Consider the following 57,671-nt stretch of genomic DNA (forward strand, 5'->3'; position numbering starts at 1 on the left):
TTCTACCTCTGTACCCAGTGTTAAAATTTAAAAGAAAGGAAATGTGGTGATTTTTGCAATTTACACTTGACAAAGGTCACTTCATAACAGGTTAATTATGAAAGATTGGGAAAAAAATATTAGAAAGGTTGTTCCTTATACACCGGGTGAACAGCCAAAAAAAGCAAATATTATTAAATTAAATACAAATGAAAATCCATATCCACCTTCAAAGGGAGTTTATGAAGAGTGGAAGAATCTTAGTATTGATAAATTACGTCTTTATCCAGATCCTACAATAGGAAAACTTACAAGTGCAATTGCTGAATTTCACAATATTTCAAATGATGAAGTCTTTGTAGGAGTAGGCTCAGATGATGTTCTTGCTATGTGTTTTATGACATTTTTTAATAGTGAAAAACCTATTCTTTTTCCAGATATTACCTATTCATTCTATGATGTTTGGGCTAATATGTTAAAAATAAAATACAAACAAATCCCACTAGATGATAACTTTGAAATAGTAGTAGATGACTATAGTGTTGAGAATGGAGGTATTATTTTTCCAAATCCAAATGCCCCTACAGGCGCTTTATTGCCACTTGAATCAGTTGAAAAAATAATTCAAAATAATCAAGACGTTATAGTAATTGTTGATGAAGCATATATTGATTTTGGAGGAGTCAGTGCACTAGAATTAATTCATAAATATGACAATTTGTTAGTAGTTCAGACATTTTCTAAATCTCGTTCAATGGCTGGTGCAAGAATCGGTTATGCAATGGGAAATAAAGTGCTTATCAAATATTTGAATGACGTTAAATATTCATTTAATTCATATACTTTAAATACAATGGCAATTGAGTTAGGTATAAAGGCAATAGAAGATAGAGAATATTTTGATGAAACTAGAAATAAGATAATAAAAACAAGAGAATGGACTAAGGCAAAATTAAAAGACCTTGGATTTAGTTTTAAAGATTCAAAGAGTAATTTTATTTTTGCAAAACATGAGTCAAAAAAAGCAAAAGATATTTTTGAAGCTTTAAAAGAAGCAGGAATTTATGTACGTTATTTTTCTAAGCCAGAAAGAATTAATAACTATCTTAGAATTACAATAGGAACAGATGATGAAATGGAAAAATTAATCAGTTTTTTACAGCAATACCTTGAAAAATGATTAATTATTATGTAACATAGTATAGGTTTGAACTTATGAGAAAGGAAATAGAATATGTTATATTATCTTATTACTTTTTTGATTTCTATGGTTCCATTAGTAGAAATCAGGGGTGCAATTGTATATGCTGATCAAATGAAGTTACCTACATTAGCTTCATATGCATTATGTATTTTAGGAAATATGTTGCCAGTACCTATAATTTATTTGTTTGCAAGAAAAGTTCTTATATGGGGAGCTGATAAACCTTTTATCGGGAAATTTTTTACTTTTTGTTTGGAAAAAGGAAAAAAAGGTGGTCAAAAGCTTCAAGAAAAAGTTGGAAAAAACACATTTGTTGCGTTGTTTTTATTTGTAGGAATTCCTCTTCCGGGAACAGGTGCATGGACAGGAACACTTGCAGCTAGTATCTTAGATATGGATTTTAAATCAACAGTTATAGCCGTAATGTCAGGCGTATTGTTGGCTGGAGTGATTATGTTAAGTGCTTCAAAGATTGCAACACTCGGTGTTACTGTATTTAGACTATTCTGCGCATAAAGAATTTATAGTATAAGAATGTTTTTGGTATATAATAAAGTTTTGTATTTTGAATATTAAAAAGCTCTATATTCTATGGATAAAACCTTAGTTTACAATCCTAAAGAATATAGAGCTTTTGTTCTATTAAAAAAAATATCAACATCAAACATTTTTTATTAAAAAATATTAGCATCCAGATTTTTTATTTCATGTTATGATATTCTAATTCTTGTTGTAGGCTTAAAGAAAGTCGTCTGCTTGATATACATTTATTTAATAACCAAATAAATAATGGAGAAATTAATAATGCAATAAAATAGAAAAATCCTATAACCCCTTTATTGATAGATGATTTAATTAAGGTAGTAGAGATTAATGTTCCCCATATATTAAATAGAATGTGATAAATCATTGAAAAATAAATGGAACCACATCCTTCGCATATGTATCCAAGTATAATTCCAAGGGCAAATGCGTATGTTCCTTGAACAAGATTCATGTGATAAATACCAAAAGCTAAAGCTTGAAATAAATTCGCAATCCAAAAAGGAACGGATTTTTTGAACATTCTTAAAGCAAAACCTCTAAATAAGAATTCTTCAGCAAGTGGTGCAAAAATTATAGCATAAAGCTGCATTGGTAAAATACTATTATCGTTTAAACCAGAGTCATTAATCAGATGTTCATAGTTTCTTACAACCTCTGGGGCTAACATATTATAAAAAACCTGAATCATACCTGCTAAAAATTGTGTAGCTGGAATTAACATAACGCAACAACCGATGATTCCCCAAGTGTGTCCTTTGGTAAAGTCTGTAACTTTAAGTGATCCACCTAAAAAATGGTTATACAAATATCCAATAAAAAAGATTAATATAATGGAATAAATAATCATTATATATCCTGCGTCATATTGAACACTTCGTCTGTTGTATCTTAGAAAATAAAAAATTTCTCTCATAAATACGAAGAAGTATGTCGAGAATAATTGAGAAACTATTCCCAATAGAATTGCTGAAAATCCAGCAAAGAAAAAGGCTACTCTTTTCATATAAAAATCTCCAATCTAAACTTTTTACAAATATTATATAACAAAAGTATAAAAAAAATCAACTTGCGCTTTACGTTAAAACTTTAATATGTTAAAATAAAGTTTGACCAAATGAGAAAAGGGGTAAAAGTGATGAGCAAAAAGCTTAAAACAGAAGCAGTCGATCATTTATTTGATGCCATTTTGTGTTTAAAAAATCGAGAAGAATGTTATACATTTTTTGAAGATGTATGCACAGTAAACGAGTTGTTATCACTATCACAACGATTTGAAGTAGCAGGTATGCTTAGAGAACAGAAAACATATTTAGATATTGCTGAGAAAACGGGCGCATCAACAGCAACAATTAGTAGAGTAAATCGTTCATTAAATTACGGAAATGACGGATATGATTTAGTATTTGCAAGATTAAAAGATGAAGAATCGAAATAATAAAACAATCATTATATAATCATTAATAAGTGGTAGAGTTAGTTTAAAGATATAAACTAATATATTAAACAAAGAAAATATTAAACGAATAAAAAAAATATATATTATTAAAGATCGAACAAAAGCTTCAAAAAAAGGCAGATAAGAGCATTCTTACCTGTCTTTTTTATTGCGACTTTTTCTTTTCTTTATTTTTTTTGTCTTTTTTATCTTTATCTTTTTTCTTCTTTGTGGAATCTGAATCTGTTGAATAAGTGGCATTAATCTTATCAATAGTATTTTCGATAATCATTTTCTTTAAATATACGTCATAACTTAAAAGGCATATGAAACTAAACTGCTGCAAAAAATCACGGTCTTCTTCTGGAAAATCCATGAATGTGTCAGTAGCAATCATATATTTTTTTCCAACATCCTTTAAAAACTTCTTAGACTCCTCGTGCTCTAGATTAAAAACTTCATTGTAGATAGACTCCATATTGAAATTTTTACTATCGCCACCAAAATATTTATCAGTAATAGGATTTAAGACAGATTTTATGTCATTAATACTTAAAATATTTTTGAAATAATATATAAATAACAAGGTTAAAACATGCTCTTTAGAATATTTCTTCTTCTCAGGTGGAGGTAAAAGGTCATTCTTGGCATAGTTATTAATCATAGTTTTTGTAAGGATTTTATCATCTTCGTGACGTTTTACGTTGGCAAGCTGTGTTTCCATAAAAGTTGTCACTTGATCCATATATAAATTTATATTTGGAACCTCTTGAGATTTAACATAATCCATTGAATGTAAAGTATCAAGAAGCTCTTTTAAAAAATCTTTTATATTCATATCATTCATAGTATACACCTCATATCACATTATATAGTAATTAAAACCACATAACAAGATAAAAAAAGAAAAAAATAACTATTTACAAAAAAAAAGAATAGGGATATCATAAATGTATGTTGTTAATTAATTTTTGAATTAGTTTTAAAACTCGACATTTATAGGAGGAAATAAAATGGGTGAATTTGAAAATTTAAATCAGAATACTGCCAATGGTCAGTTTCAAGGAGCAAATGTAGGTATGGAAGGAAGTAATCAAAACAATCAGCAGTACAATTATGCTGCACAAAACCAGGGTTATGGAAATCAGCAGGGTGGTTATGCTTATCAGAATCCATATGATGATACTAAGATATTAGAAGAGCGTGATGCGGCAAGTAGCGCATATCATCTTTCATGGTTTAGTTTACTTGGAATACTTATACCACTTGTAGGTTGGATAGTTGGTGGTATTGTCTTTTCAAAGGTAGGAAAGATTATTACAACTGATGAAATTGCATTACACAAGAAAAAGTCAGCTAAAACTATTGCAACTATTGGCTTTACGCTTTCTTGGATAGTATTCTTTATTTCTGTTTCACTACGTTTAAGATAGTGTTTTAATCTAAAAAGGAAAAATAGAAATAATTATAAAAGGACTGTTGATAAAATTCAAACTTTGGTTTATGTAATTATAATTTTGTAAGATCTAAGTTTATTTTTAGATGCAGCCTTTTTTTAGTTGGAAATAAATGTTAAAAATAATAAACTATATAATAGTAGATATTAGGAGATAAGGAGAATAATCCTATGCAAGATTTTGAAAATAAAAATGATATGATGTATGATAATAATGGATCTGTGGATTTAGCTAAAGAAAATTTAAATGGTTTTAATACGAATAATGTAGAAGCTCAGAATAATGTCGCTTCACAGTTTGAAAGCGGAAACCAATATAATATAGGTGCACAGAATCAGCAATACAATAATATGTCGCAACCACAGGGTTATGGAACTGCTCAGTACAATAATATGTCGCAACCACAGGGTTATGGAACTGCTCAGTACAATAATATTTCACAACCACAAGGTTATGGAACTGCTCAGTACAATAATATGGGACAAGATCAATACGAAATTTCGAAAATAATGAAAGAACGTAATGCTGCACAGAACATGTTGATTCTATCATGGTTTAGTTTTTTAGGAATTCTATTGGCGATTATTGGATGGATAATTGGTATTATTGTTTTTGTAAAGTTAGGAAATATTTATACAACTGATGAAATAGCTTTAAGCAAAAAAAGGACAGCTACAATAGTAGCAAGTATTGGTTTTGGATTATCTGTTGTAAATAGTATTATTGGTATTTTAAGAGTATTTGGTTAATTAAAAAAAACAAAAGTGACTACGCTAAATAATAACTTAGTTTATTTAATTAGAAAATTATAAGTTTATTTTTAGTTGTGGTCTTTTTTTGTTTGGGAAAAAATGATAAAATAATACAGTATGTAGTATATTATTGAAAATAAGGAGAATAATTTTATGCAAGAATTTGAAAATAATGATGAGATTATGGCTAGAAATAATAAATCGGTAAATTTAACAAAAGATAATGATTTATCAGATAATCAAGTTGATATAACAGAGTTTGGTGCTAATAATCAACAACAGAATACACAAAATAATTTTGATACACAGTATCAGAATCAGCAACCAAATATGCAGTACACTGAAAATACTCAGTATAATGGAGAGTATCAGTACAACGATGGAGCCCAATATAATGGAGAAGCTCAGTATAATGGCAATCCACAGTATAACGGAGGAGCTCAGTATAACGGCAATCCACAGTATAACGGAGGAGTTCAGTATAATGGCAATCCACAGTATAACGGAGGAGCTCAGTATAATGGTAATCCACAGTATAACGGAGGATATCAGTATAATGGTAATCCACAGTATAATGGAGGAGCTCAGTATCAGCAGTACAATAACGGGGCATACAATCAGGGATATCCAAATCCTATGAATCCTTTATATGATAGAGAATATGCAAGAAGTATGAGCGAAGCTAATGGTATTTCGACATTAGGCATTGTTTCATTAGTAACTTCTATTATCTTTTTTGCAGTTGTTTCATTGATTTGTGGAATAATAGCATTAAACAAAATAAAAGAAACAGATAGATTGGTAAAAAATAGTGTTATAGAAAGCAAAATCAATACAGGACGTACTTGTGCTGTTATTGGTATAGTTATTAGCGGAATAAGAATTGGACTTTTTGTTCTTATTATGTTTTTTGCTGCGCTAGAGTAAGAGTAAATAATATTATGACTAGTCTTTAAATTGTTAGAGAATTCTGCTTTTGTTTATTAGTCTTTTTATAGCATAATTAGTTGTGTTATAATGGATTATAAAACAAATATATGTATGGATTATATTTGCAGAAAGGAATCAAAATGATAGATTATAGTACGTTGAATAATGAACAAAAACAGGCGGTTGAACACACAGATGGTCCTTTATTGATTTTGGCGGGTGCAGGTTCAGGAAAAACTAGAGTTTTAACATACAGAACAGCTTATTTGATTCAGGAAAAGGGTGTTAATCCCTATAATATATTGGCGATTACATTTACTAATAAAGCGGCAAATGAAATGAAAGAAAGAATAGAAAACATCTCGGGGTTAGGATGTGAGGCTGCGAGTGTTTGGGTTTCTACTTTTCATTCTACATGCGTTAGAATATTGCGCAGATATATTGATAGATTAGGATATTCGAATAATTTTACAATATATGATACAGATGACCAAAAATCTTTAATAAAAGATATTATTAAAAGACTTGAGATTAATCCTAAGATTTATAAGGATAAAATGTTTTTAAATGCGATTTCAAGAGCTAAAGATGAATTGGTTGGGCCGGATGAATTTGCTGAAATGGCTGGTACAGATTATATTAAGAAAATGCAGGCGCAGGTTTATAAAGAGTATCAGATAGCACTTAGAAACAATAATGCACTTGATTTTGATGATTTGCTTTTTAAGACAGTTGAGCTTTTTAAATTGGATAAAGAGGTCTTGGCAGGATATCAGGATAGATTCAGATATATAATGGTTGATGAGTATCAGGATACTAATACTTGTCAATTTGAATTTATTAGATTGCTTGCATCAAAATATAAGAATTTATGTGTTGTGGGTGATGATGATCAGTCTATATACAAGTTTAGAGGCGCTAATATAAGAAATATTCTCAATTATGAAGAGTATTTTCCAAATGCAAGGGTAATTAAACTTGAACAAAACTACAGATCTACTCAGAACATTTTAGATGCTGCTAATGCTGTTATTGCAAATAATGTTTCAAGAAAACAAAAAACATTATGGACTGACAACGAAAAGGGCGAAGTACTTAAACTAAAACAATTAGATACAGCATATGATGAGGCAAACTTTATTGCTAATAGGATATTGACTAAGGTAAGGAGAGAAGGCGCCTCATTTAATGATTGTGCAGTTTTATATAGAACAAATGCACAATCACGTATTTTAGAAGAAAAATTTATAGCAAATGGAATTCCTTACAAGATTATAGGTGGTATTAATTTCTATTCTAGAAAGGAAATAAAAGATTTGCTATCTTATCTTAAAGTTATAGATAATTCAACAGATGATTTAGCTCTTAAAAGAATAATAAATGTTCCTAAAAGAGGAATCGGAACTACAAGTATTGGAAAAGCAGAAGCATTTGCGTATGAAAGTGGCATTGATTTGTATGAGGCATTGGTTCAGTCGGACACTATTGCTTCGCTTGGACGTGCTTCTTCTAAGATTCAAAATTTTGTTACATTTATTCAGGCACTTAAGGCTAAGGCTAAACTTGTTTCAGTTGAAGAATTATTAAAAACAGTTATAGAAGATACAGGATATGTAGAGAATCTTAAAGCTGAAGGAACAGAGGAATCTAAGGCTCGAATAGAGAATATTGACGAGCTTATATCTAAAGTAGTTGATTATGAGCAAAGTGAAGATAATCCATCGCTTAGTGGATTCCTTGAAAATGTTTCACTTGTAGCGGATATAGATTCTTTAGATACATCTAACGATTATGTTGTGTTGATGACTTTACATAGTGCAAAAGGTTTGGAATTTCCATATGTATTCTTAAGTGGAATGGAAGAAGGTATTTTTCCAGGATATATGACCATTTCTAGTGGAGATTTAGAAGAGCTGGAAGAAGAAAGACGACTAGCATATGTTGGAATTACAAGAGCCCAAAAAGAGTTAACATTAACATCGGCTAAGATGAGAATGATTCGAGGAGAAACGCAATTTAACACAATTTCGAGATTCGTCAGAGAAATACCAGATGAATTACTAGATGGTGTTTATGAAGAACATAAGCAAAAACCACAGGAAGTAACTGGTAAAACAGCATACAGAAAAGCAAAACAGGCATTTAAGAGTGTACCTTGTTATAATCAGCAATCATTTGATACAACTTCGACTAAAGAGAAAAGTTTAAGCTATGATGTGGGTGACAGAGTTATGCATATTAAATTCGGCGAGGGAACAGTAACTGGAATTGTTGCAGGTGGCAGAGATTACGAGGTAACAGTTGATTTTGACAAATTTGGAACAAAGAAAATGTTTGCAATGTTTGCAAAATTAAAAAAAGTTCAGTAAAAATCTGTTTGCTATGTATTTTTTCTGTTATAAACACGAAATATATGTTATAATTTTATTATATAAAAAGTATATGAAATATATGTAAACGAAAAATGTTGAGAAGGAGTGGTGGGATAAAATGAATAAAGTAGAAGATATTTTAAACACAGCTAGACTAAATGAGTTAATTAACAAACAAGCTAAAGAAGAAAAGAAACCTTCTAAAGCAGTTGTTATTTTTGCAATAATTGGTGCAGTGGTAGCTATCGCAGCAGCAGTTTATGGAGTATATCGTTTCTTCACACCAGATTATCTTGATGATTTTGAAGATGATTTTGAGGATGAATTCGATGATGATTTTTTCGATGAAGACGATGAAACATTTGATGATGTAAAATAAATTCAGTTTAATTTTTAGGAGGGCTACTAAGGTAGCCCTTTTTTTTAAGAAAGGATATAAGATAGATTAATGAAAAAAGGAACAAGAACTCAGGGTATCGTTGATAGAATTGAATTTCCAAACAAGGGTATTGTTTTTACTGAAGATGGAGAGAAAGTAATAGTAAAAAACACTATTCCAGGCCAAAAGGTAGAATTTATTGTAAATAAAGTTCGTCGCGGAAAAGCAGAGGGTCGTTTAATGGAAGTAGTAGAAAAATCACCATTAGAAGAAAAATGCGATTGCCCTCATTTTGGAATTTGTGGTGGGTGCGTTTATAAAAGCTTACCTTATGAAAAACAATTAGAGTTAAAGGAAAATCAAGTAAAAAAATTAATTGAAGATGCAGTTAAAGACAAATGTGAATATGAATTTTTACCTGCAATTGCAAGTCCTTCAACAAATGAATATAGAAACAAGATGGAGTTCACTTTTGGAGATGAATATTTAGATGGACCTTTGGCTCTTGGAATGCATAAAAGGGGGAGCTTTTATGATATTGTTCCTGTTACAGAGTGTAAGATAATGGATGGTGACTTTAGAACAATTTTAAAAGAGGTTACTAATTATTTTAGAGAAAAAAATATTTCTTTTTACCATAGAATGAGACATGAAGGATATTTGAGACATCTTCTTGTTAGAAAAGCCACAAAAACTGGAGAAATACTTGTAGATTTAATTACATCAACTCAGGTGGAAAATTTACAAGTTAATGAGGATGAGTTGTTAGAAGGATTTAAAAATGTACTGTTAAACGCAAAATATACTGGAAAAATTAAAGGAATTTTACACACTAAGAATGATAGTTTAGCAGATGTAGTAAAAGATGAAGGAACAGATATTTTGTTTGGAGATAATTTCTTTTTTGAAGAAATCATAGGACTTAAGTTTAAGATTTCTCCTTTTTCATTCTTCCAGACTAATTCATTGGGAGCCGAAGTTTTGTATGAGACAGCAAGACAATTTATAAGAGAGTCTGTTGAGGATGAATCGGCACTAAATGATAAAATTGTATATGATTTATATAGCGGAACTGGTACAATTGCTCAAATGATGTCACCAGTTGCCAAAAAAGTGGTAGGTGTTGAGATTATTGAAGAAGCAGTTGAAGCTGCAAAAGACAATGCTAAACTTAATAATATTGATAATTGTGAATTTATTGCTGGGGATGTACTTAAGGTAATTGATGATATAGAAGAAAAGCCAAATTATATTGTACTTGACCCTCCAAGAGATGGAATTCATCCAAAGGCAATAGGCAAAATTATAGATTATGGTGTGGAAAATATGGTTTATATTTCATGCAAACCTACAAGCTTAGCCCGAGATTTAGAAATCTTTCTGGCTCGAGGCTATAAATTAAAAAAAGTTCGTTGTGTTGATATGTTTCCATTTACTGCGAATGTGGAAACAGTATGTTTATTGTCCAAACTTCATGAAGCGAAGCACCATATCAACGTAAAGGTGGATATGGATGAGCTTGATCTTACAAGTGCAGAAGCATGGAATCATAGAGCGTGATAATTATAATATACGCGAAGCAACGAGGAGAATGGACTGCTTGCAGTCCGATTCGACGACTGCCGCGAACGGTGAGAATGATAATTCTCACCGTCAGCCAAAATCAGAGAACAGCAGACAGCCTAGATGTCCGGAAGAAAAGGTAAAGGCTATTGAAGCCGCTTTAAGATTTTTAAGATGATTTAATCTAAAGACTATGATTATCCGTTTGAATGGGGTGTCATAGTCTTTTTTTGCTGTTTTATAGTCGTTTCATGCAACAGAGTACATTTTGAAAGAAAAAATGTCGATAATATATAGATAAATTGAGAGAGAAGGATTTTAGTGTGACGATATGTGATAAGTATCTGGTCACTCTGCGTATAAGTTAATGGTGGAATAAATTTTGGGGTGTCGCATAAATTGCGGCACCCCATTGACATTACTATGTATTTTCAGCTCATCTTGATCAGGTCTTCTAATACATTCTTAACTCTGACTATAGTCTCCTGAATATGAACAGTTGACGTTGACATTTCCTCAGTAGATGCAGCTAGATTCTGAGTCATTTTATTTATCTCATCGATCTCGGTTGCAAGCTTCTCTGATTCACTCATTATCTCTACTACAGCCTTATCAATGTTAGCCTGATTTGATGTACTGTTGTTGGCTGTCTCTCTGGAGTTTGTGGCAAGAGAACTGATTTCCGATGCCACAACTGCAAAGCCTCTTCCGGCTTCTCCTGCTCTTGCGGCTTCAATAGAAGCATTAAGAGAAAGAAGATTTGTGTTGTTGGCGATCTCAACGACTTTCCGGCTGTCATTTCCCAGCTGATCTATCATGGATCTGATCTTTTCCATGGATTCATTGAGCTGCTCGGTGAAATTAACAACACCTGATACCTTTCCGGCAATATTGATGGAGTCATTGGCGTTGGAATCATTTCCGGCAACAATTCCTGCTATTGCTTCGTTTATTTCTTCAAACTTGGAATTTATATCAGCAATGGCGTTAACAAGTCTGTTATGTACTTCGGTTTCCTCGGCACGCTTTTGTTCAACTTCCTGTGTAAGACGCTCGGCAATTTTAACTTCCTGCTGCACCAGACCTTTCTGGTAATGGATACAGTTTTCTTTTACATTGAAGCCGTTAAATATTGCCGTTGACATATCACGGCAGGTATCGTATCCGCAGCAAGTACAATCGATCTGTTTGGACGCCTTGGTAAGTTTTCCCATGGATTTGTAAATCTCGTCCCTTTGAGTTTCGCTTGGCTCCTTGTAGCATACTGTCTTTGACCTGTCAGTATATTTCCTAAGATAATCCTCTAGATTTAGTTTTTTAAACTGTTTATTAAGATTAGCAAGGCGCTTTGCAGGTGAATCAGGTCGTGACCAGGCATCGCCTCTTTTATTCTTCTTGGACTTTTCTTTTATCCGGATCAGATTGTAAAGCGCGTCGTCTGTTTCGCTCATTTTTGAATCTACAGCAGTTCCGCAGATACATCCATTTTCACAATTCAAAGCATCTATAAATACGAACGGAGTCTGGTTATCCTTTATGTGCTTTTTATTTTTCTGAAGCCACTCATACATTCGCTTTTCGCCCTCAATCTGGCGAACTGCTACATCGTCTCCAAGAAACCAGTAAACATTTTCCTTAAGACCACCGGGGGTTGGATAAATGGAACCAAGACCATACTCAATTTCGTCGGAAGCGTCCGGACCTGAAATTTTATTGGCTTTAACATAATCCATAAGGTGTTCAAAAGTTACATTATACTGAACGAGCCCTGCATTGTTAGGATCTTCTATCTCAAGCTTCTTGGCTATACATGGCGAAATAAAGGCAAGCTTATCTTTTAAGCCCAGAACTTTTCTGCAATAAATAGCACCGCACATGAGGGGCGATTGTACAGGAAAGAGTTTGGGAATAAGCTCCGGTGTGTAGTTCTCAATATATCGTACGACCGCAGGACATGGCTGCGAGATGCCGCCGACAAAGTTGTATTTCTGGATATAATTAAGGTATCCCCACGTGGTTATATCAGCACCAAATGAAATGGATATGATCCTGTTTACTCCGAGTTTTTTTAAGCCTCCAAGGACTGAGCCGTATTCCCTAGGATAATTTGCCAAAAAAGCAGGAGCTATCAGAAGTGAGATTTTTTCTCCTTTCTTTAGGCCTTCAAAGAATTTATCTGTGTCATCGGTAAACTTTCTTGCACCGTGTTTACAAGCATCAATACATGCTCCGCATGAAACACAGTATTCGGAATTTACGTGAATTGTCCTGTCCTCGTTGGTTTGTCCTTCAACGGACATGCAGGCACCCATGGCGGGGCAGGCATTTACACATTTATTACACCCAATGCACTGATCGGTGGTGTAAACTAGAGATTCAAAAGAACCGTTATTCATTGAAGACCTCCTTTTCTGTCGTTAGATCATTCGATAAAACGCAAATGGAAAATGTACAACTATATGATTCTTATATCGGAGCAAAATAAAGGATTTCTTAAAGTTAGTACTTACTTTTTAGACAAAAATCACTTTTTTGGCTATTTTGTATATGCTGTTTTTAATTCTTCATTGGATTCCGTTTCAATGGTGCGTTCCATTTCTTCCTGTGATGCAATATGTATTCTCAGCCTCTGTGTTTCTATCATCTCTATAACTTCCAATTAATCTATGGAGATACATTCGTGTCATCATCTCCCTGAACCATACAAAGAAATCAATGTCAGTAAGATATCATACTTTAAAACAACTTGACCGGCTGATCCACACTGAATTTGAGCTTTTTTACACTTCATTATCTCAGTTGACAGTTCAGGACTTTTCTCAATAAAACTTTCATAATGAATCAAATTTATTTTGTAACCTAATTTACGTTACAAAATAAATATAATACAAATTATTTTACATAAATTTTACAATAGCTGGATCATAAAATTTACAGGTTTTTTATAGTATAATATATATAATGATTGGGAAGGAGAGGTAAGATGATTTATTGTGTAGAAGATGATAACAGTATCAGGGAATTGATGATATATACGCTTAAGGCCGCAGGATTTGAAGCTTGTGGATTTTATGATAGTGTTGATTTTTGGAAAAAGATGAATGAGAAAAAACCAGAACTTATTTTATTAGATATAATGTTGCCAGGAGAGGATGGTATTACTATTTTAAAAAAAATAAGAGAATCTTCTGATGCAAAAGATATTCCGGTCATAATGGCTACTGCAAAGAGCAGCGAATATGATACAGTAATAGGTCTAGATAGTGGAGCTGATGATTATTTAGCGAAACCATTTGGAATGATGGAAATGCTATCGAGAATCAAGGCAGTGTTAAGACGCAGTAAACCACAAAAAACATCAAGGCTTATAAGATGCGGAAATATACTGATTGATGAAAATAAACATAAAGTGACAGTAAATGATAAGAATATAGTATTAACCTTAAAAGAATATGAAATGTTAAAGCTTTTGGCTGAAAATGTAGAACAGGTATTTACAAGAGAGATGTTGTTGTCTTTAATTTGGGAAAGTGATTTTGCAGGTGAAACAAGGACAGTTGATGTTCATATTGGTACCCTAAGAACTAAGCTTAATGAGTGTGGAAATATGATAAAAACTGTGCGTGGAGTAGGATATAAGATGGAAGGTGTTGCACATGAACAAAAGAATATTTAATGCAATATGGAGTGTAGCAATTGTTGTTTTTTTATCATCGCTGATATTTATTATGGGTGTTTCGTACAGCTATTTTTCAAGGATTCAGGCGAAGCAACTTAAAATTGAAACAGAGCTGGCGTCACAGGGCGTTGAGATGGGGGGAATAAGTTATCTCAAAAAAATAAATTCAAAAGAATATCGTGTGACGTGGATTAACTCTGATGGAAAAGTTTTATTCGATAATGCCATTAATAAAAACAAGATGGAGAATCATTTGAAACGAAAGGAAATAAAAGAAGCAATTAAAAATGGATATGGTGAGTGTGTTCGTTTTTCTAGCACGTTATCAGATAAACAATTATATTCTGCAAAAAGATTATCAGATGATTCAATACTGCGACTGTCAATTATTCAGATGCCAGTATGGACGTTGCTACTTGGATTTGCACAGCCAATCTGTTTTGTTATTTTGATAGCATTATTTTTTTCTTTTTTTCTTGCATCAAGATTGACTAAAAGAATTCTAGAACCAATAAATAGTATAGATCTAGACAATCCCATGAAATATTTTAAGGAAGAAGAATATGAAGAGATAGCGCCGCTTCTTAAACGTATTCAGTTTCAACAGGAACAATTAAAAAGAGATCAAAAAGAAATAGAAAAGGCTTCATTAATCAGGCAGGAGTTCTCAGCTAATGTTTCGCATGAATTAAAGACGCCTCTTCATGCTATATCAGGTTATGCTGAATTAGTTGAAAACGGCATGGTAAAAAAAGAAGATATACAACCTTTTGCAGGAAAAATAAGGGAAGTAACTAAACGTATGTTAAAACTAGTTGAGGATATTATAGAGCTTACAAAGTTAGATAATGGTGGAGCGGAAATGAAATGGGAAGAGTGTGATATGTATTTTATTGCAAAAAATGCAATAGACAGTTTAGAGGTTGAAGCTGCTTCGTCAGGAGTAGATGTTACATTGAAAGGCTCTAAGGCTCCAATTAGGGCAATTTCACAACTTTTATATAGTATAGTTTATAACCTTTGTGAAAATGGAATTAAGTATAATCATAGTGGTGGAAAGGTTGAAGTTGATGTACAGCAGTCAGCAGTTGGTATAATTTTAAGGGTGAAAGATACTGGAATAGGAATTCCGCCGGAAAGTATGGAACGTATATTTGAAAGATTTTATCGTGTTGATAAAAGTCGTAGTAAGGAAGTTGGTGGTACAGGACTTGGACTTTCAATAGTTAAACACTCGGTTTCAATCCACGGTGGAAATATTGAAGTAAAAAGCAAAATAGGGGAGGGTACGGAATTTATCGTAAAGTTGCCTAATGAATCGGAATAAATAATAGAATAAAAAAAGAGTTATTTAAGGAGCTGTGATTTTTGTAATATTACATGGATTTTACAATAGATGGATAATAGATTTGATGTTTTATTGATACCATTTCCTTGAAAGAAAACTTAACAAAGAACAATAAGTATATTATGTATGGTATATGGTGTATCAAAAAAGATATAAAATATGCCAAAAAGAATGGAGAGTGTGTATGAATATTTTTAACATTTTAAATCTAATTGGAGGTTTGAGTTTATTTTTATTTGGAATGACGTTGATGGGTCAGGCACTTGAACGCAGAGCAGGGAATCGTTTGAAAAGTTTATTAGAAAAGCTTACGACTAATAAATTTATGGGTTTTTTAACGGGACTGGGAGTGACAGCTGTTATACAAAGTTCATCTGCAACGACAGTTATGGTGGTAAGTTTTGTTAATTCTGGGCTTATGACATTACGTCAGGCAATTAATGTCATCATGGGAGCAAATGTTGGAACAACAGTTACGGCTTGGATTCTTAGTTTGTCAGGAATAAGTAGTAAAAATATTTTTGTTAGTTTGTTAAAACCAATTTCATTTACTCCAATTTTGGCTTTAATAGGTATTATTCTGTTTATGTTTGTGAAAGATTCTAAAAAAAATGACACTGGAATGGTTTTATTAGGGTTCGCAACTTTAATGTATGGAATGGAAAATATGTCAGGAGCTGTATCGGGATTGCGTGATTTGCCAGAGTTTCAAAAGCTGTTTTTGATGTTTACTAATCCTGTACTTGGAGTTTTAGCAGGTGCTATTTTAACGGCTATTATTCAGTCAAGTTCAGCATCTGTCGGGATTTTGCAAGCACTTGCATCTACTGGAGCTGTAACATATGGTGCTGCAATTCCAATAATTATGGGGCAAAATATTGGAACGTGTGCAACTGCGATTATTTCCTCAGTAGGAGCAAGCAAAAATGCCAGACGTACTGCATTAGTGCATTTATGTTTCAATGTTATTGGAACGGCTGTATGGCTGAGTGTTTTTTGCATCATAAAAGTAGTTGTAGCTCCTGACATACTAGGAGAGTCAGCAGGTTTAATGGGAATTGCAGTGTGTCATTCTTTTTTTAATATCCTTTGTACAGTCCTTTTGCTTCCGATTTCTGAGTTACTTGAAAAGATTGCAACGAAATTGATTCCAGAAAATGAAGTTGTTGAAATAATTGAATAGTATAAGAGAAGGGTATGATATTATCAATTCTTTTTGATTATTTGACGATAAAATATGAGAAGGTAAGTTCTCATATTTGTTTTGATTGTATTGTGGAGGTTGAAATGAAAAAAAAGAATGATAAAGTATCAAAAAAAGATAAAATTCCGTTTATGAGTAGTGTTCGTACAAAGCTAATTTTAATTATGGTTGTTTTGTGTGCTGTTCCAGTATTTATTGCTATTATGATAAGTTATAATAGTTCTATGGATAGGTCACTTGAAGATATTGAAACGATTAATTATCAAAAAGCAAAAGAGGTAAGTAAATCATACAAGATAGAGTTGAATGAGATGATTGTAGCTTTAAAAGCGGTTGCAAGTAATCATGAACTTATAGAGTTTATGGAAGACGATTCCAAAAAGTATGATAGTGAAAATATAAAAAAATGGTTACAGAACGTAGAAGATAACTTACAGGGTGAGAATTCAATTGCTGTAACAGTTGCAAATGGCGACCAATTGGTAAGATCTTCAGGAAAGTTGCAAAATGTATCAGATCGTCAGTATTTTCAGGATGCATTAAAAGGTGAAGTTGTAGTCTCAAGTGTTTATGCGGGTAAATCTGGCGGCGATGCTACAATATTTATTGTTGTACCTGTAAAAAATGATGAAGGTAAAGTAATAGGAACTGTTCAAAGACCGTATAGAGCGTCATTTTTACATGATATACTAAAAGAAGTTGTAAACAAGGATAAAAAGGAAGAGGGATTTATTCTAGATAACAATGGTTTATTGATAGGACATTCTGAATATGAAATAGACCCTAAAAATTTGATGGATTGTAGTAAATTAGGTGCATATGAAGAGGCACAAAGTAATGATTCTGGTACAGCAGAAGTGGTATACCAAGGTAAAAAAATGGTTATGTCATTTGTAAAAGATAAATCTACAGGTTGGATAGTGTTATCTGGAGCTAATTATAATGTAGTTATGGGACCAACTTATAGAAGTACTCGTTTAATAATGCTGATTGGTGTCATTATGGTTGTTGTTTCAATAGTTATTGCATTCAATATGGCAATTTCGTTTACGAGACCATTAGAGCATTTAGATAATTCGATAAACGCTTTATCAGAAGGACGATTTGAGTACGTAAAAAAATATATCAATAGAAAAGATGAATTTGGTCTTCTTATAAAATATACGAATTCCGTAATTGAAAAGCTTGAAGGTTTGGTTGTACATATTAAGGAATCAACAGTTTCTGTAAATAATTCTTCGGATGATCTTGCAGAAACAGCAAATCAGATTTCAAAGACGGCTGAAGATGTTGCAAATGCTGTTCAGGAAATAGCAGCAGGTGCTTCTCAGCAGGCAGATGAAATTCAAAGTGTAACAGAGAGTGTTGGAGACATAGGAGAGGCTACAAGTTCTGTACAATTGAATACGAATGATCTATCAGAGTTAGCACAAAAAATGCAGCATATAAGTAAAGAGTCAGCTGAAAGCCTAAGTGAATTGCAGGAAAGTAGTCAAGAGATGCGGGATTATATTTCTAAAATAAGTGAAAAGATAGGTGCAACGAGTGAGGCAGTTTCAGGGATAAATGAAAAAGTTGAAGGAATTGCATCAATTGCGGCTCAGACAAATCTTCTTTCTTTGAATGCTTCAATAGAAGCTGCAAGAGCAGGCGAGGCTGGAAAAGGTTTTGCAGTTGTTGCAGAAGAAATTGGTAAATTAGCCGACGATTCTAGAAATATGGCCGATGAGATAAGGGTAGAAATGGATGTACTTCTACAGGAATCTCAGGCAGCTGTTGATATGGCGTTAGATGTTCAAAAAGGAAATGAAAAACAGGAAGAAGTTTTGACGGTGACGGTAGATAGCGTAAGGACAATGATAGACGATATTTCATCTACAGTAAGTAGCGCAAAAAATATTGAAGAAAACACTGCTACTTGTGTAAATGCCAATAATGTTGTTGCGGATGCAATGAATTCACTTTCTGCAATAAGTGAGGAAAATGCTGCATCATCAGAGGAAACGGGAGCATCTATGGAAGAATTGTCAGCAACTGTAACAACGCTTGCATCTTCAGCAGATTCGTTGAAGATTGTAGCAGATAAGTTAAAAGAAGAGATATCATTCTTCAAATGATATTGTTGCAATTATTTTTTTAAATTATAAATTTCGTTGTAATTCATTTTAGTAAAGATGGGATGAATAATTAGAATGGAAAAATACAATAATATTTCGGAGTATGTAGTAGACAATATAGAAAATGCAATAAAAGAAGGGTGGGTTAAAGTATACTATCAGCCAGTGATTCGTTCATTAACAGGTGCGTTGTGTGGAATGGAGTCACTGGCTAGATGGATTGATCCCATGAAGGGCTTTTTGTCACCAAATAAATTCATAGAGCCACTTGAACAGGCACAGAAAATCTATATTTTGGATTGCTATGTGGTTGAGAGAGTTTGTCGTGACATTCATGATCGTATGGAAAAGAAACTTCCAGTCGTACCAGTATCCGTCAATTTTTCACGGCAGGATTTCTTTATGTGCGATATGCTTGATGTTGTTGAAAAGAATGCTATGAAATATGATATTCCGCGAGATTTTATACACATTGAGATTACTGAAAGTATGATGGTAACTGATTCGCAGATGATGAAAAAAATAATTGATAGTTTTCAGAATGCTGGGTATGAAGTTTGGATGGATGATTTTGGAAGTGGATATTCATCTCTTACGATGTTAAAAAATTTTGAATTTAAATTAATAAAATTAGACATGGATTTTTTGTCTGATTTTTCCCAGAAAGCTAAAGATATTGTACGTGCAATGGTTGGAATGGCGAAGGATTTAGATATAAGAACTTTAGCAGAAGGAGTGGAAACAGAAGATGAAGCTCAATTTTTAAAGGAAATTGGGTGCGGTAAGATTCAAGGATATTATTACGGAAAACCAGCTCCATTAAATGAGATGTTTAGAAATTTAGAGGAAAAGGGTATATCTATTGATACAAGAGGTGTACGTCAGTTTTATGAGGCTGCTTGTAAGTATATTCGTTCGTCAGATGTTCCAATTGAAATAGTAGAGTGTGATGGAAAAAAATACAGAACTTTATTTATGAATAAAGCCTATATGGAGCAGATTTTTGAAGATTATCCATCGCTTGAAGAAGCAGATGACAGAATTTATAATACCACATCACCACTTCTTACAAAATATCAAGAGTTTGTAGAGCTCATGAAAAAAACACGACAGGAAGAGCATTTTTATTACACGGTGGGAAATTGTTACCTGTATTTTAGAGCTAAAATTATTGCTGAATATAAGGGAAAATATCTTTTAAAAGGTACAATTACTAATATAGGTACAAGTAGTTATATTGCAAAAAGAGAAGAATTAGACGGAAGAATTATAGCATTGCATCATATTTTCAGTGTTGTTCATCATATTGATTTAAAAAATAATACGATGACGCCATTAGTTGGAAAATATAAATATTCAGTGAATCACATGGATAAAAGTTTGTCGATTCAGCAAAGAATACAAGATTTTTTAGAGGGAAAAATTTTTCCTTCAGATAAAAAAAGAGCAGAAGATTTTTTAAACCTAAAGAATCTTGAAAAACGTTTAAAAAAGACGGAGAGTGGAATTATTTCTGATGTTTTTAAAGTTATGCAGGAAGATGGTTCATATACTAATGAAGAAATTTTAGTTATGATAATTCCAGGAACACACTCATCTGAATTGTTATTATGTATGAAGGATTATCGTGATTTGAATTCAAATGTGGATTCATGGTTTGCAAAAAAAATAAAGAATGCGGATATTGAAACGAAAGAATTTGCGAATATTTTTAAGTCATTGGTTTGGAAATCGAATATTAAATTTTTCTGGAAAGGATTGGACAGGAAGTATTTAGGGATGAGTCAGGCTTTTTTAGAATATTTTGGTTTGAAATCGATGAATGAATTGATAGGGAAAAGATTATCTGAGACACATTGGTATGTTTATGAAGAAAAAATTGAAGAAGAAGAAAATGCTGTTTTGAAATTAGGAAATAAAATAGTTCGCTCTAGTAGAAGATGTATAATAAATGGAAAATATAAAAATGTTTATGTGTCGATGCAACCATATTATGAAAAAGGAAAAATAGTTGGTATTGTTGGTTATTTTGAAGATATTGATGAAATTGGTGTAAGAGATAACATATGTACTCAGAAAAAAACAATGAATCTGCAAAATAATATTTATGATCCGCTTACAGGATTACTTAATGTTCATGGATTTATGGACGCACTATATGATTATTCAATTCGCTATGAAAGAGAGCGTTTAGAGTATGGTTTAATAGTTATAAAAAATAAAAATCATAAAAGGATAATTGATTCTTATGGACAAGATGTAGGAGAAAAACTAGTATTGCTTATGACAAATAAGATGCAAAACTTACTTGATTATGATTGTGTTTTATCCTATTCGAAGGATTCAATTTTCTTAGTTCTTGTTAGTACAGATAAAAAAGAACGATTAGAGAAAATAGCAAGGAAAATTTGTAAAGCTGTAAATTCAATTAAAGAAGTGGAAAAAGTTCCAGTTACTATAGTAATGGAATATGAATACCTATTAAGATCAGATGAAGGAGTTACGGATGAGAATATATTTGCAAAAATAATTGATAAATTTGCAAAGAATGACTGATTAATTGAGAAATAAATGAGAAAATTTTTTGTGTAGTATTTGAAAGGAAAGTTTGTCCGATATACGTTTTAACGTTAAAAGGTGGTGAGATTTATTAAATGAGATTTTTATGAGGTGGTGAGGAGATGATTTTAGAAAGAAACGTTAAAATTAGTGTTATTATGCCAGTATATAACTCCCAAAGAACTTTAGTTAGGGCTGTTGGTTCGGTTTTAAAGCAAACGTTACAAGATATAGAGATTATTTGCGTTAATGATGCATCGACAGATGATAGCCTTAATATTTTGATGCAATTACAAAACATTAGTCATGGAAAGTTAGTTGTAATAGATTCAGAAGAGAACTTAGGTGCTGGAGGAGCAAGAAATTTAGCGTTGGATGTTGCAAAGGGAGAGTATATAGGGTTTGTAGATAGTGATGATTATATAGCCCCATTGATGTACGAAGCGCTATACAATGAAGCAAAAAAATATGATTATGATATAGTTGATTCGGGTTTTTACAAAGAGTCAGAAGATTTAGCGATAATATATACTTCAGATGAACTAAAAGGTGAATTAGATGCGTATAAAAGAAGTGAATTAATAGTAAGTGGAGGGTATTTGTGGTCTAAAATTTTTAAAAAAGAATTATTTGAAAGCCCTAAATTACGTATGAGAAAAAATGCTATTTTAGAGGATGCTGATATCTTAACATACCTATTGTTAAGGGCAAAAAGTATTGGAAATGTAAAAGAAATTTTTTATTTTTATGCAGATTCGTGTGGTTCACTTTCAAAAGAGAATAATAATGTAAAGTATTATGAAAACGTATATAATGCGATGGAAGCTATTTATAAAAAAACGCACAAATTTGAATTCTACAAGGACGTAAAAATGGCGGTTGAGTATGAGATTATTCAACTTTATTCATATGGAGTAAATATTTGCAAAAGTAATATCGAAAATATAAAGTGCAAAAAACAATATGACGATAATAGGACATCTAATGATGAAGAGATTATAGAAATATGGAATGAAAGACTGAGTAATCTTGTAAAGTTAAAGAAAAGAATCATAGAAATTAATTTGGATGATAATAAGTACGTACAGAATAAAATGAATAAATTGGATATTGAGATAATGAAAAGTGTAGAAATAGATAGGTGAAATGGATATGTAAAAAACAAATGAAAGTTGAAACGGGAAGTCTTACAACTAAAAAAAAGAAGTAACTGGCCATAAGAAAAATTAAATCATATTAATAGGAGAAGTCGAAATGAAAAATTTAAGAATGGATTTATTTACTGATTTTAAATGTATTGGAAGTAAATGTCCTTATACATGTTGTAAAGGATGGAGTGTTTTTATAGATAAAGAAGCAGCAGAATACTATAAAAAAGTTGAAGGTGAGCTAGGTGAAAAATTAAAAAAAAGTATTAAATATGAGGGAGAAAAGATCTCTTTTATTATGGATAAAAATGATAGATGTCCTTTTTTAAATGATGATAATTTATGTGATATTTATATAAACTTAGGACCAGAAAATATGTGTAATATATGTCGAGAATTTCCAAGAATATCTCATCAATATGGAGATATATATTTTCTTACAGTATATCAAGATTGTCCAGAAGTTGCAAAGATGCTAATTGAAAAAAAAGAACCGATAAAGTTTCAATTTGCAGAGAGTGATAAAATAAAAGCTGATATAAAAGAAGATATTGATTGGAAAAAGTTTAACAATTATATAGATGCATTTGTAACGGTTGAAGATATTGTAAGTAATCAGTCAATTTCAATACAAAATAGAATTAAGTTAGTGATTTTGTTTTCAAAACAATTTGATGAATTGCAAGATGATAGCTCAAATGAAATTCAACAAATGCTAGAGTTTTTTGGAAATGAGGAGAACTATAAACAAATCATTCCAGATTTAGAAAAAATAGAATATTTACCAAATAAAGATATACTTTTTTTTAGACAAGTAGTAGAAATTCCTATGTTGAGAGAAGATGCAAAGCATTGTCGGGAGTTCTTTAGTGATGAAGGAATAAGTCGATACAAAAATGATATTAAAAATAATGAGGAAAGTGCGTCAAAGTTACATAATTTACAGGAAAAATTACTACAAGTTATTTTGTTTAAATATTTTATGGAAGGGTTTAATATAGATGATTTTAAAAAAGTTTTTTTTGAAGGAATGATTTTATACAAAGTGTATGAATATAGTTTTAAAAATATTTATTTTGATACCGGAGATGTCTTTAATGAAGAAAGAATAATAGAGAGGATTGCAAAAATTGGAAGAATTTTAGAGCATACGGTTGATGAAAAAAAAGAAAAAAGGAATTATAAAATAATTTTGGAAAAACTAAAAGAAAATGGTATTTATGAATATGACATTTTGCTAGAAATTACTTAATGAAGGGAGTTTTTAGGATGGAAAGGATAATGGTTACCCGTTCATCGATGCCACCATTTGACGAATATGTAGAAGAAATAAGAGATTTGTGGGATACGCGATGGCTTACGAATATGGGAAAAAAACATGAAAGGTTAAGAAGTGAATTAAAGGATTATCTTAAGGTTGACAATATAGATTTATTAGTGAATGGGCATATGGCGTTAGAGTTGACAATGCAGGCATTGGGGGTAAAAGGTGAAGTTATAACTACACCTTTTACTTTTGCTTCTACAACTCATGCAATTGTAAGAAATAACCTAAAGCCGGTTTTTTGTGATATTAAACCAGAGGATTTTACTATTGATCCTGAAAAAATAGAGGACTTGATAACAGATAATACTTCTGCTATTGTTGCGGTTCATGTGTATGGAAATGTTTGTGATGTTGATACAATCCAAAAAATAGCTGATAAGTACGAATTAAAAGTAATATATGATGCTTCGCATGCTTTTGGAGTTACAGTTAATGGGAGTGGAATTGGAAACTTTGGAGATGCTTCGACATTTAGTTTTCATGCAACAAAAGTTTTTAATACTATTGAAGGTGGAGCAGTTTGTTATAGAGATGAGGAAATTGGAAAAAAAGTATATGATTTAAAAAATTTTGGAATACATGGACCTGAAAAAATAGATGCGGTTGGTGCAAATGCAAAACTGAATGAGTTTTGTGCTGCAATGGGATTGTGTAATTTGCGCCATATTGATGAAGAAATTGCAAAAAGAAAAAAAGTTGCTAAACGTTACAGAGAAAATTTCGATGGAGTAAGGGGAATTGCTATTAATCCCATTCAAAAAGGAATAGTCAATAATTATCCTTATTTTCCAGTTATTTTTGATGAAAAAATATATGGGGCAAGTCGAAATCAGATATTTGCAGAGCTTGAAAAAAACGGAATTTTTGCAAGAAAGTATTTTTATCCCATTACAAATACATTTGATTGCTATCATGACAGGTTTGATTCATATGATACACCAATAGCGTTACATTTGAGCAAGAGGGTTATTACGCTTCCGATGTATGCGGATTTGGAAGAAAATGATGTGGATAGGATTTGCAAAATTGTTTTAGATTGTAGAAGTTAGGGGCTGAAAAAATGGATTTTTTAAAAAAACAAGAAAGTGTGTATGAAGAGATAAAAAATACCAAAAATCCGGTATGGATTTGGGGAGCAGGAAGTATGGCTGAAGTGATTGAAAAGAGATTGAATGAACATGGTATTTTTCCTAAAGGAAATTTTATTAATCTGTCAGATATTGAAGTAGACAATGAAAAACTATGGCAATTAAAAGAACTAGAAGAAACAGGCAATAGAATTGATGTAATTGTTGGTCATGGAAAACTGGATTTGGTTAAGAATTTAAAGAATTGCAATATAGTAGATGAAATATATGTACTCGATAGTCCATATGAACAGTATTGGCCAGATGTAAAAGCAATAAAAAAACTAGAAGATTTGATGTTAAAAGGAGAAATAAGAGAAAGAATATACGATAATAAATCATATGAATGTGTAAATAAATATGTTGAATTCTATAATGGAAAAATGGAGAATAATTTTTTTGAAGAGGTAGAATTACTTTGTGAAGATATGTTTGAATTTGAAAAATTAAATCTTACAGAAAACGAAAATTATATTGATGTAGGAGCCTGGGATGGAGATACAGTAATCGAATTTTTAAAATATACAAAAGGAAAATACAATAAAATATATGCAATAGAGCCAGATGACAAGGGATATAATATGTTGTCAAAAAAATTTAAAGATAGTATTAGAATTAGCTTATTAAAGATGGGGTTAAGTTCAACGAAAAAAACATTATATTCATCTAAAAGCAATACACAATCTATGCATTTGATAGATTCAGGTGAAGGAAAAATTGTGGAATGTAATACTTTAGATTATTTGTTAGATAATAATATTATTGAAAATAAACCAACTTTGATTAAAACTGCTGTTCCGTTTATGGATTTAGATGTTTTAAGAGGGGCTGAAAAAACTATAAAGATGATAAAGCCAAGATTAATATGTAATATTTCATGCAGTTATAAAGAAATATCTTCAATTATAGAATATATTTTGGGGTTGAATTTGGAGTATAAGATTGCATTTAGATATAGATTACCAGTTCCAACTCAATTATTGCTGTATGCTTTTTAGGAGTAGATTACTATGATTAATGTTCTTGTTACATCAATTGGATCATTTTCTTCAGAAATTGTAATAAAAAATTTAAAGGTTATTGGAAATAGAGTTGTGGGTACAGGTATTTATCCTAAAGAATTGATTGCAGAAGCGTTGTATGTGGATAGTTTTTATCAAGTTCCTAAATCAGATTCATTGGAATTTAAAAAAACGCTGTTAGATATAGTATATAGGGAACGGATTGATTTGATAATACCACTTACGGATATTGATGTAGATTTTTTTAATTTTAATCGTGATGCTTTTAAGAAAAGCATTATTTGTTTTTCAAATAAAAATGTAATAGATATATGTCGCAATAAAATGAAAATGATTGAATTTTTGAAAAAAAGCAAGGAACTTATTCAAGGACCACCAACATGGGCTTTGAATCAGTTTAAAATAGAAAAATTGGATTCTTCTTTTTTGTGTAAGCCTTATGATGGGAGAAGCAGCAATGGAATTGTGGTGACAAATAAAATATCAGAAGTGAAAGAACTGTTAGAAAGTGAATTAAGTAATAAATATATTATTCAACCTTATATTGAAGGACAGATTGTGTGTGTAGATGTGATTAGAGATGATAGATTTAAGCATTGTTATGCAATGCCTAGAGAAGAACTTATAAGGACACCTAAAGGTGCAGGATTATCTGTAAAAATAATTTGTGATGATTTTATAATCCAGAATAGTATTAAAATAGCGGAAAGATTAAATATTAAGGGATGTGTGTGCTTTGAATTTATTAGAGATAAAGAAGGAAAGTATTATTTTTTAGAATGTAATCCTAGATTTTCCGGAGGAATAGCTTTTTCATGTATAGCCGGATATGATTTTATAGGAAATACGCTTAAAATTTTTGAAGGTAAAGAGATTTGTAAAATGCCAGAATTAAAAGAACAGTTCATAGTTAAACATTATCAAGAAGTTGTTACGTGTAGGATGTAGGAATTTTGAATAGTACAAGTTATTGTTATGCTTGTGAGGTGAGAAAACATGGAGTGGAAAGAATATAAAGAAATAATAAAAGAAAAAATAATAAAAGATGAATTCATCTCTTCAGAAATGCTTGAAATTTTTAATAAAGATGTATTATGTCAAACAGATGAAAGTGAAATAATAGAAGATATTAGAAGTATGAAAAATATAGAAAAAAAATTAGAATCAGACAGTACTTTAGAAAAAATTTTAGTAAACAAATTACGATTGTTATTTAAACAGTTACTTGTGTATTTGACAGGTTTGTCGGGAGATTATTATGATTTTTTGCAGGAAATAAAAGAAGTAGATGATTATAAGGAGTTAGTTTATCTGTTTTTGCAAGCAAGATCAATGCAAATAGAAAATACCAATATAGTATCGAAAGAAAGTGACGCAATATTTTCTGATATTGATACAAAAATATATAATTTATGTAGAGAAAGAAAAAATGCAAATACGTCTCATTTAAGATATGAATTAAGAGAAAATAATGCAGTAGTTATTATAATATCAAAAATGGAAGATGAGATTGATTTAGAAAATTTAGAAGAAGTGTGTAAATATACGTATGAAATATGTGGAAAAAATATCATTGTTATAAATACAAATGATTATGTGACAGAAAACAATAATCAGCCGTTATTGTTACCTTTTTTTAAAGGAAAAGACATTTTGGAGGGAAGAGAAGAATTTTCGTTTGGTAGTACAAAAGTGCAGTATATTTCTGTTCAAAATCTTGCAGAAGAAGCATTACAAATGGATATGCTAATAGATTATATTAGAGAAATAAAGCCATATTATATAATAAATTTCGGCGGAATAAACTATTTTGCAAGAATGGTAAATAGTGTAGTACCAACACTGACATTAACAACAAATAAACAGGAAGAGTGTACTAGTTTTAATATGGTTGTAACAAGCAAAGAGGATATAAACAAAGGAATAAAAGAGTATAAATTTAAGGCAGATAGTTATGATTATGATTTTATTGAAGATATAAAAAAACATATAGTAAAAGTGGACAAGTCAAACTGGAGTGGGAATGAAATATTGGTTTCAGTATTTACATTATCATACAATCACGAGCCATTTTTGCAAGAAATGTTAAATGGTGCGTTGATGCAAAAGACAAGTTTTCCTTTTGAAATTGTAATTAATGATGATTGTTCGACGGATTTGTCGGCAAAAATAATTAAAGCATATCAAGATGAATATCCAGAAATTGTGCATCCATTATATCAAAAACAAAATCTTTGTTCCTTAGGAGTAGATTTTACTGATAAAATACTTTATCCAAATACAAAAGGAAAATATATTGCTTTATGTGAAGGTGATGATTATTGGATTGATGAAAACAAATTAGAAATACAAGTAAAATATATGGAAGATAATCCTGATGTAGCAGGGACTTTTCATGACGCATATATGAAAATGAAAGATGGAAAGTTTATAGAGCATAGTGATAGAAAGTTAGAAGAAGCCGATTATGATACATCATATTGTATAAGTAAATCACAAACTAGGATAGATACAGCAACTATTGTATATAATAAAGAAAAGGTTTTACCAATACCTTATTTTTCAAAATATGCAAAAACAGGTGATTATTTGTTGTGTATTACAATTTCATTGAGAGGAAAATTTCATTATTTTCCAAGAATTATGGGAGTATATCGAATGAGTGATAATAATTGGTCAAGTACGATTTTAAATAATCCTAAAAAATATAAAGAGTTTTCAATGGGAGAAATAAGGTGGCTATTTGATTTAAACGAATATACAGATGGAAAATATTATAATGAAATAGCAAAAGTCATTGCTGTCAGAGGTAGAGATTTAGCAAGGGTTATTGAATATGAGGAAGCGTTAGATATGATTAAATGTTAGATATGATTTAGGAAAAAAAGATAGTAAAAACAATAGATATAATTAAAAGTCTCCCTGTAAAAACTTTTGTAATGTAAAAAATATAAAAGTTTTTACAGGGAATTTTTTGTTATAAATATTATAATTCCTATAGAATTACTATTATATAAAAAAATTATTGCCAGTCATAATAAATAAAAATTATTACTATTGAAGAAGTAGCTGATATAATATAACATATTAAAACAGTAGGAATTGAAGAGGTTAGTTAATAAACTAAAATTTTTGGTCGTTAAATTATAAATATTAAAAAATAGGAGTGGTAAAAATATGAAAAGAGGAATTAATACACGATGTTTGCATATAGAACAGGATGAAAAAGAAAATAACAGTTTTAATAATTTTGGTGCAATAAGCTATCCAATTTATCAGACAGCAACATATGCCCATCAAGGCATAGGAAAAAGCACAGGTTACGATTATAGTAGATTGCAAAATCCAACACGTAACCAGCTAGAAAAGGTGGTTGCTAATTTAGAAGAAGGAATTGATGCGTTTGCATTATCAAGTGGAATGGCAGCAATAACTTTGATGATGGAAATTTTTAAGCCAGGAGATCATTTGATAGTTGAAGCTGATTTGTATGGTGGAAGTATTAGATTATTTGATAATGTTTCAAAGAAAAATGGTATTGATTTTACATATCTAGATTGCTCAAGTGAAGATATTGAATCTCATATAAAAGAAAATACAAAAGCAATTTATATAGAGACACCAACGAATCCTATGATGAATATTTCTGACATTGAAGAAATATCTAAAGTTGCAAAAAAACATAATTGTATTTTAATTGTTGACAATACGTTTTTAACACCATATTTTCAAAATCCATTAACGTTAGGGGCGGATATAGTTATTCATAGTGGAACAAAATTTTTAGGAGGTCATAATGATACTTTAGCTGGATTTATTGTGACAAATAATGAAGAAATCCAGGAAAAACTTAGATTTTTAATTAAGACAACAGGTTCAGGACTTGCACCGTTTGACTGCTGGTTGATTCAAAGAGGAATTAAGACATTAGGGGTTAGAATGGAGAGAGCACAACAAAATGCAATAGAAATTGCAGAATTCTTAAAAAAACAAGATAAAGTAACAGATGTTTTTTATCCGGGGTTACCTGAACATAAAGGGCATAATATTATAAAAAAACAGGCACGCGGATATGGTGCAATGTTGACATTTAATATTGACAGCGAGCAACATGCTTATGAAATTTTAGAAAACGTGAAGATGATAAAATTTGCGGAAAGTTTAGGCGGAGTTGAGACATTAATTACGTATCCAACAACTCAAACTCATGCGGATGTTCCAGAAGAAAAAAGATTAGCAAATGGAATTACTCCTAGAACTTTGCGAGTTTCTGTTGGTATTGAAGATGCGAGGGATTTGATTGCAGAGTTAGAGCATGTATTCGCAAAGTTATCGTAGAGTACTAAAAAGATAGGAAAGTGTAAATACGATAAAATTGAATTTTAGAAAGTAAGTATTAAGAGGTAGGTGATAAAATGCCAGAAAAAAATTTAAATTTTGATGAGATAATAGCTAGAAAAGGAACAGATTGTTTAAAATACGATTTCGCGTCAAGAAGAGGAATGCCAGAAGATGTATTACCTTTTTGGGTTGCCGACATGGATTTTAAAACCTCTTCATACGTTGAAGATGCGTTAATTGAACGTGTAAAGCATGGTATTTTTGGATATAGTGAAGTAGGAGAACCATATTTTAAAGCAATTGCCAATTGGATGAAAATACACCATAATTGGGAAATTAAAAGAGAATGGCTTGTAAAAACACCAGGTGTGGTTTATGCACTTGCAATGGCTATAAAAGCTTTCACAAATGAAGGCGATAGTGTCTTAATCCAGCAACCAGTGTATTATCCTTTTTCTGAGGTCATAGAAGATAACAAAAGAAAAATAGTAAGCAATGATTTGGTATTAGGCGAAGACAATAAATATTATATTGATTTTGTTGATTTTGAAGGAAAAATTATTCAGAATAAAGTAAAGTTGTTCCTCTTATGTAGTCCACATAATCCAGTGGGGCGAGTTTGGACAAAAGAAGAACTTATAAAAATTGGAGATATTTGTCTTAAACATGGAGTACTTGTGGTAAGCGACGAGATACATAATGATTTTGATTATGAAAAAAGACATATTGTTTTTTCAAGCTTAAAAAAGGAATTTGAAGAGAATTCTATCGTTTGTACTTCACCAAGTAAGACATTTAACTTGGCTAGTATGTTGATTTCGAATATTTTTATCCCAGACAGAAAAAAAAGACATCTTTTTAGAAAGCAAATTGATGCATCAGGAATGAGTCAACTTAGCGTATTAGGACTAGTTGCAACTCAGACAGCTTATGAAAAAGGTGAAGAATGGTATGATGCTATGATTTCTTATGTGAAAGAAAATATAAGTTTTGCAAAAGAATATATAAAAAAAAATATGCCAAACGTGAAAATGATAGATATAGAAGGAACATATTTGCTGTGGCTTGATTTTAGAGAAACAGGAATTGATGTCGATGAATTAGACAGAAGAATAATTTATGATGCAAAATTATGGTTAGACAGTGGGAAAATTTTTGGAAAAAGTGGAGAAGGTTTTCAGCGAATCAATGTTGCGTGTCCAAGATGTTTACTTGAGGAAGCATTAAAGCGTTTAAAACAAATATTATAATTTGCTTTTATTTTGAAGTAGTAAAAGTATAATATATATTTTATAAGATATAAAACAGTAAAAAATATAATAATAAAGAGGATGAAAAAATGACAATACTACAATTGAAATACGTTATTACAATAGCTAATTCATCGTCTATGAGGGAGGCTGCGAGTAAATTATATGTTTCGCAGCCTGCTCTGTCTGCAACGATAAGAGAATTAGAACAGGAATTAAATATCAAAATATTTGAAAGAAATAATAAAGGAATAAATGTAACAGAACAAGGAAGAGAGTTTGTAAACTATGCAAAACAAGCGGTCAACCAATATGAAATAATAGAAGATCGCTATTTTTCAGGGGGAGAGAGAAAAAAACATTTTTCAGTTTCAATGCAACATTATGTCTTTGGAATTCATGCATTCGTAAATGCATTAAAAAAAATAGATTATCCCAAGTATAATTATTCAGTATATGAGACGAGAACAGAAGAAGTCTTGTCAGATGTTAGAAAACAAAAAAGTGAGGTTGGAATTATTGCATATACAAAAAGTAATGAAGCAGTAATAAAAAAATTATTTAGAGAGTTTAATCTAGAGTTTTTTCCATTATTTCATAAGGAATCATGTGCATATGTTTGGAAAGAGCATCCACTTGCAGGTGAAAAGGAGTTGTCGCTTGAAGATTTAAGAGAGTATCCATTTTTATCATTTGATCAAAGTAGTGATAGCGAATTTTATTTGTCGGAAGAGCCTCTTAGTGATTACGATTTCCCAAAAATTATTAAATCAACAGATAGAGCTACTTCGGCAGAATTAATGGCAGCTTTAAATGGATATTCAATAGGAACAGGTGCGATGACAAAGAGTATTTCATTAAAAGATGAGTTTTTAAGCATAAAATTAAAAGAGCAGGATCCAGTCACAGTAGGTTATATTCTTTTGAAAAATCACAAATTAAGCGAAATAGGAAAAACTTATGTGGAGGAATTAAAGAAAATTTCCTAAGAGAATTTGGAATGAAATAGTGGAATCGTTTTTAGTGCCTTTTAGAGACAATTTAATAGAATTATTATTTGTGATACAAAAATATTATTACAGAAAATAAAATTTAGTAATTAGATAATAACAAAAATTTATGTTATATTACAATCAACATGAATCAGAAATAGTGTTAAAGAACTAGAGGTGAGTAAGCCTCTAGTTTTTTAATAAAATTTACTAAAAAGAAGGAGGGCAAAGATGATAAGAAAGCAAGCTAAAAAAATAAGTTTTATTATTTCATGGTTGCTTGCAGTGTTAGTTGAACTAATGGTAGAAAATGACGTGACACAGCCAGAAGCTAATGAACCATATTATTTGTATCTATTAGGTATAGTGGGAGTGATTATAATTGTTTGTTATTTAGGTTCTTTTTTTAAAAATAATATATCAAAAAAATTGGATGATTATTTACAAAAGAAAGCACCACTTTTTGCAGGAGGAATTTTATTAATAAATATTATCAATATTGTTTGTAGTAAATTAGCATTGCTTCCAGTTTTATTTTTCCCATCGCTGGATAGAATATTTGGAGCTTTAGTTAATGATAGAGTGTTGTTGGGGGAATGTATTTTAGCATCAGCAAAGCTTTTATTAATAGGATTTTTGATAGGAGGAATAACAGGTTTTTTTACAGGAATACTAATAGGATTTAACAAGGTTGCAGCATATTGGATAAATCCTTTAACCAAAGTAATAGGACCAATACCACCAACAAGTTGGTCGCCTCTAGTACTTTCAATTTTTAGTACATCTTATCAAGCAGCAATCTTTATGGTTGCACTTTCTGTTTGGTTTCCGATAACGGTAATGACAAGTAACGGAATATCAAATGTTAATCAGACATTTTTTGAAGTTGCGGAAACAGTAGGTGCAAGTAAAAGATATCAAATTTTCAAAGTTGGAATACCAGCAGCGATGCCAAATGTTTTTTTAGGATTGTTTTATGCAACAACAGGAGCATTTGTAACATTAGTTACAGCAGAAATGTTCGGATGTAAGTCAGGAATAGGTTGGTATCTAAATTGGCAAAAAAGCATGATGTTATATGCAAATGTATACGCGGGATTAATTGTTTTAGCTGTTTTGTGTAATTTGATTATAAAAATTTTATTCAAGGTTAGAACAGGATTGTTAGGTTGGCAGAAAGGAGTAATTAAGTGGTAGAAAAAAGTGGAAATATTGTAATAGAAAATGTATCAAAATATTTTGATCAGGCAGATGGTTCAGTTCTAACAGCCTTAGATGGAGTAAATTTGAATATAAAACCAGGGTCATTTGTTTCATTAATTGGTCCCTCCGGATGCGGAAAGACAACTTTATTACGCGCAATAGCGGGATTGAATTGTGCCGATAAAGGAAATATCTTTTTGGATAATGAATTGATAAAAGGGCCAAGCTATGAAAGAGGATTCGCTTTTCAACAAGCTAATCTGTATCCATGGTTGAATATAGAAAAAAATATTTCATTTGGTTTAAGAGCCAGAGGAATATATAAGGAGAAGAAAGAAGATGTAAAAGAATATATTGAAATGGTTGGTTTAAAAGGCTTTGAAAAGTCATATCCACATCAACTTTCAGGTGGAATGAATCAGAGGGCCTCACTTGCAAGGGCGTTGGTTGGGCATCCTAAGGTTTTATTATTAGACGAGCCATTTGGTGCGCTTGATGCTTTTACAAGAATGAACATGCAGGATGAAATATTAAGAATATGGAAACAGCAAAACATGACAATGATAATGGTTACACATGATGTTGATGAAGCAGTGTATTTGTCAGATCAGGTTGTGGTTATGACTCCTAGACCTGCTAAAATTGAAAAAATAATTGATATAGAGTTATCGAGACCAAGAGCAAGAGGAAATCATGATTTTTTGAATTATAGAACGAAAATTTTAAAAATTTTAAATTATGCAGGAACAAATAAAGAACCTGAGTTTTATTTATAGCATTATAAAAAAGATAGGAGGTAAAAGGAGAAAATGAAAGGAAAACGAAAAAAGTACATTGTAGGATTACTGTTGCTTACTATGACGGTATCTTTATTTTCAGGATGTAGCAAGTTTGGAAAGAAGAAGTCATCAAAAGACTTGACGGTAAAAATATTAAATAACAAAGAGAGCTTGTGCCTTGCACCGGTTCATATTGCAATAATCAATGGTTATTTTGATGAAGAATTCAAAGCAGCCGGTGAAAAATATAAGATTGTAAATTCGAATATTGATACAGTTACAGAACAAATTACGAGTGGTGAGATTAATGCAGGTTACGGCTTGACAGGTACGTTGATGCAGCCAATTTCAAATGGTCTTCCAATTTCGTTTGTAACTGGCTTACATAGAGGATGTACTAAGTTTTATTCGAAAAAAGGGTCATCAGTAAAAAGTCTTGAGGATTTAAAGGGAAAAACAATTGGCGTTCCATCGTTATCGGACTCATCCCTTATCCAAATGAAAAGAAAACTTTTTAGCCTTGGATTTAAAGTAAATGGAAGTAAACCAGATGTTACATTTGTAGCTTATGCTATGAATGATTTACCAACAGCATTAGATAAACAAGCAGTTGATGCTGTTGGTTTACACGATCCTGTTGCATATAATGCAGAAAAAAAATATGATTTTATAAAAATTCTAGATATAGGTGAAGATAAGGAGTTTTCAAATGAGTATTGTTGCCAGGCCTATGTATCTCAGGAATTGATTAAAAACAATCCAAAAGGTGCAGCTGCTTATACAAGAGCAATCCAAAGAGCAGCAGCTTTTGTGCAGGCAAATCCAGAAGAAGCAGCAAGACTACAGGTGAAGCATGGTTATATGCCAAGTGAAAGAGAAGAAGATGTTGTAAATTACGGAAAAATTTTGGCAAGCTTAAACTATGAGCCTTCTGTAAAGTTAGGTAGAAAAACTTTTGAGGCAACATTTAAAGATCTTCAAAAAACAAAAGATATAGATTCAAAGTTGGATTTGAAGAAGTTTACCGAAAAGGTTTATCCAGATTTGAAATGGGTACCGGAGGGATATACTTATGATAATAAAACAAAGAAATTTAAAGAAATTAAGAAATGAGGTATTTGAATATGAAAAAAGCAAGATTAAAAAACATTTTATTTGTGTTGACATCAATTTTTTTAGTGGTAGGGTTGTTAACTTTTGCCCATGGATGCGGTTATATGCATGGAGTGCATGGACCATGCTATAAAACAAAGGTAATTGCGATTATAAGTGCTGCAGTGCTTGTACTGATTTCGGTAATAGATTATTTTGTAAGAAGTTCTAAAGTTAAAAATTTTTTGAGTGTATTACAATTATTGACTAGTATTTTTCTTATTGTTTTGCCAACATACGTTGCACCAGTATGCCGAATGAAAACAATGCACTGCAACATTTATACAAAACCATTTATTATTTTAATTGGTAGTATCGATTTAGCAATTTCAGTGGTAGCAATAGTTGTAGGCGTTTTAGTAAATAAGAGGAAGGAAAATGAAGCATATCAATAAATTTTTTATAAGTTCAGTTTATAAAAATATGCTTTTTAAGAGCATAAATTCAAGATATTATAAATCATATGGAATTGGCTTTTTGGCTTTACTTGTAACTATTGTAACGTTTCTAGGAAGTGTTATTGTAAGCGGAATAAATCATGGAAGTGAAAATCTAGTTGCTCAAATGGGTGCGGACATTATTGTCGCACCTAAGGGCACTGAAAATGATTATGAAGGAATGCTGCTTACAGCACGAAAAAGTCAGTTTTATATGGGAAGAGAGAAATTAAAACAAATAAAAAAAATAGAAGGTGTAAAATCTGTAACAGAACAAACCTTTTTAATAACATTAGAAGCATCATGTTGCGATCAGTCAGTTCAGGTGGTTGGAATTAATCCCAAAACAGATTTTACAGTTAGTCCCTGGATAAAAAATCGATCAATTATTAATTCAAAAAATCAAATCAGTTTAAAAAATCATAGCATTTTGGTTGGAAGTAAAATTGCTTTAAAGAAGAATAGATTTAAAATGTTTGGAAAAGAATACAATGTTCAATCTAAGCTAGATGAAAGTGGAACATCCATGGACAATACAATTTATATAAATCAAAAAGATATTCCACAGTTATTAGATACAGCCAAAAAAGCCAGACAGGGTATTCTAAAACCAGTAAACAGAAATTCAATTTCAGTCGTACTTATAAAAGCTGATAATCAAAAAAATATTCAGGAAATTCAAAGCAAGTTGTCTCTGTTAAAAGGCGTGGTTCCAATAAAATCCAAAACAATTTCAGCACAATTAACAGACAAAGTAAATGATAGTTACAGATTTTTTGTGATTCTTATGTTAGTAGTATGGATTGTATTTATCTTATTTTTCTTAATAGTGCTATATATAACAATAAATGAAAGAAAAACAGAATTCATCAATTTGAGAGTTCTTGGAATGAGTAGAAAAAATCTGATAAATTTTATACTTAAAGAAAATTGTCTTATTATTTCGGGGGCTACATTTATAGGTGAATTTTTGGTGATCCTAAGCTATGTTTTGTTTAATAAAGCAATATACATGAGTATAAATATGCCATTTATGGTTTGTAATGCTAAAGAATTAATTTTACATGGGCTTGTAAGTGCTGTTATTTTGATAGGATTTAGTTTATTATGTGTCAGAGTATTACTTAATGGAGTTTGCAAGGAGAATATTTATGAGTGAAAGCAATGAGAAAAAAAATAAAAATCATAGATTAATTGTACATGAAGTATCTAAATTTTATAGTGGGAAAAGCAGAAAATTTAAGGTGTTAGATCACAAGAGTTTTATGTTTCAGACTGGTGAATTTTACACAATTATGGGAGAAAGTGGAGTCGGAAAAAGTACATTGTTGAACATAATTGCAACTCTTTTGCCTGCTAGTTCGGGAAAAATTTTGTTGGATGATTTAGAAATTAGCAATATGTCAGAGCTTGAAAAATCCAATTTTAGGAATAAATATTTCGGAATTGTTACGCAAGAGTCTAATCTGGTGAGTTATCTAACATTAGAAGAAAATATGTTTCTGGCTTTAGAATTATGTGGGAAAAATACAGAGTCAAGAGCAACTGTTGAAAAATACCTTAAAAGATTAAATTTGCTTCATCTAAAAGATGAATATCCTAAAAATCTTTCAAGTGGAGAAATAAAAAGATCAGCAATAGCTAGAGCACTTGTAAAGGAATCTAATTTTTTATTGCTTGACGAACCAACAGCTAACCTAGATAGTAAGAATACAAAAGTTGTGTTACAACTTTTGAGAGAAAAAGCAAATGAAGGTATAGGCGTTATAATTACAACGCATGAAAAAGAAGCAGTTGAGTATGCAGATCAAAAAATATATCTTGATTTTTGTGAAAATGCGCGATAAGAAAAACTTATCACAAACAATAAGAATTAAACAATTTTCTATTCCCTACTACAGTGGTATGATATTAACAACTCAAAAAGAAGTAATAAAAAAACACAAGAAAAATAAGAACTTTGTGTAAAAGAACTTCACAAAAAAAGAAAAATAAAAGGCAAAACAAGGAGGATAAAGTCATGGGAAAAATAGTAGAAAGCGCATTAGAATTAATTGGTGGAACACCACTTTTAAAATTAAACGGATATTCAAAAAAGAGAGATATCACTTCAGCAACAGTACTTGCTAAGTTAGAGTATTTAAATCCAGCAGGATCTGTAAAAGATAGAATTGCATTAGCAATGATTGAAGATGCAGAAAAGAGCGGAGTGTTAAAACCAGGAGCAACAATCATTGAACCAACAAGTGGTAATACAGGTATCGGTTTAGCAGCAGTTGCAGCAGCAAAAGGATACAAAGCTATTCTTACATTACCGGATACAATGAGTGTTGAAAGAAGAAACCTTTTAAAGGCGTATGGTGCTGAACTTGTTTTAACAGAAGGTGCTAAAGGAATGAAAGGTGCAATTGCAAGAGCTGAAGAATTAAATAAAGAAATTCCTAATTCAATTATTTTAGGTCAATTTGTAAATAAAGCAAATCCAAAAGCTCATAAAGAGACAACAGGTCCAGAAATTTGGGAGCAGACAGATGGAAAAGTTGATATTTTCATTGCAGGCGTTGGTACAGGCGGAACAATTACAGGTGTTGGCGAATATCTTAAAGAAAAAAATCCAAACATTAAAATCGTAGCAGTTGAACCAGCAACAAGTGCTGTATTATCAACAGGAAAACCTGGAGCACATAAGATTCAAGGTATCGGTGCAGGATTTGTTCCAGATGTTTTAAATACACAGATTTATGATGAAATTATTCCAATTGAAAATGAAGATGCTTTCGCAGAAGGAAGAGCTTTTGCAACAGCAGAAGGAATTCTAGTAGGTATTTCATCAGGAGCAGCATTAAAAGCCGCTGAAATTTTAGCAAAACGAGAAGAAAATAAAGGTAAAGTTATTGTAGCATTGTTACCAGATTCAGGTGACAGATATCTTTCAACACCTTTATTTAATGACTAATATAGTATGATATAAAACAACTATCCAAAATTTTAAACAACAAAAGGAGTAGAGATGAGTAGTAATTCATATAAAAATCTTCAAAATTCTCATCCTTGCTTCGGAGGTCAAAAAAACAATGCAGGTCGCATCCACTTACCGGTTTCTCCCGGATGTAATATAGCATGTAAGTTCTGCGACAGGACTATAAATGATGTGGATGAGCGACCTGGTGTGACTTCCAAAATCCTTCAACCAGAGGAGTGTGTTGAGGTCTTAGAAAAAGCTCTTAAGATATGTCCTAGTATAAAAGTGGCTGGAATAGCTGGACCAGGTGATACACTTGCGACGGATAACGCAATTAGAACATTCGAAATAATAAAAGAAAAATTTCCTAAGTTAATAAAATGTATGAGTACGAATGGCTTACTGCTAAATGAACGTGCAGAGGAATTAATAAAAGTTGGAGTGGATTCATTAACTGTAACTGTAAACGCAGTGGATCCAGAAATTGAAAGCAAACTTAATTCCTATATCATTTATCATGGGAAAAAAATAGAGGGAATAGAAGCAGCAGAGATTCTGATTAAAAATCAATTAGAGGGAATAAAGAAGATAGCAAAAGCAGGCATAACAATAAAAGTGAATACTGTATTAGTGCCTGAAATTAATGGAAATCACATAGAGGAGATCGCAAAAACAGTCAAAGAAGCAGGAGCAAGCATCTATAATATTATACCGCTTATACCACAATACCAATTGAAAGATTGTGAGGCACCAACTTGTCCGCAGATAGATGAAGCGAGAACAAGAGCTTCAAAATATATAGATGTTTTTAGACATTGTCAAAGATGTCGTGCAGATGCAGTCGGGATTCCTGGCAAATCTGAATATGGAGATCAAATATATCAAAGAAGATTAAGAATCAAGGAGACCTTTTCACATGGATAAAAAAGAAGATGAGAAGTACTTAGTAGCCGTGGCAACTAGTGACGGTATATTAGTTGACAATCATTTTGGACGAGCAAAAACATTTTATATTTACCAGATAGAAAATGATTTTGATATAAAAGAAGTAGAATACAGAAACGTATCTGCTGTGTGTGAAGGCGGAAGCCATGATACAGAAAAACTTATAGAAAATATTAAAAATCTTTCGGATTGTAGATATCTTTTAGTAAGTAAAATAGGGGATGTAGCTTTAAATATTGCAAAAAGCTATGGAATCACTCCTATTGAAATTCCAGGAAAGATAGAAGACTCGATTGAAGAATTAATAAAATTTAAAAAAATACAGGATCTTTTTCGTTGATAAAAGATGTTAAATTCTAAAAAACAATTAAAAGGGCATTATATATGCCTACAGAGAAACATAAAGAATATTAAAAAAAATTTAGGAAAGAGGAGTCAAAAAAGTGAGTGAATTAAGACAAATTGCCATTTATGGAAAAGGTGGAATAGGAAAATCTACTACAACACAAAATTTAACAGCTGGTTTGGTAGAACATGGAAAAAAAGTTATGGTAGTCGGGTGTGATCCCAAGGCAGATTCAACAAGATTATTGTTAGGAGGATTAGCACAAAAAACCGTTCTTGATACGATCAGAGAAGAGGGCGAGGATATCGAATTAGACAGAATCCTTAAGGAAGGATATGGTGGAACACGATGTGTTGAATCCGGCGGACCAGAACCAGGTGTAGGCTGTGCTGGTAGAGGTATTATAACATCAATTAATATGTTGGAAAATTTAGGTGCGTATACAGATGACTTAGATTATGTTTTTTATGACGTATTAGGTGACGTAGTGTGTGGTGGCTTTGCAATGCCAATTCGAGAGGGAAAAGCTAAAGAAATTTACATCGTAGCAAGTGGTGAAATGATGGCACTATATGCTGCAAATAATATTTCAAAAGGTATCAAAAGATATGCAAGAACTGGAGGAGTAAGATTAGGAGGAATTATCTGTAATTCAAGAAATGTAGATAGAGAACTTGATTTATTACGAGCATTTGCTAAAGAATTAGGAACAAAATTATTATATTTTGTACCAAGAGACAATATTGTGCAACATGCAGAAATAAATAAAAAGACAGTTATCGAATATAAACCTGACTCAAATCAGGCACAGGAGTACAGAAATTTAGCTCAAGCAGTTATTGAAAATAAAGATTTCGTAATTCCAACACCAATGACTCAAGAGAGACTTGAAGAAATTCTTATGGAATATGGAATGATGGAATTAGCAGATGACTACAAGATTTAAGTGATTAGTTTTTATTAGGTTTTTTAAGAAAGGGATATGAGTATGGGAAAAATTAATAAATCAATAACAGAATTAGTTGGTAAGACACCTATTTTAGAGTTGACAAATTATGAAAAAAAGCATGATTTAAAAGCAAAAATTTTAGTAAAATTAGAATATTTCAATCCAAACCAGAGTATAAAAGATAGAATTGCACTTTCGATGATAGAAGATGCAGAAAAGAAAGGGTTATTAAAACCAGGTTATACAATTGTTGAAACAACAAGTGGCAATACAGGTATTGGATTAGCAGCTATTGCGGCTTCAAAGGGCTATAAATTTAGAGTTTATGTACAGGATAATGTAAGTAAAGAAAGATTCCAAGTTATTAAAGCCTTTGGTGGAGAAACGATAAAATTATCAGAAAATCCAGTTATTAAAGAAGTGCTTGAAAAAACAAACGGAGATTTTGTAGCAGCTATTGCGGAATTAAGAGAGAAAGTTTTATCAAAAGAGGAGAATATCTATTTTGTTGATCAAACAGCAAATCCAGCAAATCCAGCAATTCATGAACAAACAACTGGTCCTGAAATATGGGAAGATACTGATGGAAATGTAGACATATTGGTTGCTAACGTAGGAACAGGTGGAACAGTATCGGGAACAGGAAGGTTTTTAAAGAAACAAAATCCTAATATCAAAGTTGTTGCAATTCAACCGGGACCAAATTCATTACCAAGTGATGAAAATCCAAGTCCAGAGGAAATAACAGGTGTACATCCATTTGAAGGAGTGCCTGTTGAAAGAGTTCCAGCGACTATGGATTTGAGCATATATGATGAAAAATATGAAGTAGAGACATCAGAAGCTTTCCAGGCAGCAAGAGAAGTTGCAAAATCAGACGGAATTTTAATAGGTACTTCATCAGGAGCCGCTATATATGCAGCAACTCAAATCGCAAAAAGAGAAGAAAATGCTGGAAAAACTATTGTTGCAGTGTTGCCAGATACAGGACTTCGTTATCTTTCAACACCATTATTCGAAGAGTAGGAGAAGATTAAAAAGAGTTTAGAAAGAAAAACAAGAAAAGGAGAAAGAAATGTCAGTTAATTTAAATAATTCCAACTTGGCAACTCGTGAAAATCGAATTGGATCAATCACTGGATATGTTGGAACTTTAAAAGATTTAGCTAGCAAGAGTGAATGCGGAACACTAAAAGGATGTTCGAGATGTTTTTCTCAGTCAAGTACATGTTTATCAATGTGTGGTTTGTCACAGCTAGCAGGAATCAGAGATGTTGCAATTATTCATCATGGACCAGCAGGATGTTCGGTTACATCAGCAGGCTCATATTATATGTCAAAAGTTATGTCCAAAAAACGTAACGTAACAAGTAACACTGTTTATGTAGGAACAGATATGAATGAAAATGACACAATTTTTGGTTCAACAAGAGTTCTAAAAGATGTTATTTTAAAAGTAAATGAGAGATATTCACCAAAGGCAATTTTTGTTTCAAGTTCTTGTGCAACAGGAATAATCGGAGAAGATATCGATAGCATAGTTGATGAAGTAAAAGAAGAAATCTCGGTTCCTATTGTGGCCGTTCATTGTGAAGGCTTTAAATCAAGGATATGGGCAACAGGTTTTGATATTTCAGATCATGCGGTTTTACAGGCAATTGTACAGCCACCACGTGAAAATGCAAAAACAAATAAAATTGCATTTAAAAACTTCTTTGAAAGCGCAAGACCAGAAATTATCGAGATGTTTAAAAAATTCGACCTAGATCCAATCTTCTTATATTGTAATTCTACAGTCGAAGAATTATCACATTTATCAGAGTGCATAGCAACAACATGTATCTGTGGTACCTTAGGAAACTACCTTGGTAATGCATTGGAAGAAAAATATAACGTTCCATATGTAAGAAGTATCAATCAGTGTGGTATTAAAGGCTTTGAAACATGGCTTCGAGAAATTGGAAAAGTAACAAATCGAAGCGAGGTTATCGAAGAATACATAAAAGAGCAAAGAGAAATATATCTTCCACAAATAGAAGAAGTGAAAAAAGAATTACAAGGGTTGACAGCAGTACTTGGAATGGGACCAGGTTATACATTTGAAGTGACTCGTGTTTTAAATGAGCTTGGAATCAAGGTTGTTTGGGCATTGGCTTGGCATTATGATAAAAAATATGAAAATGGTGATGTCCCACCATCAATGAAATATTTGCTAGATAACGACATTGATTTTGAAACAAGCGTAGCGGACCAACAAAATTATGAAGTAATGAATATTTTAAATAAATATCAGCCAGATATGTACTTGTCTCGTCATCCAGGTTCAACAGTTTGGGCAATCAAGAACGGTACACCAGTTGTTTTCGTTGCAGATGAATATACAATGTTTGGATACAAACATACTCTAGAGTTTGCAAAATCAATCTTAGATGCTACAAGAAACAGAAATTTTGAGCAGAACCTGGCAAAAAGAAGCAAACTTCCATATACAAAGTGGTGGTACGAACAAAACGTAGATGCATTTTTAGAGGAGGCTAAGTAATGGCAAAATTATTAGATAAACAAAGATACAAATGTGCCTTAGGTGCTATGCAATCTGTCCAGGCAATTGAACGTGCGCTTCCTATTCTACACTCTGGACCAGGATGTGCTCAAAAACTATCGGAGCAGATTGGTAGTTCGGGCTATTTTTCACCAAACATTTTTCCTTGTACAAGTATAAACGAAAAAGACGTAGTTTTTGGAGGAGTAAAAAAATTAAATTCAACAATTGAAAAATCATTAAAAGTTATAGATGCCGATATGTATGTGGTTTTAACAGGATGTATTCCTGAAATTGTAGGAGACGACTCGGGAGAAGTTGTTTCTAGATTTAATGAAGAAGAAAAACCAGTTTTATATGTTCCAACAGCTGGTTTTAAGGGGAATAATTATAAGGGACATGAACAGGTTGTTGATTCGATAATTGATCAGTTTTTAGAAAAATCTGAAGAGAAGGAAGCGGGGCTAGTAAATATTTGGGCAGATGTGCCTTATCAGGATTTATTCTGGCTTGGAAACTTGAGAGAGTTAGAAAATCTTGTCAGAGAATTAGGGCTTAAACCAAATACAATTTTTGGTTACAAACGAGGAATTGAAAATATTAAGAAGATACCAAAAGCACAGTTTAATTTATTGGTTTCTCCATGGGTTGGACTTTCAAATGTCAAAAAGATGGAAAGAAAACTTGGTATTCCATATTTACACTTGAAAACATTACCAATCGGTGCCACTGAAACAAGTAAATTTTTAAGAGAAGTCGGAGAATTTGCAGGTGTTTCAAAAGAAAAAATTGAATCAGTTATAAAAGAAAATGAAGATTATTATTATTATCTTATTGAAAGATATGCTGATTTATTTCTTGAAAACAGAGTAATTAACAAACAGTTTTCAGTAATTGCTGATGCACAGTATTCACTAGGAATTACAAAATTTTTAGTAAACGATATCGGACTTATTCCTGCAAAACAGTTTGTTGTTGATGATACACCTAAAAAATATAGAAAAGAAATTGAGGAGGAGTTTAAAAACCTAAATTATGGAATTAAGGCTGAGGCTTCATTTGAAACTGATGGATATTTAATTCATGAGGAAATAAAAAAACATGATTACCATGGCTATCCATTAATTCTAGGTGGATATTATGAAAAAGAGTTGACGGAAGATTTAAAGGGAAACTTCTTAAATATTTCATGGCCAGTTCAGGATAAGGTAGTATTTGACAGTTCGTATGTTGGGTATCGTGGCGGTATTAAGTTGTTAGAAGATATTTACACAGTAGCTGTACAGCGTTTTAACTAGAAATGTTGATTTTTAATAATTGTTTCTGTTGGTAGAGCACTTGTAACTTATAGAGTTTTTGTTGTTGGTAACTACTTGTACAGCTACCAACAACATAAAGAAGGAATCTTTAGGAGAAATAAATAGTATGTCATATAAAATTGCGATTGGCTCTTCAGACGGTGTTAACATAGATTTGAAATTTGGAGAGGTAAGCGAATTTCTAATCTATGAAGTAGAGGGCATAAATTATAAACTAATTGAAAAAAGAAAAAGAGCATTTAAAGAAAACAATGCTGTGTCAGGAGATACATTTGAAAGTTCGTGTGATAGTGGTTGTTGTAAAAACGGAAACAGAAAGAAATGTCAGGGGCCTAAAGACATTACTTCGACAATTGAAGTAATTAAAGATTGTAGATGTATTTTATGTAAAAAAGTAGGCTTCCAAGCACAAAAACAGTTTGAAAAAAAGCTGATAACTGTATTTGATATAGAATATCCAATCAATCAAGCTTTAAAAAGAATAGTTTTTTATTATAATTCAATAGATAATAATAGAAGTTGGCATTTATAACAAAATGTTTCAAGTAAGAAAATAATATTTTGTGTTGTTATCCCAAAAAAGTTGTATAATAGTATATGAATGATAAATATTTAACAAGCAAAAACAACGGTAGATGATGTATCCGTTTTATGATTTGTTTTTGCAAGTAAACACACTAAGTTTTATTGTTCTATAAGTAATAAAGGAAGCAAGAGGAGATAACATGAAATATCAAAATTTATTCGAGCCAATTAAAATTGGTAATCTAGAAATCAAAAACAGATATGCAATGGCTCCAATGGGCCCTTTGGGCTTAGGCGATTGTGAAGGTGGTTGGAACGACAGAGGAATCGACTACTATACAAGGAGAGCCAAGGGAGGTATTGGATTAATCATAACAGGTGTCACTTTTTCTGACACAGAGGTTGAAAAACCATCTTTTCCAAATACACCAAACAGTACATATAATCCAGTACAGTTTGTAAGAACTAGTAGAGAAATGACTGAAAGAGTTCATGCATATGGCGCAAAGATTTTCTTACAAATGAGTGGTGGATTTGGACGAGTTACAATTCCAACTAACTTAGGAGAATTTCCACCAGTGTCAGCATCAGCTGTTCCACATAGATGGTTAGACAAGACATGTCGTCCACTTACAGTTGAAGAGATTCATGGAATAGTAAAGAGCTTTGGTAAAGGTGCATATAATGCAAAAAGAGCAGGATTCGACGGAATTGAGATACATGCTGTTCACGAAGGTTACCTTATTGATCAGTTTGCTATTTCATTTTTCAATCAAAGGACAGATGAATATGGTGGAAGTCTAGAAAATCGATTACGTTTTGCAAAAGAAATAAGAGAAGAAATCGCAAGAACTTGTGGACCTGATTTTCCAGTAGCGTTACGCTTTTCTCTTAAGAGTATGATAAAAGATTTCAGAGAAGGTGCACTTCCAGGAGAAGAATTTGAAGAAAAAGGTAGAGATATCGAAGAAGGAATTGAAGCTGCAAAACTTCTTGAAAAATTTGGATATGATGCATTAGATGTAGATGCAGGTACATATGATGCGTGGTGGTGGAATCATCCACCAATGTATATGGAAAAAGCTCCATATAAAGAATTTGCAAGAATCACAAAAGAGCATGTTAATATTCCTGTTATTATGGCTGGTAGAGTTGATAATCCAGACACAGCAACAGAATGTTTAGAGAATGATATCTGCGATATGATCAGTTTAGGTCGTCCAACACTTGCTGATCCTGATATTGTAAATAAAATCAGATTAAATCAGTTAAGTAGAATTCGTCCTTGTATTAGTTGTCAGGAAGGTTGTATGGGACGTATTCAGACATATTCTTTAATAAATTGTGCTGTTAATCCACAAACAGGTAAAGAAAGATTAACAGAATATAAACCTATTACTAGAAGGAAAAAAGTTCTTGTAGTTGGTGGCGGTGTTGCAGGATGCGAAGCTGCTAGAGTGTTAGCAGAAAGAGGACATGAGCCAGTTGTATATGAAGCTAAATCTCAATTAGGTGGTAATTTAATTCCTGGTGGAGCGCCAAAATTTAAGGAAGATGATTTGGCACTTGCAAAATGGTATGAAGATGAGTTGACAAGGTTAAACGTTGAGGTACATCTTAATACAAAAGCTGATAAAGATACAATTATGAGCAGTGGGTATGATGCAGTAATTGTTGCAACCGGATCAAGACCAAAGATGTTTAAACTTGGTGATGATGAAAAGGTTTATTCAGCAGAGCAAGTTCTTTTAGGACAAAAAGATGTTGGAGAAAAAACTGTAATAGTTGGCGGCGGTTTAGTAGGCTGTGAACTTGCTTTAGATCTTGTACAGAAAGGTAAAAAAGTTACAATTGTTGAAGCATTAGATAAGATTATGGCAGTAAATGGACCTTTATGTAGTGCAAACAAAGAAATGTTAGAAAGATTAATAGATTACAATGATGTAGATGTATGCTGCAATGCAAAAGTTACAAACTATCAAGATGGTAAGCTAAAAGCTAAATTATCTGATGGAGAAAAGACTTTTGAAGCAGACAGCGTTGTACTTTGTGTAGGCTATTCAAGCGAAGATACTCTTTATAATGAAGTGAAAAATGAAGTTGAGGAAGTTTATTTGTTAGGCGATGCAAGACAAGTTTCAAATATCATGTATGCAATTTGGGATGCTTTTGAAGTTGCAAATCATATATAAATCGTATGTAGATTGAATGTAATAAAATAAATTTTTTAATCCTGTTTACTGGAAAATTTCTAGTAAGCAGGATTTTTTTTATAAACTTTTTATAAACATTATAATTTAAGAAGATTATTTCATATTAAAACTTACAATAATGTATAGAAAATTGTTAAATAAACTTGACGATTTGTAAAAAAAATGTTATTGTTGGATATAGTTAGAACGATCTAACGATAGTTATAACTATAAACCTTTGTGCAAAAGAGTGGGTTTAAAGCATGAATATGCGTTGTTAGTTTCAGAAATAGTGTTGGAGGTTATAGATGAAAAGAGTTGGAATAATAGGTGCTAGTGGAAAAATTGGTTTAATGGCAGCTAGAGAAATTGAAGGCTTTTGTCAGATAAAAGGAGGAAGCAGACATTACAAAAAGTGTTATGAAAGCTTAAAGAATTTTTATTGGCAAAAGGTAGATCTATATAATGAAGAGAGTTTATGTGAGTTCTGTTCTGATTGTGATATTATCCTAAATTGTGCCGGTCCAGCAGTTGTTGTAGAAGATAAAGTTGCAACTGTTGCGGGAAATTTTAAAATTCCGTATGTTGATACTTCGGATATTGTGCTTGTTGATAAAGCAATAAAAAAGAGTTTACCGAATGATTCGGTTTACGTGGTTGGTTCAGGATATGTTCCGGGGTTAGGAGGATTGCTCCTTAAATGGCTAGCATGCAGGCAATATGATGATTTAAATCTGGTAAAGTGTTATCAGTGCGGTATACAGAAATTTTCAGAGATAGCATTTGTAGATATTGTGTTTGGCTCACTTTCAGGAGAATCAAAGGGTGACTCATATTATAGAAGAGGAAGAATACTAAAAGAACATAATTTAGGAATCATTAAAAGAAATTTTCCATCATTAGAAAAAGAGTATGAATTTAAATCTTTTCTAAGTGATGAAATGATAGATACTGCTTCAAAATATAATATCAAAGAATTACATTGGTTTAACAATGTCGAAAACAAACAAATGTCAGAATTGGTAATGGATTCTGTAAAACTGTTATTGTCTAAGGGGGAAAAATCTGCCCTTAAAGAAATCAATGAAAATGCAAAAAAATATGCAAATTTGAGCATGGATAATGAAGAAGAATGGTCAAAAATTATCATTGAGTGTAGAGGAAAGCTTAACAATGAAAAAAAAGAAAGTTTTACCTCATTTGATGTAAACAAAGAAGAAGAAGCATGTGGTTTGGTTGTAGGACTAGTTATCAAAAAACTTGTGACTGAAAAAGTAAAAAATGGAATCTATTATCCACATGATATTATTACGGCAAATGAAATAGAACTTTTTTTAAGTAAAATAAAAAAAGAAAATTTTACAACATATGAAATTGACAGAGAAATTGAATATGCATAAAAGAGGAGAAAAATTATGAGATTCGCTAAGAAAACAGCTTATATTGTAGCAATGACCCTTTTAGTAGCAACTGGGTGTGCTAGTAATCAAAAAGGAACATCTAATGAAAAAGTAAATTATAAAATTGGTAAAGAAAAAAAGAATGTACAAGAAAAATATAGATATTTAAGAGAATGGAATGGTACATGGGAATCTTTTACAGGTTGTTGTAAAGATGAAAAATTAGACACAGAATGGAAAAAAATTTCTGAAAAAGCGGGCATTAAAGAGAAGAGGTTAAAAGATACTTTTTCACAAATCTGTTTTATTACAGATGATATTAAGTATTTTAAAATAAATAAAAACAATATTATAGCGTTAGATTCTAATGAAAAGAAAGTATTTGATAATGAGTATATCTTAATCGACAGTTATGGAAAAAATAGTAAAAAAACTGTTATTGAAGGTGAAAAATCATATTTATTACAATCAAAGAAGCAAGCAGGACGTTACAGTTATATTTGCATTATGCCTATTTGTTCATTAGAAGAAAATGGAGGCAATAAGATGCTGAAACATTTTCACTTTAATTATGGAAGAACTATTAAAGAAGCAACGAATAGGTCGAGAATTCCAACTATGGTCAAAAGTACACAAGATGACATAAGAAAAAAAGAAACGTTAGTTACTTTTTTCGGAGCTTAAGACATGAAAATCGCAAAAAGAAGGTTTACATAAGGAGGACAAAAGTGTTTTTAGAAATCAAGGATTTAAAAAAGTTTTATGGAGAAAAAGAAAATAGGATATGTGTTTTAAAAGGAGTTAATTTATCAATAGAAGAGGGAAGTATAGTTGTTATTTTAGGTCCGTCCGGATCTGGAAAATCCACAATTCTTAACATTATCGGAGGACTTGAAGTTCCAGATAATGGAACAATCCTAATAAATGGAAAAAAGATTGATAACATGAAGGCATCTAACCTTGGAAAATATAGAAGAGATATGATTGGATTTATTTTTCAGTCGTATAACCTTATTCCAAATTTGACAGTAAAAGAAAATATAGAACTTTGTCAGAAATTAGGAGACAAAGCAATTGATATAGATGAAGTAATTGATTTATTAGGTTTGACAGAGCATAAAAATAAATTTCCAAGATATTTGTCTGGAGGACAACAACAAAGAACAGCAATCGCTAGAGCAATCGTGAAAAATCCTAAATTGTTGTTATGTGATGAGCCTACTGGGGCGCTTGATTATGAGACTTCAAAAGAAACATTACGTTTACTTGAAGTGGTAAGAAAAAAATATGGAACAACAATTCTTATGGTTACTCATAATGAAGCAATTGGTAAAATGGCAGATAAAATATTAAAAATAAGTGGTGGAGAAATAGCAAAGGAAATTGTTGTGGAAAATCCATTATCAGTAGATGAGATTGAGTGGTAAGGAGAATAAATGAATAAGAGAGTATTTAGAGATATAAAATCAAATATAGGAAGATATTTAGCACTTTTTATTTTAACTGTAGTTGCTTTGGGAATGTATGTTGGATTTATTTCAGGTACAGATAGCGCTAAAACCACATTTGAAAAATATTTAAGAGATAATAATGTAGAAGATGGTTACGTTACGCTAGAAGGGAAAATTGATAATAGAATAAAAAAAGATGTTGAATCTTTAGGAATAAAATTCTATAACAATTATTATGTTAATCATAAATCAAAAGATGGATCAGTCGTTAGAATTTTTGATGAACGAACAAAATGTGATTTGCCATATGTAAAATTAGGTAGATTACCTAAAAATTCTGATGATATTTTTTTAGACCAGATTTATGCATCAAAGAAAAAATTACATTTAGGTGATGAAATAACTCTAGCTGATAAAAAATACAAGATATGTGGTATAGGCGCATTTCCTGATTATGCAATTAGTTTAGAAACAGCTACACAGATGTTAGCAGATAGAAGCAAATTTGGAGTCGGAATGGTTTCAGAATCTGTTTTTAATGAACTAGATAAAAATGATATTGTGTACAATTATTCTTTTAAATATACCAAAAAGTACTCAGACACAGAAAAAAAAGAAAAACTTAGAAAAATGGTCAAGACTCTTGTATGTGTGTCAGCAATAGAAAGTTACGGAAAGTTAGATGAAGCTTTTGAAAAAATGAGCAATGTAAGAGAAATCAAGTCTTATTGCGGAATAGACAATAATAAAAGAGTATCTGTAGTAACACAAAAAATGAAGTCAAATAAATCAATGGCATCAATGTTCGTTTGGGTTGTAATTGTCATTATAGCGTTTTTATATGTGGTGTTCACAAAACAAACAATTCAAAAAGAATGTTCAGTATTAGGAACACTGATGGCTTTAGGAATCAAAAAAATAAATATTCTAATTTCATATATTATAGCACCTTGTGTAATTACATTTTTAGGAAGTTTAGTTGGATTGCTTTTAGGAGCAAAGGTATTATATTTACTTCCAATTCATAGCTTGTCAGGCTATTATAGCATACCAGATTGCAAAGTAAATCTTGATGCTGCAGTGATTTTAGTAGCAATATTTGCACCAGTAATATTAATTGCAATTATAAATAGTCTATCAATCTTAAAAGCTCTAAATAGAAAACCATTACAATTGATCAGACATGATTTGAAAAAAACAAGAGGCATGAATAAGAGCCATTTGAATTTTGGAAGCTTTGATTTTCGCTTTAGATTAAGGGTATTTGCAAGCAGTATGGGAGCATACGTTTTGTTGTTTATTGGAATATTCCTAGGAGGTTTCTTGATGATGTTTGGAGTAGGAATGTCATCTTCTTTCGACGGATATATAGAGAAACAAAAAAACAATTCTCTTTGTAAATATCAATATTGTGTATCCGATGGTTATGAAATAAAAAATGATGCTGTAGAAGAGGCAACAGTAGGAAATTTCGAATATACAGATAAAAAGCTTAAACAAACTTATAGTATTTCAGGTATTGGAGTTATTAAGAACAGTGATTTTTTCAAAAAAATAAATAGGTTAACATCTGATGAAATAATAATTTCAAAAGATACTGCTCAAAAATTTGTATTAAAGAAGGACGATGTTATAAAACTTGAAAATTCAGCAACAGGTCAAGTTGATAAATATAAAATCAAAGATGTAGTAGATTACAATCTAGGATTATGCTTTTTTACACAACAGTCGGAGATGAATAATATTTTGTTAAAAGATGTAAATTATCTTAACTACTATTTTTCTAACAAAAAAATCGATATACCAAAGAAATATCTTGTTTCAAAATTAAGCGTAGAAGATTACGTTTCAAATGGACAAGTTATGAAAAATGCTATGAAGTCAATGATTATGATGTTCCCTACAGTTGCAGTGATAATATATATGATTATTATGTATATTTTAATAAAATTAGTTATTTCTCAAAATGAAATTGGTATTTCTATGCTTAAAGTCTTTGGATTTACTGAAAGCGAGATTAGGAAAATGTATATTAATACCAATACGATAATTACAATATTGTTTGTTTTAATATCCTTGCCTTTGCAATATAATTTCATGGTTTCTATATGGCCAGCATGTATTAAGACAATTCCAGGATATATTGGTTTTGTTATGGAAGGAAAGCATTTATTAATAATCGCATTAACAGGTATTGTATGCTATTTTATTGCAAATGTTACGTCGCTGAATAAAGTAAAGAAAGTTCCAATGGTAATAGCATTAAAGAATCAGGATATTTAAGGAGTTTAGAATATGAGTGAGAGCGAAAAAAAGGTTTATAAGATTTGGTGTGATGCCTTTAAAAGGGAAGATATATCTGTTGAAGATAATTTTTTTGAAATTGGAGGAGATTCTTTAATAGGCATGAAAATTGTAACTGCATTGAGAATGAAATTAAATTCTATTGAAGTAGAAGATTTTTTTGAGTATCAAACTATAAAATCGATTGCTACAAAAATAGATTTAGATTACGAATGGAGGGAATAAAAGAATGAAAAAAGTATACAAGGCGTCGTATATGCAGGAAGGCATTTTTTTCCATGATATGCTGTCAAAAAAGGCATTATATTATAATCAGGCGAGATTTGGGATTGAAGGAGTATTAAATTTTGAAGTCCTAAAAAAAAGTGTGCAGCTTCTAGTTGATTCACATGAGATATTAAGAAGTAGATATTATATTGATGATAAAAAAAGTCTTATGGTTGAAATACTTGAAAAAGGGGAAAAGAAGCAGCAAATAGTTTTCAAAGATGTTTCAAAAATGAAAAAAGATGAAATGGAAACATATTTTGAAAATGAGATAAAGAATCAAAACAATATTAAAGTTGATTTAGAAAAATCAGAATTGATGAATATGACATTATATCGTGTGAGAGAAGATTATCATGTTCTTATATGGGGATGTCACCATATTGCATTAGATGGTTGGTGCATGTCAATCCTAATAAAGGAGTTATTTGAATATTATAATGAAGGACTAAAAGGAGTATTTAAATTAAAAAAGGAAGTACCGTATTCAAATTACTTGAAATGGCTAAGCGATAACAATCAGGATTTAAATAAAAAATATTGGAAAAGTTATTTAGAAAATAAACCGGAAACATTTTTATTGCCTACTGAGGAAAATAATGATTCACTCGGAATCGAAAGAAAAACAGTAAAATTAAAAATATCAAAAGAAAAAACAGCTTTGATAAAAGAATTAGCTCTTAAGTATCGTTTGACAGTAAGTACATTGATACAGGGTGTATGGGGATTATTGTTATGTAAATTTAGTAATAAAAATGAAGCTATATGGGGGTGTGTGACATCGGGGAGAAGTGTACCAGTTGATGATGTTGAGAACATGGTAGGACTTTTTATTAACACATTACCTGTGATTTTTCGTATAGATAGAGAAGAATCTTTTATTAATCAGCTAAAGCAACTTGGAAAAGATATATTTCAGGCAGAATTCAAGAGTGGAATAGCATTAAGTGAAATTAGTGATAGGCCACAAGAATTATTCAATCATATATTGGCATTTGAAAACTTAGAGTATTCTAAAATGTTATCTGGAATATCTTTTGGAACAGTTAAAATTACTGATCCACATTTTTATGATAGAACTAATTATAATCTAACTATTAAGGTTCAGCCAGCAGATGAAATCAATATAGAGTGGAATTATAATCCAAGGGTGTTTGATAAAGAGGGAATAGAAATACTTTCACATAGTTATGAGGCTTTAATAGAACAATTAATTAAGGAACCTGAAAAGAAAGTATGTGAGTATAAGCTTATGACTAAGACTGAAGAGGAAAAAATTATACTTGAGATTAATAAGAAATATAAAAAAAATGAATCCCTACAAACAACTCAAGAAAAGTTTATGGATATTGTAAAAAAATATCCAAATAATATAGCCTTATCAATGGATGGACAAAATGTTAAGTATATAGAAGTTTTAGATAAAGCTAAAAGAGTTGCAGCGTATCTACAGAGCAAAGGTGTAGAAAAAGGAGACATTATAGGTATTGAGGCAACAAGTAATATAAATACAATAGAATGTCTAATGGGAATATTGCTTGCAGGATGTACATTCCTTTCGTTGGATTTATCGTTACCTAAAAAGAGAATAGATTTTTATTGTGAGAAAGCAGAAGTAAGAATTATTTTATCGGATGATAAAAATAAATATTTAGATGAATCTAAGCTAATTTCAAAAGCAGAGGTACTAGGGTATAAAGATGGAGAATTTCAGAAAGTAGAATATGGAATCAGAGACAACGCGTATATTTTATTTACTTCAGGATCAACAGGGGAACCTAAAGGTGTAGCAGTCTCAAGTGGAGCATTGTGTAGTTTTTCATGTGTTTCAAAAAAAAGTTTGTTGCATGGAGAAGTAAATGATCGTGTTGCACAGATTGCAACGCTAGCATTTGATGCTTGTATTTTTGAAATATTTACAACATTGTTAACAGGGGGCAATGTTGTAATTGCAACTACCAAGGATAAAGAGAGTGCATTAAATTTAGCTGCTTTTTTCAGAAAGAATAAAATAACAAGAGCTTTTATAACTACGCAATTATTCAATTTGATTGTGGATGAAGATGTACATTGTTTTGAAAACTTTAGATGTGTTTCAACTGGAGGAGAAAGAGCGTCAGCTATTCATTTTAAAAAATTAATAGAGGCGGGAATGAAAGTTTCACTTGTTAATGGATATGGACCTACAGAATGTGTATGTTTTGCATCAGGGTATGAAGCTACAGAAAAAGATCTTGATAAAGAAGAAATTCCGATAGGTTATCCCAACGAAAATCATACATATTATGTATTAGATGAGGATGGAAATTTATGTCCACCTTTTGTTGTGGGCGAGCTATATATAGGTGGAGAAAATGCTTCGGGTTATTTCAAAAAAGAGGATTTAACAAAGGATAGATTTGTAAGCAATCCGTATAAAGAAAATGAAGTGCTGTATAAATCAGGCGATATGGTTAAATATGTAAAAGGCGATGGAATGATTTATATGCATCGAAAAGATTCACAGGTGAAGATTCGAGGATTTAGAATTGAAACAAATGAAATAGAGTATGCATTAAGTAAGTGCAAAAATGTAACACAGGCCTGTGTCAAAATAAAACAAAAGGGAGATGCATGGAAGATTTATGGCTATTATATTGCCAATAAAAATATAGATAAAAACGAAATAAAAAATGAACTTTTAAAAACCCTACCATCATATATGATTCCAAATGTATTGATTCAAATGGAAAGATTTCCTTTAAATAACAATGGAAAGCGAAATCTGGATGCATTTCCTGATGTGGATGAAGATACTGAGACATTGTTTATGCCACCTCAGAATAATGTACAGAAAATGATACTAGAGGTCTGGCAAGAAGTTTTAGATAATAAAAACATAGGAATATATCATAATTTCTTTGAAAATGGTGGAGATTCAATAAAAGCAATGCAAATAATAGGAATCATGAAAAAAAATGGTTATGATTCAGAAATAAGAATGATTTTTGAAAATCCAACAGTTGAAGCATTCTCTAAGAAAGTACATTTAGGTAAAAACATTGATCAAGAAATAGTAGAAGGTGAAGTAGAGTTATTACCAATTCAGAAATGGTTTTTTCAACAAAATTTTGAAAAACAGAATCATTTTAATCAAAGTGCTTTATTAAAATTAAAATATGATATAACTAAAACTCAATTGAATAAAATAATGAAAGTGATAGTAAATCACCATGATATGCTTCGTAGTATGTATGTTTGTGTAGATGAAAAAGAACAAATATATGAACAAGAAATTCAATCAATAGATGCTGTAACTTTTCAAATTCATGAGTATTTAGTAGAAAATGATTCAGAAAATAGGACAAATGAAATCCTTAGAGAACTTCAAAGTAAAATGGATATTGAAAAAGGTATTCTGATGCAACTTGGATTGATAAAGAAGAAAAATGAGACATTATTGTTTATAGCTGTTCATCATCTTGTAATGGATGGAGTGTCTTTTAGAATAATACTTAGAGACTTGTCTGAGTTAATAAATAGCGAGATAAATAATATTTCAACGAAACTTTTACCTAAAACTGTCTCATATAGGAAATATGCCGGTGAGCTTAAGAAATTTGAAGATGAAACATTTAAAAATACTCCATGGGATTATATAGACACTGAAAAACTAGAATGGTTACCTAGTAAAAATGTTTTGAAGTTAGCAGATAGGAATTGTAAAACATTTATAATAGATGAACCTCACAAGAATCAATTAGAAAAATATATCAGAGAAAAAAGAAATGTTAAATTTGCGGACGTTTTGTTGGCACTTATTGGAAAGTCAATTAGTGATGTTTTCGATTTGAAAAATTTTGCTATAGATGTAGAGCACAACGGAAGAGGATTTAAAAATCAAAAATATGATCTTTCAAATACTGTAGGGTGGTTTACTTCAATTTATCCAATTGTATTTGATATTGGAGAAAAAAATGTAGACTCTCTTATAGGAGAGGTATCTGAGAAACAAATAGAACTAAGAAAATATAGCAGTGAATTCATGGCAAAACGAATGTCAGGTAAAGGTACGGATAAAATTTATAAAATTAATCCTACGATTTGCTTTAATTATTTAGGAAGTTTTGATGTTTTAGAGAATGAAAACTTAGCATTTGAAATAATCGCTGATAGTTCACAGGATAA

47 protein-coding genes and 1 pseudogene (1 of these 48 running past the window's edge) are annotated in these 57,671 nt (G+C 31.3%); 45 read left to right on the forward strand and 3 right to left on the reverse strand.

The genetic code is table 11. The annotated features are described in order from the left end of the window. The first annotated feature begins 97 nt into the window (after positions 1–97). The gene (gene hisC, locus BLV79_RS06770) at positions 98–1,159 is read left to right on the forward strand and encodes a histidinol-phosphate transaminase (RefSeq protein ID WP_074717378.1); all 1,062 of its coding nucleotides are present in this window, start codon (positions 98–100) and stop codon (positions 1,157–1,159) included. A gap of 54 nt (positions 1,160–1,213) precedes the next feature. Continuing rightward, positions 1,214–1,699, forward strand: a complete 486-nt coding sequence (locus tag BLV79_RS06775) for a COG2426 family protein (RefSeq protein ID WP_074717380.1) — start codon at positions 1,214–1,216, stop codon at positions 1,697–1,699. A 184-nt stretch (positions 1,700–1,883) separates the two neighbouring features. On the opposite strand, the gene BLV79_RS06780 is transcribed toward BLV79_RS06775, so the two are convergent. Continuing rightward, positions 1,884–2,732: a CPBP family intramembrane glutamic endopeptidase gene (locus BLV79_RS06780; RefSeq protein ID WP_074717382.1), complete on the reverse strand. Its 849-nt coding sequence runs from the start codon at positions 2,730–2,732 to the stop codon at positions 1,884–1,886. 132 nt (positions 2,733–2,864) lie between these two features. On the opposite strand from BLV79_RS06780, the gene BLV79_RS06785 reads away from it, so the two are divergent. After that, on the forward strand, positions 2,865–3,164 hold the full coding sequence (locus BLV79_RS06785; protein ID WP_074717390.1) for a YerC/YecD family TrpR-related protein: 300 nt from the start codon (positions 2,865–2,867) through the stop codon (positions 3,162–3,164). Between the two features lie 166 nt (positions 3,165–3,330). Here BLV79_RS06785 and BLV79_RS06790 read toward each other — a convergent pair whose 3' ends face one another. Beyond that, on the reverse strand, positions 3,331–4,002 hold the full coding sequence (locus tag BLV79_RS06790) for a DUF1836 domain-containing protein (protein WP_074717494.1): 672 nt from the start codon (positions 4,000–4,002) through the stop codon (positions 3,331–3,333). A 175-nt stretch (positions 4,003–4,177) separates the two neighbouring features. Between BLV79_RS06790 and BLV79_RS06795 the strand changes: the two genes are divergently transcribed. From BLV79_RS06795 to BLV79_RS12565, 7 genes are all read left to right on the forward strand, one after another. Next, complete coding sequence (locus tag BLV79_RS06795; RefSeq protein WP_074717393.1) at positions 4,178–4,597, forward strand: hypothetical protein; 420 nt, start codon at positions 4,178–4,180, stop codon at positions 4,595–4,597. 194 nt (positions 4,598–4,791) lie between these two features. Continuing rightward, the gene (locus BLV79_RS06800; protein WP_074717395.1) at positions 4,792–5,370 is read left to right on the forward strand and encodes a hypothetical protein; all 579 of its coding nucleotides are present in this window, start codon (positions 4,792–4,794) and stop codon (positions 5,368–5,370) included. A gap of 156 nt (positions 5,371–5,526) precedes the next feature. Then, positions 5,527–6,300, forward strand: a complete 774-nt coding sequence (locus tag BLV79_RS06805; RefSeq protein WP_074717397.1) for a DUF4190 domain-containing protein — start codon at positions 5,527–5,529, stop codon at positions 6,298–6,300. Between the two features lie 143 nt (positions 6,301–6,443). Further along, complete coding sequence (pcrA, locus tag BLV79_RS06810) at positions 6,444–8,672, forward strand: DNA helicase PcrA (RefSeq protein ID WP_074717398.1); 2,229 nt, start codon at positions 6,444–6,446, stop codon at positions 8,670–8,672. A gap of 121 nt (positions 8,673–8,793) precedes the next feature. Next, positions 8,794–9,054 (forward strand): hypothetical protein, encoded by a 261-nt coding sequence (locus BLV79_RS06815; RefSeq protein WP_074717399.1) that lies wholly within the window; start codon positions 8,794–8,796, stop codon positions 9,052–9,054. A gap of 69 nt (positions 9,055–9,123) precedes the next feature. Continuing rightward, entirely contained in the window at positions 9,124–10,614 is a 1,491-nt protein-coding gene (gene rlmD / locus BLV79_RS06820; RefSeq protein WP_074717400.1) for a 23S rRNA (uracil(1939)-C(5))-methyltransferase RlmD, read from the forward strand. Positions 10,615–10,645: 31 nt separating this feature from the next. Beyond that, positions 10,646–10,795, forward strand: coding sequence for an RNA methyltransferase (locus BLV79_RS12565; RefSeq protein ID WP_242871450.1), 150 nt, complete (start codon positions 10,646–10,648; stop codon positions 10,793–10,795). 253 nt (positions 10,796–11,048) lie between these two features. Here the strand turns inward: BLV79_RS12565 and BLV79_RS06825 are convergent, their stop codons facing one another. After that, the gene (locus tag BLV79_RS06825; RefSeq protein ID WP_074717408.1) at positions 11,049–13,013 is read right to left on the reverse strand and encodes a [Fe-Fe] hydrogenase large subunit C-terminal domain-containing protein; all 1,965 of its coding nucleotides are present in this window, start codon (positions 13,011–13,013) and stop codon (positions 11,049–11,051) included. 587 nt (positions 13,014–13,600) lie between these two features. Between BLV79_RS06825 and BLV79_RS06830 the strand changes: the two genes are divergently transcribed. The 35 genes and pseudogenes from BLV79_RS06830 to BLV79_RS07000 form a co-directional block, all read left to right on the forward strand. Further along, a complete protein-coding gene (locus tag BLV79_RS06830) occupies positions 13,601–14,293 on the forward strand; it encodes a response regulator (RefSeq protein WP_074717410.1) in 693 nt (230 codons plus the stop codon). After that, the gene (locus BLV79_RS06835) at positions 14,274–15,623 is read left to right on the forward strand and encodes a sensor histidine kinase (RefSeq protein ID WP_074717412.1); all 1,350 of its coding nucleotides are present in this window, start codon (positions 14,274–14,276) and stop codon (positions 15,621–15,623) included. Before BLV79_RS06830 ends, BLV79_RS06835 begins: the two co-directional genes overlap by 20 nt. 205 nt (positions 15,624–15,828) lie before the next feature. Continuing rightward, positions 15,829–16,800, forward strand: a pseudogene (locus BLV79_RS06840) (Na/Pi cotransporter family protein); the annotation flags it as partial. 131 nt (positions 16,801–16,931) lie between these two features. Next, entirely contained in the window at positions 16,932–18,965 is a 2,034-nt protein-coding gene (locus BLV79_RS06845) for a methyl-accepting chemotaxis protein (protein ID WP_074717496.1), read from the forward strand. 75 nt (positions 18,966–19,040) lie between these two features. Continuing rightward, entirely contained in the window at positions 19,041–21,521 is a 2,481-nt protein-coding gene (locus tag BLV79_RS06850) for an EAL domain-containing protein (RefSeq protein ID WP_074717414.1), read from the forward strand. Between the two features lie 125 nt (positions 21,522–21,646). After that, a complete protein-coding gene (locus BLV79_RS06855) occupies positions 21,647–22,669 on the forward strand; it encodes a glycosyltransferase family 2 protein (protein ID WP_074717416.1) in 1,023 nt (340 codons plus the stop codon). 109 nt (positions 22,670–22,778) lie between these two features. Next, positions 22,779–23,924, forward strand: coding sequence for a flagellin lysine-N-methylase (gene fliB, locus BLV79_RS06860; protein WP_074717418.1), 1,146 nt, complete (start codon positions 22,779–22,781; stop codon positions 23,922–23,924). A 17-nt stretch (positions 23,925–23,941) separates the two neighbouring features. Then, on the forward strand, positions 23,942–25,048 hold the full coding sequence (locus tag BLV79_RS06865) for a DegT/DnrJ/EryC1/StrS family aminotransferase (RefSeq protein ID WP_074717420.1): 1,107 nt from the start codon (positions 23,942–23,944) through the stop codon (positions 25,046–25,048). 11 nt (positions 25,049–25,059) lie between these two features. Next, entirely contained in the window at positions 25,060–26,124 is a 1,065-nt protein-coding gene (locus tag BLV79_RS06870; protein ID WP_074717422.1) for an FkbM family methyltransferase, read from the forward strand. A 12-nt stretch (positions 26,125–26,136) separates the two neighbouring features. Beyond that, positions 26,137–27,096, forward strand: coding sequence for an ATP-grasp domain-containing protein (locus BLV79_RS06875; protein ID WP_074717424.1), 960 nt, complete (start codon positions 26,137–26,139; stop codon positions 27,094–27,096). A gap of 48 nt (positions 27,097–27,144) precedes the next feature. After that, positions 27,145–29,016 (forward strand): glycosyltransferase, encoded by a 1,872-nt coding sequence (locus BLV79_RS06880; protein WP_074717427.1) that lies wholly within the window; start codon positions 27,145–27,147, stop codon positions 29,014–29,016. 309 nt (positions 29,017–29,325) lie between these two features. Continuing rightward, on the forward strand, positions 29,326–30,486 hold the full coding sequence (locus BLV79_RS06885) for a trans-sulfuration enzyme family protein (protein WP_074717429.1): 1,161 nt from the start codon (positions 29,326–29,328) through the stop codon (positions 30,484–30,486). Between the two features lie 77 nt (positions 30,487–30,563). Continuing rightward, positions 30,564–31,739, forward strand: coding sequence for a MalY/PatB family protein (locus BLV79_RS06890; RefSeq protein WP_074717431.1), 1,176 nt, complete (start codon positions 30,564–30,566; stop codon positions 31,737–31,739). 89 nt (positions 31,740–31,828) lie between these two features. Then, positions 31,829–32,728, forward strand: a complete 900-nt coding sequence (locus BLV79_RS06895) for a LysR family transcriptional regulator (RefSeq protein WP_074717433.1) — start codon at positions 31,829–31,831, stop codon at positions 32,726–32,728. A 234-nt stretch (positions 32,729–32,962) separates the two neighbouring features. After that, a complete protein-coding gene (locus tag BLV79_RS06900) occupies positions 32,963–33,928 on the forward strand; it encodes an ABC transporter permease (protein WP_074717435.1) in 966 nt (321 codons plus the stop codon). Further along, positions 33,922–34,710: an ABC transporter ATP-binding protein gene (locus BLV79_RS06905; RefSeq protein WP_074717437.1), complete on the forward strand. Its 789-nt coding sequence runs from the start codon at positions 33,922–33,924 to the stop codon at positions 34,708–34,710. Before BLV79_RS06900 ends, BLV79_RS06905 begins: the two co-directional genes overlap by 7 nt. A 33-nt stretch (positions 34,711–34,743) precedes the next feature. Then, complete coding sequence (locus BLV79_RS06910; RefSeq protein WP_074717439.1) at positions 34,744–35,826, forward strand: ABC transporter substrate-binding protein; 1,083 nt, start codon at positions 34,744–34,746, stop codon at positions 35,824–35,826. Between the two features lie 11 nt (positions 35,827–35,837). Next, complete coding sequence (locus tag BLV79_RS06915) at positions 35,838–36,260, forward strand: DUF4418 family protein (protein ID WP_074717443.1); 423 nt, start codon at positions 35,838–35,840, stop codon at positions 36,258–36,260. Further along, positions 36,244–37,461, forward strand: a complete 1,218-nt coding sequence (locus tag BLV79_RS06920; protein ID WP_074717445.1) for an FtsX-like permease family protein — start codon at positions 36,244–36,246, stop codon at positions 37,459–37,461. Before BLV79_RS06915 ends, BLV79_RS06920 begins: the two co-directional genes overlap by 17 nt. Continuing rightward, the gene (locus tag BLV79_RS06925) at positions 37,454–38,149 is read left to right on the forward strand and encodes an ATP-binding cassette domain-containing protein (RefSeq protein WP_074717447.1); all 696 of its coding nucleotides are present in this window, start codon (positions 37,454–37,456) and stop codon (positions 38,147–38,149) included. Before BLV79_RS06920 ends, BLV79_RS06925 begins: the two co-directional genes overlap by 8 nt. Positions 38,150–38,322: 173 nt before the next feature. Next, positions 38,323–39,258, forward strand: coding sequence for a cysteine synthase A (cysK, locus tag BLV79_RS06930; RefSeq protein ID WP_074717449.1), 936 nt, complete (start codon positions 38,323–38,325; stop codon positions 39,256–39,258). Between the two features lie 54 nt (positions 39,259–39,312). Next, positions 39,313–40,188, forward strand: coding sequence for a radical SAM protein (locus tag BLV79_RS06935; protein ID WP_074717451.1), 876 nt, complete (start codon positions 39,313–39,315; stop codon positions 40,186–40,188). After that, positions 40,181–40,549, forward strand: coding sequence for a NifB/NifX family molybdenum-iron cluster-binding protein (locus tag BLV79_RS06940; RefSeq protein ID WP_074717453.1), 369 nt, complete (start codon positions 40,181–40,183; stop codon positions 40,547–40,549). Before BLV79_RS06935 ends, BLV79_RS06940 begins: the two co-directional genes overlap by 8 nt. Before the next feature lie 103 nt (positions 40,550–40,652). Beyond that, positions 40,653–41,501, forward strand: a complete 849-nt coding sequence (gene nifH, locus BLV79_RS06945; protein WP_074717455.1) for a nitrogenase iron protein — start codon at positions 40,653–40,655, stop codon at positions 41,499–41,501. A 42-nt stretch (positions 41,502–41,543) separates the two neighbouring features. Next, positions 41,544–42,530 carry a PLP-dependent cysteine synthase family protein gene (locus tag BLV79_RS06950; protein WP_074717457.1) on the forward strand — a complete coding sequence of 329 codons (987 nt, stop codon included), beginning with the start codon at positions 41,544–41,546 and terminating at the stop codon, positions 42,528–42,530. A gap of 49 nt (positions 42,531–42,579) precedes the next feature. Beyond that, entirely contained in the window at positions 42,580–44,046 is a 1,467-nt protein-coding gene (locus tag BLV79_RS06955; protein ID WP_074717459.1) for a nitrogenase component 1, read from the forward strand. After that, positions 44,046–45,344: a nitrogenase component 1 gene (locus tag BLV79_RS06960; protein WP_074717462.1), complete on the forward strand. Its 1,299-nt coding sequence runs from the start codon at positions 44,046–44,048 to the stop codon at positions 45,342–45,344. The genes BLV79_RS06955 and BLV79_RS06960 overlap by 1 nt, the downstream gene beginning before the upstream one ends. A gap of 127 nt (positions 45,345–45,471) precedes the next feature. Beyond that, a complete protein-coding gene (locus BLV79_RS06965) occupies positions 45,472–45,897 on the forward strand; it encodes a NifB/NifX family molybdenum-iron cluster-binding protein (protein ID WP_074717464.1) in 426 nt (141 codons plus the stop codon). Positions 45,898–46,090: 193 nt separating this feature from the next. After that, complete coding sequence (locus BLV79_RS06970) at positions 46,091–48,082, forward strand: oxidoreductase (RefSeq protein WP_074717466.1); 1,992 nt, start codon at positions 46,091–46,093, stop codon at positions 48,080–48,082. A gap of 308 nt (positions 48,083–48,390) precedes the next feature. After that, positions 48,391–49,482 carry a saccharopine dehydrogenase family protein gene (locus BLV79_RS06975; RefSeq protein ID WP_074717468.1) on the forward strand — a complete coding sequence of 364 codons (1,092 nt, stop codon included), beginning with the start codon at positions 48,391–48,393 and terminating at the stop codon, positions 49,480–49,482. A gap of 15 nt (positions 49,483–49,497) precedes the next feature. Beyond that, the gene (locus tag BLV79_RS06980; protein WP_074717470.1) at positions 49,498–50,166 is read left to right on the forward strand and encodes a ZinT/AdcA family metal-binding protein; all 669 of its coding nucleotides are present in this window, start codon (positions 49,498–49,500) and stop codon (positions 50,164–50,166) included. A 44-nt stretch (positions 50,167–50,210) separates the two neighbouring features. Continuing rightward, a complete protein-coding gene (locus BLV79_RS06985; protein WP_074717472.1) occupies positions 50,211–50,909 on the forward strand; it encodes an ABC transporter ATP-binding protein in 699 nt (232 codons plus the stop codon). Between the two features lie 9 nt (positions 50,910–50,918). Next, the gene (locus BLV79_RS06990) at positions 50,919–53,216 is read left to right on the forward strand and encodes an FtsX-like permease family protein (protein WP_074717474.1); all 2,298 of its coding nucleotides are present in this window, start codon (positions 50,919–50,921) and stop codon (positions 53,214–53,216) included. Between the two features lie 12 nt (positions 53,217–53,228). Beyond that, a complete protein-coding gene (locus BLV79_RS06995) occupies positions 53,229–53,462 on the forward strand; it encodes a phosphopantetheine-binding protein (protein WP_074717476.1) in 234 nt (77 codons plus the stop codon). Positions 53,463–53,466: 4 nt separating this feature from the next. Then, positions 53,467–57,671, forward strand: partial view of a non-ribosomal peptide synthetase gene (locus BLV79_RS07000; RefSeq protein WP_074717478.1) — the 5' portion only. It continues 4,075 nt past the right edge of the window; the window shows 4,205 of its 8,280 coding nt (coding positions 1–4,205); it begins with the start codon at positions 53,467–53,469; the stop codon falls past the right edge of the window.

Origin of the sequence: Lachnobacterium bovis DSM 14045, from assembly GCF_900107245.1 — a bacterium.
Taxonomy (GTDB): Bacteria; Bacillota; Clostridia; order Lachnospirales; family Lachnospiraceae; genus Roseburia; species Roseburia bovis.

What these genes read in the sequence shown, in the direction of transcription:
- hisC (WP_074717378.1), top strand. Translation starts at nt 98, where the DNA reads ATGAAAGATTGGGAAAAAAATATTAGAAAGGTTGTTCCTTATACACCG.
- BLV79_RS06775 (WP_074717380.1), top strand. Translation starts at nt 1,214, where the DNA reads ATGTTATATTATCTTATTACTTTTTTGATTTCTATGGTTCCATTAGTA.
- BLV79_RS06780 (WP_074717382.1), bottom strand. Translation starts at nt 2,732, where the DNA reads ATGAAAAGAGTAGCCTTTTTCTTTGCTGGATTTTCAGCAATTCTATTG.
- BLV79_RS06785 (WP_074717390.1), top strand. Translation starts at nt 2,865, where the DNA reads ATGAGCAAAAAGCTTAAAACAGAAGCAGTCGATCATTTATTTGATGCC.
- BLV79_RS06790 (WP_074717494.1), bottom strand. Translation starts at nt 4,002, where the DNA reads ATGAATATAAAAGATTTTTTAAAAGAGCTTCTTGATACTTTACATTCA.
- BLV79_RS06795 (WP_074717393.1), top strand. Translation starts at nt 4,178, where the DNA reads ATGGGTGAATTTGAAAATTTAAATCAGAATACTGCCAATGGTCAGTTT.
- BLV79_RS06800 (WP_074717395.1), top strand. Translation starts at nt 4,792, where the DNA reads ATGCAAGATTTTGAAAATAAAAATGATATGATGTATGATAATAATGGA.
- BLV79_RS06805 (WP_074717397.1), top strand. Translation starts at nt 5,527, where the DNA reads ATGCAAGAATTTGAAAATAATGATGAGATTATGGCTAGAAATAATAAA.
- pcrA (WP_074717398.1), top strand. Translation starts at nt 6,444, where the DNA reads ATGATAGATTATAGTACGTTGAATAATGAACAAAAACAGGCGGTTGAA.
- BLV79_RS06815 (WP_074717399.1), top strand. Translation starts at nt 8,794, where the DNA reads ATGAATAAAGTAGAAGATATTTTAAACACAGCTAGACTAAATGAGTTA.
- rlmD (WP_074717400.1), top strand. Translation starts at nt 9,124, where the DNA reads ATGAAAAAAGGAACAAGAACTCAGGGTATCGTTGATAGAATTGAATTT.
- BLV79_RS12565 (WP_242871450.1), top strand. Translation starts at nt 10,646, where the DNA reads ATGGACTGCTTGCAGTCCGATTCGACGACTGCCGCGAACGGTGAGAAT.
- BLV79_RS06825 (WP_074717408.1), bottom strand. Translation starts at nt 13,013, where the DNA reads ATGAATAACGGTTCTTTTGAATCTCTAGTTTACACCACCGATCAGTGC.
- BLV79_RS06830 (WP_074717410.1), top strand. Translation starts at nt 13,601, where the DNA reads ATGATTTATTGTGTAGAAGATGATAACAGTATCAGGGAATTGATGATA.
- BLV79_RS06835 (WP_074717412.1), top strand. Translation starts at nt 14,274, where the DNA reads ATGAACAAAAGAATATTTAATGCAATATGGAGTGTAGCAATTGTTGTT.
- BLV79_RS06845 (WP_074717496.1), top strand. Translation starts at nt 16,932, where the DNA reads ATGAAAAAAAAGAATGATAAAGTATCAAAAAAAGATAAAATTCCGTTT.
- BLV79_RS06850 (WP_074717414.1), top strand. Translation starts at nt 19,041, where the DNA reads ATGGAAAAATACAATAATATTTCGGAGTATGTAGTAGACAATATAGAA.
- BLV79_RS06855 (WP_074717416.1), top strand. Translation starts at nt 21,647, where the DNA reads ATGATTTTAGAAAGAAACGTTAAAATTAGTGTTATTATGCCAGTATAT.
- fliB (WP_074717418.1), top strand. Translation starts at nt 22,779, where the DNA reads ATGAAAAATTTAAGAATGGATTTATTTACTGATTTTAAATGTATTGGA.
- BLV79_RS06865 (WP_074717420.1), top strand. Translation starts at nt 23,942, where the DNA reads ATGGAAAGGATAATGGTTACCCGTTCATCGATGCCACCATTTGACGAA.
- BLV79_RS06870 (WP_074717422.1), top strand. Translation starts at nt 25,060, where the DNA reads ATGGATTTTTTAAAAAAACAAGAAAGTGTGTATGAAGAGATAAAAAAT.
- BLV79_RS06875 (WP_074717424.1), top strand. Translation starts at nt 26,137, where the DNA reads ATGATTAATGTTCTTGTTACATCAATTGGATCATTTTCTTCAGAAATT.
- BLV79_RS06880 (WP_074717427.1), top strand. Translation starts at nt 27,145, where the DNA reads ATGGAGTGGAAAGAATATAAAGAAATAATAAAAGAAAAAATAATAAAA.
- BLV79_RS06885 (WP_074717429.1), top strand. Translation starts at nt 29,326, where the DNA reads ATGAAAAGAGGAATTAATACACGATGTTTGCATATAGAACAGGATGAA.
- BLV79_RS06890 (WP_074717431.1), top strand. Translation starts at nt 30,564, where the DNA reads ATGCCAGAAAAAAATTTAAATTTTGATGAGATAATAGCTAGAAAAGGA.
- BLV79_RS06895 (WP_074717433.1), top strand. Translation starts at nt 31,829, where the DNA reads ATGACAATACTACAATTGAAATACGTTATTACAATAGCTAATTCATCG.
- BLV79_RS06900 (WP_074717435.1), top strand. Translation starts at nt 32,963, where the DNA reads ATGATAAGAAAGCAAGCTAAAAAAATAAGTTTTATTATTTCATGGTTG.
- BLV79_RS06910 (WP_074717439.1), top strand. Translation starts at nt 34,744, where the DNA reads ATGAAAGGAAAACGAAAAAAGTACATTGTAGGATTACTGTTGCTTACT.
- BLV79_RS06915 (WP_074717443.1), top strand. Translation starts at nt 35,838, where the DNA reads ATGAAAAAAGCAAGATTAAAAAACATTTTATTTGTGTTGACATCAATT.
- BLV79_RS06920 (WP_074717445.1), top strand. Translation starts at nt 36,244, where the DNA reads ATGAAGCATATCAATAAATTTTTTATAAGTTCAGTTTATAAAAATATG.
- BLV79_RS06925 (WP_074717447.1), top strand. Translation starts at nt 37,454, where the DNA reads ATGAGTGAAAGCAATGAGAAAAAAAATAAAAATCATAGATTAATTGTA.
- cysK (WP_074717449.1), top strand. Translation starts at nt 38,323, where the DNA reads ATGGGAAAAATAGTAGAAAGCGCATTAGAATTAATTGGTGGAACACCA.
- BLV79_RS06935 (WP_074717451.1), top strand. Translation starts at nt 39,313, where the DNA reads ATGAGTAGTAATTCATATAAAAATCTTCAAAATTCTCATCCTTGCTTC.
- BLV79_RS06940 (WP_074717453.1), top strand. Translation starts at nt 40,181, where the DNA reads ATGGATAAAAAAGAAGATGAGAAGTACTTAGTAGCCGTGGCAACTAGT.
- BLV79_RS06950 (WP_074717457.1), top strand. Translation starts at nt 41,544, where the DNA reads ATGGGAAAAATTAATAAATCAATAACAGAATTAGTTGGTAAGACACCT.
- BLV79_RS06955 (WP_074717459.1), top strand. Translation starts at nt 42,580, where the DNA reads ATGTCAGTTAATTTAAATAATTCCAACTTGGCAACTCGTGAAAATCGA.
- BLV79_RS06960 (WP_074717462.1), top strand. Translation starts at nt 44,046, where the DNA reads ATGGCAAAATTATTAGATAAACAAAGATACAAATGTGCCTTAGGTGCT.
- BLV79_RS06965 (WP_074717464.1), top strand. Translation starts at nt 45,472, where the DNA reads ATGTCATATAAAATTGCGATTGGCTCTTCAGACGGTGTTAACATAGAT.
- BLV79_RS06970 (WP_074717466.1), top strand. Translation starts at nt 46,091, where the DNA reads ATGAAATATCAAAATTTATTCGAGCCAATTAAAATTGGTAATCTAGAA.
- BLV79_RS06975 (WP_074717468.1), top strand. Translation starts at nt 48,391, where the DNA reads ATGAAAAGAGTTGGAATAATAGGTGCTAGTGGAAAAATTGGTTTAATG.
- BLV79_RS06980 (WP_074717470.1), top strand. Translation starts at nt 49,498, where the DNA reads ATGAGATTCGCTAAGAAAACAGCTTATATTGTAGCAATGACCCTTTTA.
- BLV79_RS06990 (WP_074717474.1), top strand. Translation starts at nt 50,919, where the DNA reads ATGAATAAGAGAGTATTTAGAGATATAAAATCAAATATAGGAAGATAT.
- BLV79_RS06995 (WP_074717476.1), top strand. Translation starts at nt 53,229, where the DNA reads ATGAGTGAGAGCGAAAAAAAGGTTTATAAGATTTGGTGTGATGCCTTT.